Raw genomic sequence first — 57,671 nt, 5'->3', positions numbered from 1 at the left:
TGGTTATGGTACAAATCTAGCTAAGTTTTTATTGATATAGATTTTTGTAAATTTATAATGAACCAATTAAATTAATCCACTGGTTGAAATTATGGCAATCGATAAAAATATAAACATTCTTGTAGTAGATGACTTCGCTACCATGATTAGAATAGTAACCAACCTTTTAAAAGAATTGGGTTTTACTAATATTGATGATGCAAATGATGGCTCTAAAGCATGGCCTATGATTCAGTCTGGAAAATATGACTTTATTGTTAGTGATTGGAACATGCCTGAAATGACAGGAATAGATTTACTTAAAAAAGTTCGTGCTGATGAAAACTTAAAAGATATGCCTTTTATGTTAATTACTGCCGAACAGAAACGTAGCCAAATATTAGAAGCTGCTCAAGCTGGTGTAGATGGGTATATAGTTAAACCTTTTACTGCCGCTATTCTTAAAGAAAAAATTGATAAAATTGATGAACGTAAAAGCTTAGAAAAACGTGGTGCTAAAATCGCACCTCCTTCTCAAGCAAGTCAAAATTTTGCGGCAGAACAAAAGGCGAAATTACAAAAAATGTTGGCCGCTATGCCTCCTGAAAAGCGAAAAGCTTATTTAGCTAAGCTAAAACGTGATCAGCATTCTTAAATAATAGATTCCTTTGCAAAAGTTTGGATTTAATTAATTAAGTAAATAAAAAAGCAGTTAAGAGTTACCTCTTAACTGCTTTTTACATTTTTAAATAGAGTAAATTTAATTTTTAAAATAGCTGACTATTAATCATCATATGTACCCAAATACTAGCGATATAACCTAAAGCAATCGCAGGTGTCCATTTAAGGTGACTAAAGAAAGTGTATTGGCCTTTTGATTGTCCCATTAAGGCGACCCCAGCAGCCGAACCAACTGAAAGTAATGAACCCCCTACCCCAGCTGTTAATGTCACTAACAACCATTGTCCATCACTCATATCTGGATTCATCGTTAATACCGCAAACATCACCGGTATATTATCAACAATTGAAGAAAATACCCCTACAGCAATGTTGGCATTAGTTGCGCCCCATTGGGTATACATGACTTCAGAAGCTAATGATAAATATCCTAAGGTTCCCAAACCACCAACTGCCAAAATAACCCCAAAGAAGAACAGTAAGGTATCCCACTCTGAACGGGCAATTTTGTTAAATATATCGAATGTAACCGGTTGAAGTTTACCGTGAGTTTCCCCTTCACCCATACTGCTATATTCGTAAGAGACTTCACCGGTTTTCTTTAAGAAATAAGCAAAGAATTGTAAATAAGCCAGCCCCATCATCATGCCCAATACCGGTGGCATATGTAAGAAGTTGTGCATAGAAACCGCAGTCGTAATCGTAATAAAGAATAAGAAAACAATACGTTTAGCCCCACGTCGCATTGCAATGGTTTCATTTAATGCTTTTGGCGCCCCTTTTGGTAAGAAAAAGGTCATTAAAATAGCGGGTACAGCAAAGTTGACTAAAGCTGGTATAAACAGGTTAAAAAACTCATTGAAATGCAGCAATCCTTTTTGCCAAACCATTAGCGTTGTAATGTCACCAAATGGACTAAAGGCACCCCCCGCATTAGCGGCAACCACCACGTTTATAAACCCTAGGGTTACAAATTTAGGTGAATTTGCGCCAACCGCTAAAATGACGGCTCCCATTAGAAGCGCAGTGGTTAAGTTATCTGCAACAGGTGAAATAAAGAAAGCTAATAAACCAGTAATCCAAAAGAGTTGTTTATAAGTAAAACCTTTAGAAACTAGCCAACCACGCAAAGCACCAAATACTCGACGCTCTTCCATCGCATTGATGTAAGTCATTGCGGCTAATAAGAATAAAAAGAGCTCTGCAAACTCTAAAATATTATGGCGAACCGCTTCTTCCGCAACATTCGGCATATCATTTTGAATCATCACATAAGCAATTAGTGACCAAATTAAGCCCGCCGCTAAAATAACCGGTTTAGATTTTCTTAAATGCGTAAATTCTTCGGTCATGACTAATAGATAAGCCGCCACAAAAATACCAATGCTTAAATAGCCTGCCCAATGACCCGTTAAGTCCATTAAGTTTTCTGTTTCACTGGCGTACCCCAGGCTTGGTAATAACAAGCCCAGACTTAAGCCTAAAAACAATAAAACGTTTTTCATTTTTAACCCTTTCTATTGAAAATATTCCCTGTATTATAATGGTTTGAGACTATTGAAATAAAAAGAATTAATAACATGAAACCATTACCAAAATATAAAATTCTCGCTCCCTGGGAACGTATGTTTAATAAGGTCGCGACGCCTTTTGAACATTTCTTACATCAACAAACCACAACAGGTTTAGTGTTAATGCTAATGACCGTGGTTGCGCTTATTTTAGCCAACTCGCCTTTAGCTGAAACCTATGCTCATATTTTCCATACTCATTTAACCGTGAGTGTGGGAAGTTTTAGTATTGATCACTCTCTTCACCATTGGATAAATGATGGCTTGATGGCTTTATTCTTTTTTGTGATTGGTTTAGAGATTAAGCGTGAAGTATTAAGTGGTGAATTATCTGAACCTAAAAATGCAATGTTACCGATTTTTGCGGCAATTGGCGGTGTGGCCGTGCCCGCTCTTATTTATTACTACATCAACTTTGGATTACCAAGTGAAAATGGTTGGGGAATCCCTATGGCAACCGATATTGCTTTTGCCATTAGTGCGTTGGTTTTATTAGGACGACGCGTTCCGGTTGCTTTAGTGACTTTTTTAGTGGCATTGGCAATTGTCGATGATTTAATGGCCGTGACGGTGATTGCCTTATTCTATACCGACCAAATTCATATGTTCTCGTTACTCATGGCCTTTGCTTTTTTTGGTATTTTAATTGCCTTTAATCGTTTTGGTATTCATCAGCCATTGCCCTATTTTATTATCGGCGGGATTATGTGGATATTTATGTTGGAATCGGGTGTTCACGCAACCATTGCCGGTATCTTAACGGCGCTGGCTATTCCTCATAAACCTAAATTTGATCCACAATTTTTTGACCAACATATGGGTAAGCTCACGGATAAATTTAAACAATATCCCGTGGGGGAAAATCATGAATTACATGATCAACAAAAAGCCGTACTTCATCACATGGAAGATACCGTTCACGCTGTACAGGCCCCACTTAATCGTTTAGAACATGATTTTCATTTACCGGTGAGTTTAATCGTTATTCCCCTATTTGCCTTAGCTAATGCAGGTATCGCCCTTCACTTTAATGGTATGCAAGCTATGTTATTTGAACCGGTTACTATGGGGGTTATGGCAGGCCTGGTCATTGGTAAAGTGGTTGGCATTAGCGGTTTTGCCTTAATCGCGATTAAACTTGGATTAGCACGTATGCCTAAAAATACCACCATGAGTCAAATCTTTGGGGTCTCATTTTTAGGGGGCATTGGTTTTACTATGTCTATCTTTATCGCTGAACTGGCTTGGTATGGTTCTGAAGGTGGATTAGAGATGCTTTTACAAGCTAAAACAGGGATTTTATTTGCGTCTCTATTTGCAGGTTTAATTGGATTTATTTGGTTACGTTTTATAGCCAAACCCATCCATTCTATTGATTAAATAAACTGAGACCTTAGCAATATAAAATACTTAAAAACCCGCATTTGCGGGTTTTTTATTGTTTTAAATTAACCAAAACTACCAGGCCTGGTAGTTATTGATTTAATCGTTAATCACTTTATCTAAGGTTTGATAGAGTAGTTTGATATTAACAGGCTTTGGTAAATATTCATTGAAACCTTCAGCTAAAAAACGGGCTTTATCGTCCTTTAAAGCATTGGCAGTGACCGCAATAATAGGGATAGGTTGACGGTTATTTAACAACTCTATTTTACGAATTTCATGAGTCGCTTCTATACCTGACATATTAGGCATATTTTCATCCATTAAAATCACTGAAAACTCGCTATTTTTAAAAGCTTGAACCGCTTCAAGACCATCTTTAGCAATCTCATAAGTGAGACCAAATTTATTCAAATACGCAATCATTAATTTTTGATTTAACAGTACATCTTCAACCAACAAAATATGGCCATTTATAGGTTTAAATTCTGTTATATTTTTTTGAGCCAACTCAGGCTTAATATTAGTCGTTTGATCAACCGGTGCTGGTATGGTAAAAAAGAATTTACTGCCTTTATTTTCAACCGATTCAACTTCAAGTTTTCCACCCATTTTTTTTACTAACATTGATGAAATAGATAACCCTAAACCTATACCACCAAATTTACGAGTTGTTGACGAGTCGACTTGGTAAAAAGACTCAAATATTTCTTGTTGTTTTTCTTTAGAAATTCCAATCCCTTCATCATAAACAGCAACCGATAATTTACCGGTTTTTTGGTTGTAGCTGGCTTGCAGGATCACATTGACATTTTCTAATGAAAATTTAATGGCATTGGAGACTAAATTACTAATAATTTGAGTCAGTCTAAATTCATCACCTATAATTTTGTTAGGAAGACTTTCCTTACAACTAAATTCTAATTGAATATTTTTTTGATTCGCTTCATCTTCAAAAATTTGTAGGGTGTTTTTAAATAAAGGTGTTGGATTAAAAGAATTTTTTACTATTTTTAATTGATTACATTCAATTTTACTGAAATCTAAAATATTGTTAATAATATGTAATAAATTTTCACTTGAATAAATAACAGAATCAAAATAACTGATTCTTTTAGAGTCTACTTCATTCTCTTTTAAAAGATGAATAAAACCTAAAATAGCGTTCATTGGCGTACGAATTTCATGTGACATATTCGCTAAAAATTGACTTTTTAACTCACTTGTTTGTAAAGCATGATTTTTTTCTATTTCAAGGTTTTTAATTAATACTTTATTTTCATGAATTAATTTTACATTCTCAGCAATATTAGAACTAAACACATTCCCATTTTTAAACATAAACAAAATAAAAAATAAGATCATCATTGAAAAATAGAGATTTTCTATTCCACCGACAAATAAAAATATCAAAAACGTTGGAAATAAAGAGGTAATTAAAAAGCTAAAAAATAGTTTTTTAATAGAGATGAGTGATGCTGTACTTCCTGCTACTATTCCAGCTATAGCAATTGCTAAATAAGAATTTGTTTGAATATTTTGTTCATTAATAAATAAAACAGCAGCGCTACCCCAACCTATTCCTGTTAAAACAACAATAATATAAATTGCCATTTCATATTCTGATTTATAAATACCTTGTTTTATCTTTTTATAAAGATACTTCCCAACAAAAAATCGTATTGTAGAAATAACGGTCATAAAGAAAAACCATCCATAGACCAGCGCACTGTCCATAAAATGGTTAAAAATTAAGGTTATTAAAAGCGCAACACCAAAATTACCCAAACTACTACTCAGGGTATTTTCTAAAACTAACAATAACTGTTGTTTTTGAAGGGTTTCTTGAAACGAATTATTTTTAGTCTCTAAAGTATTCATTTATTCAAAATCAAAATCATCTAAGTTGTTTTGAGGGGGATTACCATCATAAATAAGATTAGTGCGATACTGTAAGTAGCTCTCTCGACTAAAGACATAAGGGTCAGGTTGATTTTTCATATCTTCTAGTAATTTCACAACTTTGGTGTAACTAATAAATTTATCTCCCATATATATCAACACTCTACCAGAAGAATCTGTATCTTCTAAAACGGTTCTATAAATAGGATCTGCAGCACTATCACCTAAACCACCGACTAATTCTCGTGTGGTATAAGAGCCTACAATTGGTAAAACTAAATAGTTACTTTCATTCCAAACACCCCATTGATATAAAGTTTGTCCAAAATCTTCTTGTTTAGCTTCTAAGCCAGCAGGTTCGGCAATATCAAGTAATCCAAATAACCCAAAAGTACTGTTAATTGTAAATCGCATAATTTCAGAAAGACCCTCTTCTGGTTTGCCTTGCAAAAAACAGTTAAGTGCTGATAGCGGTGTTTTTAAATTACCAAAAACATTACTAATTCCTGTTCTAGCAGGTTGGGGCAATATCCCGTTATATACATCTGCAATAGGTCTACCTAGGGTATCGTTAAACCCCATATTAAAATCAAACATCACTCGGTTAAATGATTCATAGGGATCTTCTGAATTCATTACTTCCGGTGCTTTTTTGGGAACCTCTGCTTGGGTATTACTCCAAGCATTTAAACTGAAAAGGCTGATTAATAATAGAGTTTTTATTTGTAGGTTATATTTCATTTTATTTTTTACTTGAGATTATTTAGTTTTTAAAAGTTTAATCTATTTAAGAAAAAGTACTAAGAAAAAGTACAAGGAATTTTAATTTCTTCAATTGCCTGTTTAAATAATTCTAAAGCCTGCATTCTTGAAAACGTCTTACGCCATGCAAGAGCAACCGTTCTTTTTGGTACAGGGGATTTTATTGGCTTTATTGTAAAAAGCTCCTCATCGCGTTCTGAGAGCGATGTGCATGGAAATATAGATATACCTGCACCCGAAGAAACCATATAACGAATAGTTTCTAATGAACTGCCTTCAAATGTTTTTTGTAAATGGCTATTTTGATTATTAATATTAATTAAATTAGGAAAAGCCTCTACCACTTGATCTCTAAAACAATGGCCTGAACCTAATAATAAAACGGTTTCATCTTTTAAATTCTCTAAATCAACGGCTTTATTACTTTTAGCTAAAGAACTGTTATTAGGGACAACGGCACTAAAAGTTTCTTCATAGAGAGGGTAAGTTTCAATATTAGGTTCGTTAAAAGGCAAAGAGAGAATCACAATATCTAATTCACCCGATTTTAATTGATTCGCTAAAACATGCGTATAGTTTTCATCAATAACCAAAGGAATATTGGGTGCTATTTTATGAAAACTAGGTATTAATTTAGGAAGTAAATAGGGCGCAATAGTATAAATGGCTCCAATTTTTAATTCTGTTGTTAAATCACCTTGGGCTTCTTTAGCAATTTGTTTAATGTCATTACTGCGTTCTAAAATCTCTTCAGCAATGCTAATAATTTTTTTTCCTATTGGGGTAATTAATACATCTTGTTTACGTCTTTCAAATAGGGTGATGCCTAATTCATCTTCTAACTTTTTAATTGCCACACTTAAAGTTGGTTGACTCACAAAACAGAGTTCAGAAGCTTTTCTAAAATGTTTTTCTTTGGCGACTGCAACAATATATTTAAGTTCATTTAATGTCATAGAAAGATCTTTTATAAAGTCATTTTTTTTGAATATAGTGGATAATTGGCTATGAAGTCGTTATCTAAGTAAAGTATATATTTTTTATATATATAACTTCTTTTTATTCTTATTAGAGCAGAGATTTATGTAGATAAGTTGAATTTTAATGATTTTATCAATTAGTTAGTTTGTGATTAAGTTGTGGGTATAGTTTCTGATAAAGTATGTGTGTAAGTGTGCGTGAATTGTGGATAAAATTTAACATTGTCTATTTATTGATAGTTATCCACAAATATAAATAAGTTATCCATAAGGCTTATCTTAAATTTACAACCTCATTGAAACGCAAAGCAAAGGTCTCTATTAATGCAATCCACACCAATTAATACTCATTCTTTATTAAAATTAATTAAAGAAAGAAGAACATGTTACCAATTTTTAGACTCAAAAATTCATCCAATTGACTCTATTGAATTGCAGAATTGTTTGCAAGCCGCTATTTGGGCACCTAATCATAAATTAACTCAGCCTTGGCGTTTTTATATAGCAGGCGAAAATCTTAAAAATCAATTAGCTGAAGTTTACGCGGATAATCGAGCAAAGAAAAAAACGCAAAGTGATCCAAGTTGTTACCAATCTTTTTATGAAAAAGCTCTTCAAAAATTTAGAGCAATCCCTCAAGTGATTTTAGTTGGCCAGGTAATTGTAGAAGACCCTATTGTGCGTCAAGAAGATTACGCTGCTTGTGCTTGTGCTATTCAAAACTTTCATTTAATGGCTTGGCAACAAAATATGGGTATGCAATGGAGTACAGGACCGATTATTAACGATTCTAGAACTTATAAATTGTTAAATATAGAACCAGAAAATATTCAATTAATTGGTGCACTGTATTTAGGAAAAATTGAAGAAAATTGTCAGCCTAAAATCCCCCCTAAACGTAAACCTATAGAAGAAGTGACAATCTATTTTGAGTAATTTTTTTATGATTCTACCAGGCCTGGTAAACTCTATTCATTGCTTGATTAAAGTCGTTAAATACTCTATTTTAACGGCACTTTTACAACGCTAATTAAATAATCCCCCGAGAATAAATGAAAACTGCATTAGATGTTTTACAAACCGTTTATGGTTACGACTCTTTTAGAAGCCAGCAACAAGAGATTATTGAAGATTTAATCTCTGGCCAAGACTGTTTTGTTTTAATGCCTACAGGAGGCGGTAAATCACTTTGTTATCAAATTCCGGCTTTATTAAGAGCAGGCACAGCCATTGTGGTTTCCCCGTTAATTGCTTTAATGCAAGATCAAGTTTCAGCCCTACAAGCTAACGGTGTGGCGGCTGCTTATTACAACTCTAGTTTAGATGCTCAATCGGCAGAAGCGGTTTTATCTCAACTGCATTCTGGTGAATTAGATTTGTTATATGTTTCTCCTGAACGTTTGCTTAATCAAAGTTTTATTCAACGTTTACAAAGTATGCCTATTGCGTTGTTTGCGATTGATGAAGCTCATTGTATTTCGCAGTGGGGCCATGATTTTAGACCTGAATATCGTCAAATGGGTGCTTTAAGAGAGAAGTTTAAACAAGTGCCTTTTATTGCACTTACTGCTACTGCAGATAGAGCTACTCGCCAAGATATTATTGATAAGCTTCAGTTTCATCAACCTAAGGTACATGTTAGTAGTTTTGATCGTCCTAATATTCGTTATAGAGTATTAGAAAAAAACAATCCAATGAAACAATTATTGGGGTTTTTAGAGACTCAACCGAATGTCAGCGGAATTATCTATGCGTTAAGTCGTAAACGGGTTGAAGAAGTTGCAGAAAAACTGAAAGATGAAGGTTATAACGCTAAAGCATATCACGCTGGCTTACCTACAGAAATTAGAAAAACTGTGCATCAACAATTTATTCGAGATGAAGTGGATATTGTTGTTGCCACGGTTGCTTTTGGAATGGGGATAGATAAACCCAATGTTCGTTTTGTGGTGCATTATGATTTACCCAAAAATATAGAAGGTTATTACCAAGAAACAGGCCGAGCAGGGCGTGATGGTTTGCCTTCAGAAGCGTTACTGTTATTTGGAATGCAAGATGTGGCTACCGCTAAACATTTTGTTGAAAATGTCACGGATGAAGAACAACGTCGTTTAGAGAATTTTAAACTCTCTAGTATGGTTGATTTTGCGGAAGCGCAAACTTGCCGACGAAATGTATTACTTAATTATTTTTCAGAACCGAGTCATAAGGCTTGCGGAAATTGTGATATTTGTTTAGATCCTCCCACCTTATTTGATGGCAAAGAAGCCGCCCAAAAAGCGTTATCTTGTATTTACCGATTACAGCAAGGGTTTGGTGCTAAACACCTCATTGATGTGTTACGTGGAATGGATAATGAACGTATCCGTAATTTGAATCATCATCAATTAAGTACTTATGGTGTGGGTAAAGAGTATTCAGCGCAAGAATGGTCAAGTATTTTGCGTCAATTAATTCATTTAGGGTATATCTATCAAGATATTCAAAATTATTCGGTATTAAAGCTTACAGAGCTCTCTGGTGATGTTTTAAAAGGTAAAACTGAGATTCAGTTAGCGTTTCCTAAAAAGTCGCTGAGTAAAGTTACCAGGCCTGGTAAGCGTAGTTCTTCAAAAGAGACTTTATTAGATAAAGACAGAGATTGTTTTGAAGAGTTGAGAATTTTACGCAAAGAGATTGCTGAAAGTGAAGATAAACCCGCTTATCAAATTTTTGGTGATGCTACTTTAGTTGAAATGGCTCAAAAAAGACCGCAAACAGATGCAGATTTATTAGCCATTAATGGGGTTGGTGAAAAGAAATTAGAAAATTATGGCTTTGAATTTTTAGCTGCTTTAAGGGTAATGTAAATAAAAAAAGAGTAAAAACTCAAATTAAATCAGACAGTACAGTGATTGAGAAGCCTTTTAAATATTAAGCCTTTGCCTTAAATTTTGTCACTCAGGCTTCCCGTTACTTTTTGCAATTTGGCAAAAAGTAACCAAAAAACAAACCCCGCTCCATAAATGGGCAAGTTCTAAGCTTGTGAACTGAAAACGCTGAACTCGCTTCGCTCAAACAGCAGCGTTTTTTTACCGTTCACTTCACTAAGAACCTTGCACCATTTATTACAAGGGGAGTTAAGGCGTTTGTCCAAGCTTCAATCTTCAACATCACAAAAGTGGTAAATAACTCAAATCTGATAATCAATTTATTACAAATAAAGTGCTTAAAAATTAATTAACTCTTCGTCTTCAATAATTGAAGTGTTGTTAGAGATGTTACGAATACTTTTCTTAAAAAGAATTTTATTTTGAACCGGATCGGGTAAATCTGTAAATAACATAAGATTCTTATCAATTAAAATATCAATTAAATCTTCAATGACTCGAACCATATCTAAATCGAGTTGATTTAGCACTTTTTGAATGATTTCATCACCGTTGGGTTGTTGCTCAATATATTGTTTTAATTTGGGATCATGTAAACTAATTTCTTCTAAATTGGTTCCTGGTGAAAATTGAATATTTTGAATATCACCCTGGTTATCACGTTCTATATAAATCATAGAAATTCCTTTAGATTATTAGATTAGACTCGATTAGTTTAAAATTGCAAAATTATAATGATACAAACAAAAAATACTCTAACTTACCAGGCCTGGTAACTTGGTAAGGTAGAGTATTTTAAATTACATGATTGTTTTAATCTATTTGTAGTTATTTAAAAGCTTTGTTTAAGTTTATAACTTAAATGAGCGAACAACACTATCTAATTCTTGAGAAGCTTCAACCATTAAATTCATTTGATGAACAGTATTGTTAATCATTTGAGTATTCTGTTTACTGATATTTTCAGCTTCAGAAACCGCTTGGGTGATATTTTGCGCACTGTGGCTTTGATCAATACTTGCTTCATTAATTGATTTTACAGCAGATTGTAAATCTTCTACTTTGTGTTTGATATTATCCAATGATTGGTTCACATTATTAACTAAATTTACCCCAGTTTGAACCTTTTTATTAGAGTCTTCAATTAAGCTAGAAATGTCTTTAGCCGCATCAGCTGACTTACCAGCTAAGTTACGAACCTCTCCGGCAACAACAGCAAAGCCTCGACCTTGTTCACCTGCACGAGCTGCTTCAACGGCCGCATTAAGTGCGAGTAAGTTTGTTTGAAACGCAATACTATCAATAAGGTTAATAATATCTACAATACTTTCTGAAGAGTGTTTAATGTCATCCATTGCACTCACCATATCGGTCATTACCGACATACCTTCATTTAATACTACAACTTGTTCACTCGTAATTTGTTCAGCATGTTGAGTATTTTGAGTATTTGATTTAATTTTGTCAGAGGTATCATCAACCGCTTGCATTGTTAAAATCAGTGTTTCTGATTGACGATTTGTGCTTTGAGCAACATTATCTGAATCTGAACGTACTTCTGTAATTTTTTGCTGAATTCCAGAAGATACCGAAGAGACTTGAGAAATAAGTTTAGCTAGGTTTTCAATAGAACCATTAATGGCATTTTTAACTAAGCCTAATTCACCACTATATTGACCATTAATTTTACGACTTAAATCTCCATTAGATAATTTATCAGAAACCTCACCAATTTCTTTCATACTAGCTTGCAGTGTATCTAAAGCACTATGAACACTATTACGGAGGTTAGCTAAATCACCTTGAAATAAAGTTTCTTCTAGACGTTCAGCAAAATGACCTTGTGCGACTTTTTCCATTAATTGATTAATTTGTTCAATGGCTGCAACCAGTTTGGTGTTATTTTCTTCTGATTCTTTTTGGTGAGCCGCAACTTTAATTTGCGCCTCTTTAACTTCTTCAACTTGTTTATCAGCTAACCGCTTTTGTTGATCGAGTTCAGAAAGTTTTATTTCTAAATCAGCACTTGCTTCAGCTGCTGCTTTATTACTACGTTGAACATTAATAACAAGTACACCAACTATCACTAAAAGCGCTACAACAAGACCAATTAATACATTAGTTAGCATTAACGTTAAGGCATTGGTTTTTTGATAGGCTTCTGAATAAGTTTTACTAGCCGTTTCAATTGAATTTTCTACTTTAGATTCACTAATTTCTTTAAGAATTTTAGTTACTAAATTATGGTATTCCAAAATAATAGAAATATGAGTTTTTAAATTAATTAGGTTAGGCTTACTAATTGCGGTTGTATATTTAGCAACAGTTTTAAAGGTTTGTAATATTTGTTGTTCTGAAACGTTACTGCTACCTGATTGATAAAGCATAATCTGTTTTTCTAAAAAAGACAGTAATTGCTTCATATGCATGGTAGTTTCTTTAACTCTGTACTCATTAATCAAAATAGGTAAATACATTTTAGAGTTATTTAGTAATGAATTTACTCGCATAAACTCAATGGCCAAGCCATCTAGTTCTTCAATATTATTAATAATAGCGTCAACTTCAGGTTTAAGTTTTGATATAGCGTCGCTATCTAAATATTCAGGATAAAATTGCATTGCATTAGCTGTACGCTTTAACACAACTAAGTTAGATTGCATAAAATCGTAATGCGCTACCGTTCCTTGAGCAGCTTTAAAAGCATTTTCACTCATTCGTAAATAGTGGTTTTCTAGCTTAGAAAACGCTTCTTGATATTTTTCATGATGAGTTGTGTTAATAGAAGGTTTAATTAAAATAACCGTTCCTACAGCAAACATAATGACTGCAATAAGGAGCATGATAATTTTTTGTGATAACTGTTGCATATTTTCTCTCCCGCTTATTCGCCGTCTTTAGGTGCTGGTAATGGTTTAACATCTAAAGTACCGGTTAAGGCGGTAAGGAAACTAGCTATCTTGGTACGGTCTTCATCAGGAATTTGACGGCCTAACTGATTTAATCCCATTACATTAATTGCTTCATCCAATGTTTTGGCTCCAGCATTGTGAAAATAGGGTGCGGTTAGCTCAATGTTTCTTAAAGTAGGTACTTTAAAAACATTTTTATGCGCTGCTTTTTTGGTAATGTTATAGAGACCTTTATCAACCGTTGTTTCATCTTTATCTGAAAAATAGGCTTTTAAGGCACCAAATTTTTGCATCATATTAGAACCAAAGTTAACCCCTTGATGACAGGCAACACAACCATAAGATTGAAACAGCTTGTAACCGGCTTTTTGGCTAGTCGTTAAAGCGTTATCGTCCCCATGCAAATATGCATCTATGGGTGCAGGAGTAATTAAGCTACGCTCAAATTCAGCAATAGCATCAGTGATAGTAAATTTGGTAATACCTTCTTGAGGATAAATTTCTTTAAACCATTGTTGGTATTTATTAACGGCTTGAATTCTTGGAACGACATTTTCCCATTTAGCACCCATTTCAATTGGGTTTGCTACAGGGCCTTCAGCTTGATTACGTAAGTTACGAGCTCGACCATCCCAAAATTGTTTAAAGTTAAAACCACTATTTAATACCGTCGGTGCATTAATAGGACCTTTTTGTCCATCAATACCTAGAGCAACCGGCATATTGTCATCGCCACCGATAGATAAGCCATGACAACTGGCGCACATTAATTTTCCGTTACCAGAAAGGCGAGTATCGTGATAGAGACGATTACCTAAGGTTACTTTTTTTGTATTTAGATGAAGATCTTCGAGTTTTGGAAGCGGCTGATTATATTTGGTTCGTGAATTTTCTACTGCATTACTTAAAATAGTAGGTTCATAAGCCGTTTTTTCGAAGTTAAGTTGACTCGTATCTTGTTGGTTACAACCCACTAAACTTAAAGTTATCAGGCCTGGTAGTAAATAATTAAATAGACGACGTTTCATAAAATTATCCTAAACGATTAAAAATCATTATTTATTAGAGACCTTTGCACGAGAGTATGTACGAGTAAAAATGGTTAAAATTCACCCGATTTTTGTTGTACCCCAAGGGCACTTCCGTTGGGCGACAACTTGCGAATAGCTAGCTATTCCCTGCGTTTTCCGCCGCAATCAGGCAAATTTTACCTCATTTTTCTTTCGCACCTATCTCGTGCAAAGGCCTCTATTAGAGACTTTTTCAAGGTCTCTATTCTCTATTTACTAATTAGGTAAAGCTCTTATTTATGCATTAATTTCCGACAATACATTACCAAGTAGTTCTGTTAAACGATCATTTTCAGAGTAATTAACAGGACAGTCAATAACCGTGACTGTTGGTGTTTTTAATGCTGTTTGTAATACCGGTAAAAGTTCAGCAGCTTTTTCAATTCTAACCCCTTTAGCCCCAAATGATTCTGCATAATCCACAAAGTTTGGATTTTTAAAATCAATATAGGCTGAGCGACCAAAACGGCGTTTTTGCTTCCATTCTATTAAACCATATTGGCTGTCATTCCAAATAAGAATAACAATAGGGGTGTTGGATCTTAATGCGGTCTCAATTTCTTGAGAATTCATCATGAATCCTGCATCACCTGTTACCGCAACCACGCCTTTTTCTGGATAAGCGAGTTTTGCCGCAATTGCACCTGGTACAGCAATACCCATACCAGCAAAGCCATTTGAGATAATACAGGTATTGGGTTCATCGCAACGAAACATACGTGCCATCCACATCTTGTGGGCACCTACATCACTTATCGCAATATCTTCTGATTGCATGGCAGTTCGTAAATCCCAAATTATTTTTTGCGGTAGCATTGGCCAAGCATCACTTTTACGGCAACGATTCATCTCTTTAATCATGGCATCGCGTAAATAAAAGTCTATTTGACTACTGTTTATAGGGTTAGAAAGGGTGTCACTTAAGGCATCCCCTAAAGCAGATAGGTTAGGGCCAATATTGCCGATGAGTTCTATTTCTGGAATATAGCGGTTATCTACTTCTGCTTTTTTGGTATCAATATGAATAATTGTGTGTTGTCCATTTGGGTTCCAAAGATGAGGGTGATATTCAACCATATCAAAACCAACACAGATAATTAAATCGGCTTTAGCAAAGCCAGCATTTTCATAGTCACCTTTTTGCAGTCCAGCGGTTCCCATTGCCATATCCGAGTAAAAAGGAATAATTCCTTTAGCCATAAAGGTATTCACTACTGGAATTTTATGGGTTTCAACAAAGTTTTCTATATGGCTTCCTGCCCGTGAACGTACCGCTCCATTACCAACTAATATAAGTGGATATTTAGCTTTTTTTACCAGTTCTGCAGCTTGTTTGATTAGGCTACGGTCAGCAAAAGTTAAACGATTGGTGCTGGTGGGTAGCGGGGCTTCATCCGTATGCATTTCAGTAATATTTTCGGGTAAATCAATAAAAGTTGCACCGGGTTTTTCAGCTTGGGCTAATTTAAAGGCTTTACGCACTACTTCAGGAATGGTTTCAGGTTCTAAAACTTGAGTGGAGTATTTGGTAATAGGTTTAAACATACTCACTAAATCCACTACCTGATGAGATTCTTTGTGAAGACGAGTAGTTGCAGCCTGACCGGCAATGGCGACTAAAGGAGCATTATCCATATTGGCATCAGCAACACCGGTAACTAAATTTGTGGCGCCTGGCCCTAAGGTAGAAAGACAAACGCCAGGTTTTCCAGTTAAACGCCCATAAACGTCGGCCATATAAGCCGCGCCTTGTTCATGGCGAGTGGTAATAAAATCTATTTCGGAATCAAGCAGGGCATCCATAATATCTAGGTTTTCTTCACCGGGAATACCAAAAATGTATTCAACGTTTTCATTTTCAAGGCATTTAACAAATAGATTAGCCGCTTTCATTGCTTGCTCGCTTTTTTAAGGTAGATTGCCCATCATTTTAGTAAAAACTAAATAAGAGGGTCTGTTTTTAATATTGAGACCTTTGCACGAGAATATGCACGAGTAAAAATGGGTAAAATTTCCCCAATTTTTGTTGAAAAACTTGCGAATAGCTAGCTATTCCCTTCGTTTTCCGCCGCAATCAGGTAAATTTTTCCTCATTTTTCTTTCGCACCTATCTCGTGCAAAGGTCTCATTGAGTTTATTATGAAGACTAAAAAATCAAATAACCAGGCCTGGTGGCTTTAAATTAAGCATCTTGGCTGATTTATTTAATGATTATTGATTAAGGATTATTGTTTAAGAATTTTTAGATAGGTAGGTTGCGAGGAAAGGTTCCCCCGCAAGAAAAAAATTATTTATTAGCTAAATTGTTAACTGCATTCCACATATTATCGCGACTGCCATTCATACCAACATCGGTAATATATTTACCATTAACGATAATTGCAGGCACACCTTCAACGCCATAAGCGCGTGTTAATTTAGCGGCTTTACGAACTAATTGATCCACCTTAAAACTTTTAAAGTTATTGATGAAATCAGATTCTTTAACACCAAATTGGGTAAAAAATTTAGCAATAGCTTCAACCGTAAACAACTCTTTTTTATCTCTATGTAAGGCGTCAAAAAAGGGTTTGTGAGATTGTTCAATAACGCCTAATTCTTGAGCGGTAAAAAACACACGAGCCATAAATATCCAATTAGGGTTATTAAATACTACCGGCATACGTTCAAAATGGATGTCTTTTGGTTTGTTTTTTAACCACTCATTTAAGCTTGGTTCTAAGTGATAGCAATGCGGGCAAGAGTAGCCAAAAACTTCGACTACTTTTTTTGGGTAAGGCATAGTTGGTTGAGGTTGTGGAACTAATTTGTATTCCACACCTTCTACTAAGCCAAAACTACTAGCAGAAAAGGCGGGTAGACTGTTAGCGGCTAACAGGCCTGTACAGCCTGCTAGAAATGCTCTACGTTGCATACTTATATCCTTTTATTATAGTTCGCCGTAAGAGTGTAAACCTGACAAGAACATGTTTACCCCTAAGAAGGCGAAAGTTGTCACTAATAAACCTATTAAAGCCCACCAAGCCATTGGTGCACCACGGAAGCCCTTAGACATACGAATATGTAACCAAGCCGCATAGTTAAGCCAAACAATTAATGCCCAAGTCTCTTTTGGATCCCATGACCAATATCCACCCCAGGCTTCTGCCGCCCACATTGCTCCTAATACCGTAGCAATCGTAAAGAAGGCAAAGCCTAAAGAGATGACTTTGTACATTAAGTCATCCATCATATCTAGAGATGGCATTGTTTTAGCAAAACCGCTATCTGGATTTTTCTCAAGCGCTTTGTTTGTTATTAGATAAGCTAAACCAATCATGGCAGCAATAGAGAATGCACCGTAACCAATAAAGTTAGCTGGAACGTGTATTTTCATCCAGTAGCTTTTTAAAGCAGGAACTAGTGGTTGAATCACGTTTGCTTGTTTATCAAAGGTATACCATAGCAAGAATGCTACGGCCGCACTGATAACCAGCATAACAAAACCGCCTAATGCACGAGTTTTGTAGCGTTGTTCATAAAACAGGTATAAAAGACCGGTAATCACAGTAAATAGTATGAATACTTCATATAAACTACTGACGGGAATATGGCCGTAATCAAAATTGATAATATAGGATTCACGCCAGCGAACCATCATTCCGACTAAGCCAAAAGTAACCGCACTCCAAGCAAATACAGAGGCACTTTTACCGGCAAATTCTGATTTAGTAAAGAGAGCAAAAAAGTAGGTGATGCCAGCAAGCACAAATAAAGCGCTCATCCACATAGTCGCGGATTGACTGGATACTAAGAACTTGAGGAAGAAAGCTTGCTCATTTGCCGTAATCACGTTGCCGTGAATCTGATAACTCCACAATGCTAAGAATGTTAAACCTGTTACCCAAAGGGTAAGCTGTTGAATACTTCGCCACAGTTTACCGAGAACAATTAAACCAACCGTAACACCAGATAGGATTCCTACTTCAAATTGATCCATTAAGCTGCCGTATTGGTTCCATGCATATAATGCCCCTAAAATAACAAATATTGCCCAGGCAATATCTCTTATTGATAGGGATGTTTTTTTTGAATCTTTAAATTCATCCATATAGTTTGCAGTTTGCATAATCGTAGCCTTATTGCGTTTGTGAATTAAGATCGAGAGCTGACATAATACTTATGCAACTTATTTAAAGCTCTCGGGTTAATTTTTAAGTTTGTGACTTATTATTATAATCTTGAATCTTAGTCACAATAGATTCAAATTCTGTAGTGGTTTCCGGTAAATTTCTATTATCTTTGGCGGCAACAGTGATTTCTGTTCCATCATTATCACCATTTTCATCGGTTTTTTGCTCAACATGAATCCAAGCACGACGTTGTCTTAGGTAGAATAAGAAAAACACCCCAATAATTAACATTGCACTACCAAAGTAAACGACATCTTTACCTGGTGATTTAGTAATTTGTAACCCTGTTGCTTGAACCTCTGTAAAACTATCAATTTCAAAATACATGGGTGGACCATAGGCTGATAAGCTAGTAATGGTATTTAATGCATCTTCAAACCAGGTTTTATCAAATTCAGAAATATCATCATCTTGAGTTTTAGCGACACCTTCTTGAATCAATATATCCATATATAGGGTTTGTAAAGCAAGGCTGGTTTGGGCAAAGTAGTAATCAGAGACTTTTTTACGATCAGCTTCTGGAACATTTTTTTCAACAAACCCAGTAATACCCTTAAAGCCTTTGTTACGGAATAACATGATGAGTTGTTGTAGTAATTTAATTTGAATGTCGTAAGTTTTTTGCGATATATTGGCTTCTTTAGGATATAACTTTGTAAATAGTGATTTAATTTTTAAAGGATTATTTAAGCTAATTAAGAACTTAAAGAAGCGTTCTTTTTTACGTTGTGCATCGGCAGGAATAAATAGATATCTAAATGGTTCAGCATTGCTTGTGCGCACACCTGTCATAAAGAACCAACGATTTTCTTGTTTAGATGGCAGCATATAATTTTCATATTCCCATGCTTTACCTTGTTCGTTACGAACTTTAAAGATAATGGTTGGGCCATTGTTATGCATTTTGTGTCCGGTAAGTTTTCTCTCTTCCTCTGTCGCCGGGACAATATTGTGCATTTTAAAGTCATTAAATTCTGCTTTAAAAGTACCTACAGGAGTTTTTAAAGGTTCAATGCCGTTAACTTGGGTATTAAGCTTAATAGAGTTTTCAATGGGTGATAATAATGGGTGAATTTTAAGCTTTAACTTAGTTCCACCGTCGCCAAAAGAAGATTGGTAAATCGCGTAGTTTTTGTAATATAAAGGGTGGTTAACCTTAATGGTTTTTCTGATAGGTTTATCTAAATCAGGTGCGGTTAAAATCAAGTCACTTTCAAATGATTTTGGCATACCTGTATCGTAATATTTAATACGGAAATCTTCATTAACCACTGTAAAGGGCAATTTTTGGACTAGATAGCCATCTTCATAAGGTAAAAATAGAACATCAGTTTTTTCACCTTCAGGGACATTAACTGATCCACGGAATGATAGATTTTCTGGCCCTAACCAAGATTGCTGGGGAATTTTATCTAAACTTACAGTTCGGGTTTCAGCTTTTAAATCCCCGCTTAATTCACGGAACTTAAGCAGTAAATTACTATCTAGAAGAGCGCCTACACAAATAACAATAATTGCGATATGAGTAAAGAAATAACCTAAACGGTTCCAGCGACCTTTTAAACCCGCTACGGTAACGCTACCATCATTACGTTGGTGCACTTTAGTCTTATAACCCTTGTTTTCAAGGAGTGCTTTAGCATAACCCTGTTGCTCTTCTATCGCTAAATGGCTTTCAACTATGGCACTGTTAGGTTGGTGTTTAATGGCATTTTTAGAAAGCTTCTCGCTGAACTGTTTAAAGTCTTTTAAGAAACCAGGAGTGTTTCTGGTCACACAAACACTGGTTGAAAAGAGTAAGAAAACTAAAACTAAAACAAACCAAGCTGCACCATAAACATGAAACAAACCTAAATCATTAAATACCTGTGACCAAAAAGGACCAAATTTAATGATGTAGTCTTGCATGGTTTGGTTTTGTTTTAAAACCGTACCAATTACTGAAGCGATAGAGAGCATAATCAATAAAGTTACGGCTAGGTTCATTGAGGCAATAAAGTTCAAAAAAACACTGGGTTTTTTTGGACGATTACCTTGTGATTGTCCTTTTTCAGGCTCTAAAGGTGTTTGGCTTGGTGCTGTTTCTGCTTGATTCAGTTCAGTCATAAAATATCAATTTAGTTGTTATTCTCTAGTATCTCAAAAACACGCAAAATGCTAGTTACCTGTTTTATATAGAAAAATTCATTATTATTAGATTAAAACCTTGTTTTTAAAAGGGGTTTAACCTTATGAAAATTTCACTTTACTAGATTAGAATTCGTTAAAAAATAGGATAGAGTATATACTTATGTAAATCATTGATAAAGTATTAAAATACGATTTTAGAGACCTTTCGTTTATAACAACCTTCAACATTAACGGACTTAAATTTAACACTATGCAACATCCTTTATACCAAAAAGCGAATTATCTTAAAAGTGTGCCTACACTTAATTTATGTCCAGAAGAGTTGACTCATGAAATCGCTTTTGCCGGTCGTTCTAATGCAGGTAAATCTAGTGCATTAAACGTGATTACCTCTCAAAGAACCTTAGCTAGAACCAGTAAAACTCCAGGTAGAACTCAGTTAATTAACTTTTTTCCAGTAGATGAAACCCGTGCCTTGGTTGATTTACCTGGTTATGGCTTTGCTAAGGTGAATGTGAAGGTTAAACGTGCATGGGAAGCTGGCCTAACCACATATATTGAAAAAAGAGAGGCTCTAAAAGGGCTTATTTTATTAATGGATTCACGCATACCGCCAACTGAAATAGATTTGGTTATGTTGGACTGGACTCAGCAGATTGGTTTGCCTGTGCATGTGTTATTAACTAAATCAGATAAACTCAAAAAAGGCCCAGCTAAGGCTGAGTTGCTTAAATTACAGCAATTACTTAAAGAAGAGTATCCACATGCAACTGCTCAATTATTCTCATCGTTAAAACGAGAAGGACTCAATGAGGTATGGAATAAATTAGATGAGTGGATGGAATATGAACGCCCGCCAAAAGAGAAAAAAGAACCTGTAAATCAAAAGAAAATACGTCCTGGTAGCAAAAAACCCAAAACCAAAGGCAATATTCGTCGTTTTAACTAAGTTAGCCGTTAGTTTAGCGACTAACTTTTAAGACTTTCGAAACAACCAGGCCTGGTTGTTTTATTTACTTTGATTTATCTTTAATTACTCTTAATTGTAAAAGCTTAGATTAAATCAGACAGTACAGCGATTGAGAAGCCTATTTTAAATAGAATACTTTGCCTTAAATTTTGTCACACAGGCTTCTCGTTACTTTTTGCAGTTTGGCAAAAAAGTAACCAAAAAACAAACCCCACTCCATAAATGGGCAAGTTCTAAGCTTGTGAACTGAAAACGCTGAACTCGCTAAGCTCAAACAGCAGCGTTTTTTTACCGTTCACTACGCTAAGAACCTTGCACCATTTATTACAAGGGGAGTTAAGGCGTTTGCCCAAGCTTCAATATTAAACATCACAAAAGTGGAAAATAACTCAAATCTGATAATGAATTTTTTTCAAGTTAGATTAGTAATTAACTGCTGTCTTGCCAGATTAAATTTAATTTTTTACATCTTAATTAATTTTATTAAGTTCAAAACGTTGTTTTAGTTTATTAATTGCAGACTGATACTTTAATAAGTCATATTGGGTAATTTCGCCTTTTTCAATTTTCGCTTTTAACAGATACTTTTGATTAGATTCTGACTTTTTACGGGTTTCAATAATCGCAATAGGTAGGCCTTTAAACGAGTTGTTTAAGGCTGATAATTGCGGTTTTGTGATTTCAATTAATAGTTGATGAACCTGATCAGAAAAGGAAACATCTGGCGCTAATTGATAAATATGTAACGCTTTAGGATTATGACTGATTCTGTTGGCTAACCAGTGATTGTTATTATCAGGGTAGCCATTGATAGCCACAAAATTTCCCACCTTAAGCTTAATACCTTTACTAATTTGGGTTTGAGAATTTAGGTAAATGAGTTTGCCATCAACTGTAATTTGATTAGCAGAAACCGTTTCAATTTGCCCGGCAATAGGATAAAAAATGTAAATATTTTCAGTCCATGGACGAACTTTAGCAATATCAGTTTCAACAATGACCTGTTGACCAATTTGTAACGTTTCATGCGCGGAAACATTAGAACTTACTTTGACATCATTGTTGTATTCAACCTCAATGCCATTAACCCAAATACTCCCAAATTTGGTAATAGTGCCAATAATACCTGTGCCGCCAAAACCTGAATTGGAGGCGGTTTTACCCGTGCCACCAAACCCAGAGTTAGCGGCTATTTTTGTGTTTTCAGTGCCGGTTTTTCCGGTACCACCAAACCCTGATTTATGGGCTATTATTGTTTGGTTAGTATTTTTAGAAGAGGTGGGTTCGGTTGGCCATATTTGGCAGGCGGAAACCGCTATACTCAAACCTAAAACAGTCAGTAGGTTTTTGATGTGTTTGGTTATAGCCCCATTTGGTTTCAATACGTTTAGCATTTGGCTTAACCTTAATCTTTAGAATGTGTTGGTTGTTTGGTTAAGCTTTGGCAAAAATATGCGCCAACATGCATTTCACGATTAGCTTTTTTAGCGTGTTCGCTATTTTTATCCTGCTCTTGTAGCTGACTTGCTAGTTGGTTAAGTTCGGTGAGTGCGGCTAACATCTTCTCATTAGAACTGGCTTCTAGTTTTTGAATGGAGGCTTCTGTTAAGCCTGAATAATAAACCGCTCTATCAAACATAGCCGGTACTTGGTTTTCTAGGTTATGGGCAACGGTTGTTAAGTGACTACCAATATTTTTGCCCGCAAAAAATAATTTTTCTTCAAAATCTTCTGCGGGAACGTAACTAGCTTGGCTTAGTTGTACTTTTTCTATCTTATTTTTAGTCACTAATTCCACTAGATTTTGGCTTAACCATTCATCCAGAATAGAGCGCGGGTGTTTGTCTTTGGAAACTGAAAAAACCAGCTCTTCAAAAGAGGGGCTGCCATCTTGTTGATAGCGAAAAAGAGCTAAAGGCTCGCCATTCTTATTAATATAACCTTGATGTCCCATCCAGATAGAGATGAGTTGAGAGCTTAAACTCGCTTTTAACTCTTTTTCGGTAGGTTGATTAAGGTTTTCTGTACGAATACGTTTAACATCTCCTCGATGAATTCCCGTTAATAAGCTGATTCGACTGTCTGTCAGTTTTTTATTTTCAATAGTAAATGACTCTTCTGCCACCTCAACGTAGGTACGTTTAAGTAAGTTTAATAATCCAATATAGGTAATATCTTGATGAATTAATAAACGAACTAAAGGTCTTAGCATGTTACTTAATGCTTTAGCTAAGGCTTTTTCTTTTAAGGGTGTTGTGGTTTCTTGAGTCATATATAAACTTTAAAATTGAGTTGTTAAACTGACACCAATACTTTTGGTTTTGGTGAGATCATAACCGGCAAAGCCAGTTAAACTGTAGTTTGAATTTAAAGGTTTGCTAACAAATGCGGCAACCCCTAATTGATTCTCTAGGTTTTTAAAAATACTTTCTTTGTAATCTAAGCTCACCCCAATGCGGGTTTTATTGCTAAAAATATGTCCTGTACCGACGGATGCGTAAAGGCTGTCTTGCATGTTTAATTCTTCGACTTTACCCACTTTTTTATAGCCTAAAGTCGTAAATAACGATACTTTATTATTTAAACTAGTAAAGTAATCTAACTGTACAGAAACATCATCTTTACCTGTACTTAAGCCTTTATTAGCATCTCCGGTTGCTATCTTTTGTTTTAACTTGACCGAAAATTGATGAGTTAAGTCATAGCCAAGACTAATAATAGTATCACCTAATCCACTCTCTTTGAATGTTCCGCTTTTTACGGATAAATAGGCCATTGAAACCCCAAACGACAATTTTTCATTTTTTATGGATAGCTCTAAGGGAACAGAGGTTGATAAGACATTGTCCTTGTTAATCGTGTCACTTTGGCCATCAACATAAAACAAACCAGTAGTGAGTTTAGTGTTTTCATGAGCGGATGCAACCGTATTTAAGGCAATAATTCCCAACACAAGAATGATAACGGATAGCAGAATATTTTTAAAAATTATATGAGTCATTTTAAATCTCATTAAAGTCTTGTGCCTTATGGGGCACAAAAGGAAAAGGTTTCATGTGGTAAAAATTAATTTAGCGCAGTGGTTTGAGTCTCTTCAGAACCCTTTTCATTTTTATCGGTTTCCGTCGACTATTGTTGATTTAAAAGTAAATTTTCATGTACTTGAGCGTGAAGTTCTTTAACGGTTTTGATTATGGCCTGATTGTTTTGCATTGCTTGTGTCATGGCTTCTATCTTGCCTTGGATTTGCATAATTTCTTCTTGTTCGGCTTGTGCGCTGTTTTTGTCAATTGCTATGCTAGACATTGATACAAAGGTAGCTGCAATTAATGAGGTGATAATAGCGGTTTTTATGATAGTTTTTGCAAAGAGTATTTTCATGGCAAGGCCTCTTAATTCATTATATTAACGGTTAAATTTTAAAAATGTTAAACATTTACATTTGAAATAGTAGAATTTTTAATACCGGTTGTCAATATAAATGTAAATTTATTACATTAATAATTAGAGAGGGTTTTATATTGTCGTTTAGAGAACTTTATACGATTGGGATGAGAGTTAGGTTTTGTTTTAAAATGAGGTTAATTGTTTAGAAATGATGTCATTGTGGAGAGAATGAAACAATAAGAGAGCTTTGCATTAAACATTGAAGCTCTGTTTGTAAAAACTCTCCTTGAAGAAGAAAGGAGAGTTTTTGGGTTAGAAATTAATGGGCTTCATCCCAGTTATTGCCTTCACCAATTTCTACAATTAACGGCACTTTAAGTGTTAATGCCGATTCCATTAAAGTTTTAATTTCTGCTTTAACCGCTTCTAATTGGTCTTCAGCCACTTCAAAAACCAATTCATCGTGTACTTGCATAATCATTTGAATATCAAAAGTACAACTCTGCAACCAACCTTCAATTTGAATCATGGCGGTTTTAATAATGTCTGCCGCGGTTCCTTGCATGGGTGCATTTATTGCAGTACGTTCAGCGTACTGTCTTAGTTGACCATTACGAGCATTGATATCTGGCAAGTACAATCTGCGTCCTAAGAGAGTTTCTACATAACCGGTCTCTTTTGCTTGCTCTTTAGTCTCTTGCATATAATGCAAAACGCCAGGGTAGCGTGAGAAGTAAAGGTCTATATATTCTTGTGCAAGGTGTCGCCCTACATTTAACTGTTTAGCTAACCCAAAGGCAGACATTCCGTAAATTAAACCAAAGTTAACGGCTTTGGCACTGCGACGTTGTTCTGTAGTGACTTCTTCTAAAGTTACGCCAAAAATTTCTGCTGCAGTGGCTTGGTGAATATCTTTACCTTCCGCAAAGGCTTTTAATAACCCCGCATCTCCTGAAAGGTGGGCCATAATTCTAAGCTCAATTTGTGAGTAATCCGCAGCAACCATTTTATAACCAGGCCTGGTTATAAAAGCCTGGCGAATACGACGACCTTCTGCAGAACGAATAGGAATGTTTTGAAGGTTCGGTTCGGTAGAAGATAAACGTCCCGTAGAGGCGACAGCTTGCATATAAGAGGTATGAACTCGACCGGTATTTGGATCAACTTGTTTAGGTAAAGAATCTGTATAGGTTGATTTTAATTTAGCTAAGCTACGATACTCTAAAATAAGAATTGGCATTTCATGGCCTTGTTCCGCTAGCTCAGCTAATACCGGTTCTGCAGTTGAGGGTGCACCTTTAGGGGTTTTTTTAATAATAGGAAGTTCTAAGTTTTCAAATAGAATAACCTGTAATTGCTTCGAAGAGTTAAGGTTAAAGACCTCTCCGGCGATTAAATGTGCCTTTTGTTCGAGTTCTGTTAACTTCTTGCTAATTTCTTCACTTTGCACAGCGAGCATATCAGTATCAAGTAAGACACCATTACGTTCCATGTGTGCTAAAACAGGCATTAAAGGCATTTCTATGTCGGTAAATACCTTTTTAATAGTCGGTTCTGCTTCTAATTGCTGCCAAAGTGTTTGATGTAGTTGCAAAGTAATGTCTGCATCTTCTGCGGCATAATGCGCCGCTGTTTCAATTTCAATTTGATTAAAGGTAAGTTGCTTTTTACCTTTACCGGCAATCTCTTCAAAATGCGTGGTGCGATGATTTAGGTATTTTAATGCTAAATCATCCATATTATGGCGAGTAGCAACACTGTTTAAACTGTAGGATTCCAGCATGGTGTCAAACTGCATCCCTTTAAGTGAAATGCCATGATTTTGCAACACATGCCAATCATATTTAAGATTTTGACCGCATTTAGCTACATTTGGGTTTTCTAAGATGGGTTTTAATCGGTTTAGCACCCTGTCAATATCAAGTTGTTCAGGGGCTCCTTCATAATCGTGAGTAAGCGGAATATAGCAGGCCTGGTTACCCGGGTTTTCAGGGTCTTTTACCGCTAAGCAAACCCCGACTATTTTCGCTTGAAGTGTATTTAAAGAGGTGGTTTCAGTATCTATGGCAAATAGTTCAGCATTTTCAATCCGTTCTATCCAAGTTTCAAAGTCTTCTGCTGTTAATATGGTTTCATAGTTTGATTCAACGGCACTCGCTGTAATGGCTTCTGTTTGAGTGTTAGCTTCAACATTTGAATCATCCTTAGTTCCATTAGACTGCTTTTGTACGGTTTGACTGTGTGCTTTAGCACCAGTAGTTTTTGAAAAAGGCACTTGACCATTCATGACTTGGTTTAGCCAGTTACGTAAATCGTATTCGGTAAACAGTTCTTGTAAACGAGCCATATCGGGCTGAGTACGTTGAATATCATCCAAACTAACGGGCAAGTCACAATCTAATTTAATGGTAGTAAGTTCTCTAGAAAGAGCGAGTTGGTCTAGGTTGTTGCGCAGGTTTTCACCAATTTTGCCACCAATCATTGGGGCGTTCGCTATCAAATTATCAATATTGCCAAATGAGGTCAGCCATTTAACCGCTGTTTTAGGGCCACATTTTGGAATCCCTGGAATATTATCGGCGCTATCACCAACTAGAGCTAGGTAATCAATGATTTGGTCAGGACGTACACCAAACTTTTCAACCACGCTCTCTGGTGTAGAAAGCGTGTCATTCATGGTGTTAATTAAAGTAACGTGTTCATTCACTAATTGCGCTAAATCTTTATCACCGGTTGATATTAAGGTGTCATGTTTGGCTTCTGTTGCTTGTTGCGCAAAGGTTCCCATTACATCGTCAGCCTCAACGCCATCAATGACCAAAAGTGGTAAGCCTAAAGCTTTTACAATTTCATGAATAGGTTCAATTTGAGATCTTAGCTCATCCGGCATTGGTGGGCGGTGGGCTTTATACTCATCGTACATCTCATGTCTAAAGGTTTTTCCCTTAGCATCAAAAATCACAGCCATCTTTTTGGGTTGATACTGTTCAATGAGCTTACCGAGCATATTAATCACACCAAATATGGCTCCCGTTGCTTGTCCCTTGCCATTGGTGAGTGGTGGCATGGCATGAAAAGCCCTAAATAAATAAGAAGAACCGTCCACTAAAATAAAAGGGCTGTCGGCGTTAAAAGAAATTTGCGCATTGGAATCGGTCATTTAAGGTGCTCATGTGATAAAATTTGAGCATTCATTTTACCCAATTACGAGACTTTACTCTATGTCTGTCTATACAGTCGTTGAAGAAAACCAATTAATCGCCTTTTTAGAAGATTTTGATGTTGGCACTTTAGATTCCTTTGTAGGGATTAGTGCGGGGATTGAAAACACCAATTATTTTGTAAATACCATTAAGCATGGTCAATTAGAACAATTTGTTTTAACGATTTTTGAACACCATACCTTTGATGAGTTACCTTACTTTTTAAATATTATGGCGTTTATGGCTGAACACAATATCCCAACAGCACATCCAATTCCAACGCATTCAAATGGCTATTTAAAAGAACTTTGTGGTAAACCGGCAGCATTAGTTGAGCGTTTAACAGGGAGCACGGTGGAGGATCCTTCAATTACTCAATGCGGTGTGATGGGTGGGCAGTTAGCACGTTTTCATATGGCAGGAAGCCATTATGAAGGCCATAGAGAAAATGATAGAGGATTGGATTGGATGCAAAATACATTTGCCGAAATTCAATCTTATTTAGAACAAGATGAGTGCGAACTGATTGAAGATGAGATAGCTTTTCAATCTAAAACTAATTGGTCTGAATTACCTCAAAGTGTGATTCATGCAGATTTGTTCTGTGATAATGCAATGTTTAATGGTGATGCATTAACGGGCATTATTGATTTGTATTATGCGTGTAATGCTCCAATGTTATACGATTTGGCGGTTATGGTTAACGATTGGTGCCGAATTCATGCGGATAACCCAGCCAATATTGAGTTTGATCAGAAACGACTTGATGAAATGCTTTCTGCCTACCAAACTCAGCGTTCTTTAACAGAAGAAGAACAAGCTGCATGGCCAGCAGCATTGCGTCTAGCGGCACTTCGCTTTTTTATATCTCGCCTTAAAGATAAGCATATTCCAAGAGAGGGTGAAATCACTCAAATTAAAGACCCTGATGTCTTTAAACAAGTGTTAAATATCCATCGTACACTGTAGTTGTAAATTGTTTTTTAGACTTACCAGGCCTGGTAAGTTGGTAAATTAAGTTGGTTATTTGCGGCATTTTTCGCCTAAAACAGAAAATTGTTACTACATTTTTTCTTTTGTCCTCAACATTTGCAAATCTCTCAATTTACGGTTTAAAGGTTATCTACTGTTAATGAAACATATACCAAACCAAGTCTCTGAAGCGATTGAGGTTCTTAAACGCGGTCAAGTGATTGCTTATCCAACAGAAGCCGTCTATGGTTTGGGTTGTGATCCATTTAATAAAAATGCGGTAGAAAAATTGTTTCACGTGAAGCAGCGACCGATGGAAAAAGGGGTGATTTTAGTGGCTGCAAATATTGAACAAATTCATGATTGGGTTGAGTTGAAAGGAATGGACTGGGAGCAAAGCGTATTAAAAACTTGGCCTGGCCCGGTAACTTGGGTTTTACCGTTAAAACAAAATAATCAAAAACCAATGCCAGACTGGATAACAGGCGGAAGAGAGACGGTGGCTATTCGAGTTTCAGACCATCCAATTGTGAAACAATTATGCTTGGCTTTTGAAGGGCCAATTGTTTCAACTAGTGCCAATAAATCTAATCATTTACCAGCGATGTCGTGCCAAGAAGTTTATTCGGAGTTTTCTGATAAGGTTTTTTGCCTCAACGGCCGTTTAGGTAACCTAAAAGAACCTACCCAAATTAGAGAAGCAGTAACAAATAAAGTTTTACGTTAGAACTTACCTTTATAACTCTTTGTGAGACCTTTGCAAAAGTCCCTTAGTTATTTTTTACCAATGGCTTTGTAAAAAAGCGGTTCTACTTTTTTAGCATATTTTGTTAAGTCTTTAATACGGTTTGCGTGTGACGGGTGAGTACTTAGGATTTCTGGTGGTTGTCCGCCTTTAGATTGTTTTTCCATTTTTTTCCAAACATTGACCGCAGCATAAGGGTTATAGCCTGCTCGTGCAGCAAGTTCTACTCCCATACGGTCTGCTTCTACTTCATGAGTTCGGCTATTGGGTAGTGTTAAAGTGACTTGAAGTGCCATTGCTGCGGCATCAAGCGTTGGGCCACGGACTCCAGTAAAAATGCTTAATGCATTGAGGCCTACTTGGGTTAGTGCTTGTTCTGAGGCTCTTTCTCTTCCATGCTCGCGTAAAGCATGTGATATTTCGTGACCCATAATGGCGGCTATTTCGGCATCGGTAAGCTTAAGCTTTTTGATGATTCCGGTATAAAAAGCAATTTTTCCACCAGGCATACACCAGGCATTTAATTGGTCAGATTCTAATACATTGACTTCCCAATCCCACTTAGGGGCATCACTACGAAATACCGCTGTTTGCGGGATAATTCTATTGGCAATTCGGCGAACCCTTTTTACCATGGCACTATTGGTATTGAGTTTTTTAGCTGTTCTAGCCTCTTTTAACACCGAGTTATAAGCGATTTGAGCACCATGAGTCATTTGGGCAGGGGAAACAAGTAATAGCTGTTCACGCTTAATACCCACGGTACCTTGTTTAGTGCTGCTTGAGGTACAAGCCACTAAACCCAATAAGATAGAGGTAAGAATAAAGTGTTTTAAAAAGGATAAGACGTTCATAAGTATTCCGTTCAGCATTCTGTTTTTCTAAAGCCTGAGACCTTTGCATGAGATAGGTGCGAAAGAAAAATAGGCGTAAGTACCCCCTTGAGGGTAAAAAATTTGCCTGATTCTCGACTTACCCCTTCGGGCGTCGAGTTCTTCGTTTGCGGCGGAAAACGCAGGGAATAGCTAGCTATTCGCAAGTTTTTCAACAAAAATCAGGTGAATTTTAACCATTTTTACTTGTGCATACTCTCGTGCAAAGGTCTCAGCCGGTAAAAATTAAGACTATTTTCCAAAGACTTTTTTAAGTAATTCGGTAGATTGCTTAATGGGATCTTTGCGAATAGCGGTCTCTTCTTGAGCAATATAATAAAACATGCCGTTCATTCCTTCATCAACCACATGGTTTAGTAAATCGGCTTTAACATCAGGCACAAAAGGCATTTTTTTGTATTTACTAATCGCTTTATCGTAAGCCGTTATTGCCCCCACTTCATTGAGTGATTTTTCTACGATGGGTTCCATTTTGGTTTTTAGACTAGCAGACGTTTTGGATTTTAAGTACTGAGTTGCTGAATCTTTAGGGCCTTCGTAAATCTTTTTAACGTCATCAAAAGACATCTCTTTTATAGCATTCAAAAATAGTGCTTTGGCTTCAGGTGTAGCTGCTTCTGCAGCGCGATTTAATTTAGTTTCGACATCATCCATGTATTGACTCATACCGAACTGGCTGAGTGTAGATTGAACTGTTTTTAGAGAACTCGGTAGAGGAATATGGATTTTAGGGTCGGCATTAAAGCCATCCTTAACACTTAGTTTACTGACGACGGTTTCAGAACCTTTAGTTAATGCTTCTTTAAAGGCTTTTTGAATCTCTTCGCTTGAAAGATCTTTTGGCAGGCCTGGTACGCTGGTTGATTTACTTTCGGGTTTAGATTGACTTGCTTGGTAGCTTTTTAATAAATCGGCACCTTGATCTAGCCAACTTGCATGACTACTACAACTAAAAGCAAGCAGCGTAAAACTTAACGGTGCTGCTAATAAGGTAGTGGTAAAAGTGTGTTTTAAACTATGCATAATTAAACCCTTTATAATAAAACTTCTTGCTAATAAAACTTATTGAGACATTTGCACGAGATAGGTGCGAAAGAAAAATGAGGGAAAATTTGCCTGATTGCGGCGGAAAACGTAGGGAATAGCTAGCTATTCGCAAGTTTTTCAACAAAAATCGGGTGAATTTTAACCATTTTTACTCGTACATACTCTCGTGCAAAGGTCTCTTATTAACGAACTATAAAAATATAGAGAGCGTTGCACGAGCCCTATTTGTGCAAAGGTCTTTATATATAGTAAACCCGTAAACGGGAGAGTGTCTGAATCTAGTCTTTAGATTGTCTTAAGGTATCTTCTATAATTTACGGTAAATACTGTGCTCACCTTGCACGCGAAATTCATAATCTAATAAGCAGGCTTTATTGCCATTTATTTCGATATCTTTGGCATAAAGAACAATCCCTGTTTTATCTTTATAACGTTTGTAATCATAGTCTGGTAGGTTAAATTGAACTTTCCAGATATTTTTATCAACAGCTTTATCGCAGTTTTCAAAGGCAGTAATTTGTCCCTGTTTATGTAAAAAACATTTTTTTAGCGTTTGTATAAAAGTGTAATCAGTTTTAAAGCTTTGTCCTCGACTTCCAGAAATCTGGGTTAAAGCTACCTCGGTACTTGGCCCATCAATTCCCCCTGGATGTTTGTTTATAAAGTATTTCCAACTACCTGGGGTGGCGGTATTCTTTTGGATAAATTCATCACAATGAGTAATACCGAACTTATGAAAATCTTTTAGCATGGTTTGGGTGGACTTCCCAGCAAAAGCCTGTTGATTTAAAAGTAGTAAAACAATTAGAGGAAATAATCTGATAAAAGACTTCATTTTCTTAACACCTTATTAATAAGACTTTTGCTAGATTCGATGAATGATTAAAAAGGTTAATACTCCCTATGTTCATCGACTCTAACAAATGTCTTTGATATTTTTTTCCGTGAAATTAAACGTTAATTTGAGACCTTTGCACGAGATAGGTGCGAAAGAAAAATGAGGGAAAATTTGCCTGATTGCGGCGGAAAACGCAGGGAATAGCTAGCTATTCACAAGGTTTTCAACAAAAATCAGGTGAATTTTTACCCTCAAGGGGCACCTAGAACCATTTTTACTCGCGCATAGTCTCGTGCAAAGGTCTCAATTTACATTTTATTAATTCTACCAGGCCTGGTAAGTTTTTAGGTGTGTTTTGAATATTTTACTTAGTCAGCCACTTAAGTTATTAGATGCATGACATTAAGGACTTTGTGGCATGGTTTTCCAACTTAATTCAGACTAGAATAGGGTGACTTATTTTTAAAGGATCTACTATGTCATCGACTGTTGTTAATACCGAAGCCGTAAAAAACTACTTACTTAAATTACAAGATAATATCTGTTCTCAGCTTGCCGCAGAAGAAGGTTCTATGGACTTTATTATTGATGAGTGGGAGCGTGAGGGTGAAGAAGGCATAATGGGATTGACAGGCGGTGGCCGTACTCGAGTTATGGAAGATGGTACCGTGATTGAGAAAGGAGGGGTAAACTTTTCTCATGTTAAAGGTAAAAAATTACCCCCTTCTGCAACTGCTCATCGTCCAGAATTGGCAGGGCGTTCTTTTCAGGCTTTAGGTGTCTCTTTGGTGATTCATCCGCGCAACCCTTATGTACCTACTTCACATGCAAATATTCGCTTATTTGTAGCAGAAAAAGCCGGCGAAGAACCCGTTTGGTGGTTTGGCGGTGGTTTTGATTTAACACCTTATTACCCTTTTGATGAAGATGTGGTGCATTGGCATTTACAATCAAAAGCTGCGTGCGATCCATTTGGAGAAGAGATTTATCCAAAATATAAAACTTGGTGTGATGAGTATTTCTATTTAAAACATCGTGATGAAACTCGCGGGGTAGGTGGTTTGTTTTATGATGACTTAAACACAGAAACCTTTGGTTGGGATTTTGATAAGTGTTTTGAGTTTATGCAATCGGTTGGTAATCACTTTATTGAAGCCTATCGTCCAATTGTCGCACGTCGCAAAGACATGCAATACGGTGAACGTCAAAAGGATTTTCAGCTTTATCGCAGAGGCCGCTATGCCGAGTTTAATTTAGCTTTTGACCGAGGCACTATTTTTGGTTTACAAACAGGGGGGCGTACCGAATCAATTTTGATGTCTATGCCACCCGTCGTGACTTGGAAATATGACTATCAACCAGAAGCGGGTAGTGAAGAGTCAAATATTTATAACTACTTAACCCCCAAAGATTGGTTAGCTGAGTTAGCTTAAGTATATGGATAAGTTACGAGTAGATAAATGGCTTTGGGCTGCCCGCTTCTTTAAAACTCGAGGCGTGGCTTTAGAAGCCATTAAAGGCGGAAAGGTTGAGCTAAATGGTATTAAACCCAAACCAAGCAAAACCTTATCGGTTGGCGATAAACTAAAAATTACCCAAGTTCATCGTCAAGTTGAGGTTACCGTGCTTATTGTGAGTGATAAACGAGGTAATGCTGAACAAGCGATAACACTATATCAATTAGACAGTGAAGTCTTAAACCAAAGAAAACCAACTGCTGATATGGCATTGGTGGGGTACCGAGAAAAAGGTGCTGGCAGACCTACCAAACGTGATAGACGTAAAATTGATAATTTTTACGGTTAGTTTCTGCGGTTAATTTCTACGGTTAATTTCTACCTTGGTTTTAAGTGTTAATAATTTAATTTTGGAGGCTTTGTGGCTAACTACATAGTTTTGTATGACTCAAATTTAAGTGATGTTTTTGCAAAAGATGTTCAGCCACTTTTAGAAGCGCTTGATTGTGAGTATTTGGCTTTTAACCCGTCTTCCGAACCACAAATTTTAGAACAAAGAAAAGTCATTGTATGGTTGCCAGATGTTGATTTATATTCATTGTTACCACAAGCGGTAAACCAACAATGGCAAGTAGGCTTTTTGCCTCATCCAGAGATGACTCGGGCTTATCAATCTTTTAACATTCTTGCAGAGATAGAAGAGGCCATTGAAGACATTTCTTTAGCCGATGAAGCGAGTTTGGCAGACCTTTTATACTGTAATTCACAGTTAGTTTTAGGTTCTGTTACGGTGGGTAACCCGATTACCATGAAGCCAACCGCCAACTTAAATGAACCCTTTTGGTCTAAGTGGAGTCATTTTTTTTCATTAGCCTTTAATTTTAGCCAAATGCGTCTACAAGCATACACAATAGAAACCGCTAAACAGAGCTTAATACAAACCGCTTTATTAGGCATGACTATTGTTTATAAGCCTAATGCCAGTGATTTTACTCAACAAATTATAGAAAAGAGTTCTGTTCAAGAACCTAATCTCAATGCCGTGTTATTAGCGCCGAGAAGCATTACCGAGGTTTTACGTTTTCTCGTCACACAAATTCTGACTAAGCATAAACCAAGTAAAAGCCTACCAGATTATATTGGACACATTAAAACCGAAAAATTAACCGTTTCCAGTGAGTCAGAAATTGAATATCGTGTTGATGAATCAGAGTGTTCAGCAAAAAGCTTAGAGATAAACTTACAAAGAGATGCTTTACAAGTCTTAAGTCATTCAGCTGAAGACAAAGCTAACCCGAGTGAGCAAAAAGAATCTATCAGATTATCACGCATTCCAAAAGGCGAATCATCCGCTAAAGAATTATCTAACCGATCTTTACCTTGGATTCATCATGAAGATCCAGAAGAGCTTAAAGAAACCTTTATCACTCTAAAAGAAAACGCTCAACTGTCAGAGTCTTATTTAGTTTTAATGGTGCTCTCAACCTTATTAGCCACTGTGGGACTGTTTGCCAATTCTGCTCCAGTGATTATTGGAGCAATGATTTTAGCCCCGTTAATGGCACCTATTATTTCATTTTCAATGGGAATGTTAAGGCAGAATATTGAACTGCTCATTTTGAGTAGTAAAACGCTTTTAATCGGTATTTTCTTAGCGTTAACATTTGGTACCTTATTAAGTTTATTTACGCCTTTAAATGCCATCAATAGTGAAATAGGAGCACGCTTAAGTCCTACCTTATTAGATTTAGGCGTCGCGATTATTTCAGGTATTGCTGCGGCTTATGCTAATGCACGTTCTGAGGTAGCTAAAAGTTTAGCGGGTGTCGCGATTGCTGTCGCTTTAGTTCCCCCTTTAGCGGTTTCGGGGATTGGAATTGGCTGGTTAGATTGGCATGTCTTTTGGGGGGCATTTTTGCTGTTTATGACTAACCTATTTGGCATAGTATTAGCCGCCTCAGCCACTTTTTTAGTCATGGGCTTTAGCCCATTTAGGGTAGCCAAAAAAGGGATGTTAATTGCCCTAATTTTTGCGATTACTGTCAGTATTCCTTTAACGTTATCATTCAATAAAATGGTGATGAAACAAGACATCATTTCAACGATTAAAACCTGGAATGTTGTAGGTATGGAATTAAGAGATATTAAAATACGTGATGGTAAAACGATGGTGATATCGTTAGAAATTTTATCTAAAAACCGGGTTGAGAACCAACAGATAGATGAGTTGCAAAAACGCTTAGAAAACAGCTTAAATCAGCCTGTGCGTTTAGAAGCGAGAACCGCTATTTTGCGTGAGTAAGCATCATAAATAAAAAAACCTGCTTAAGAGCAGGGTTAGATTAGAGGTTGTAGATTATTTGTTTTAATACTACTATTTTCTTACGTTTCTAAACTCTTTTGGTGTATATCCTTTATCATTCATAAACACTCCTTTCGCTGACCCTTGAATGCCATTAAAGTTTCCAGAGACCTCAGCTTGCCCGATTAACTTACCAGCTTTAGGACCTGAAAATTGACCATTCACAGTTCCTGAAAGGTTTGTGATATTGTTTCTACCTATTCTTGCAGAGGTTACGGTTCCAGTGATGTTGTTGCCTGATATAGCACCATTTGCTGAAGCTTTTATATTGTATCCAGTACCTTTCCAAGTAGCTTGCTATGCACTTTCTTTGCTAGGTAAGAGATCTTACCAACCGTTACGCTCCTAGAAAATCGCTTAGTTAGATGGTTGAAGCGAGTGCATTCTTTACTGGTTCACCAAAAATAGATATTGATAGTAGTTTTAGCGGTACCTGTATAGGTGTTGCTGATGCATTAAAAGATGAAGAAACCAAATTAAAAGATGATGTTGCTGATTATGATTTCCTACCAAAGCTGCAAGCAGGGGTGATTTATCGTTTTTGATTATTGATGTTTGCATAAATAAAAACACCTCTAAATAGAGGTGTTTTTATATCGGACTACACTAAAGATTAGATTAATCGTAATAGTTTGTGTAGTCACCTGTTCGAGTTCCACTGAAAACAGTTTTGATGTTTTCTACGCTATTACCTTCAATACTTTGCAGGTTCAGATTACCTTGTCCTACAAGGTTTTGGGCTTCGCTACCAGTGAATTGTCCATTGATATAAGAACCGCTGACAACTTCTTTGCCGTTTGATAGACTACTAATTTGATTGGCACTGAACTTATTGCCATCGATTTTGCCGCTGGCAGAAACTGCATTGGCAATCTGTTCAGTACTCCAAGTTCCAGATGTAAAATTAACACCCATTTTACCCTCGAACCAGTTATTCGAAGGATACATAGAGTTAGTATATTGTCCATCGATATTATAGGTTAGTGTGCCTTGAAGGTTGCGCATGGCATCAATAGGGGTAGGTGCCCCGATTGGGCCATTCATATATTCAGTCGGCATCCGGTAATTATAGTTTTCTTGATCTTCATACATATGGATGTAAACAGAGCCGAAAGAGACCTCATCTTCTAAATGATATGTGCTGGTTGAGTCGTTACCACCAGTACCGTTCGGTTCAGATTCATACGAGTAACCACTAACATTAGTTAAATTGGCTGAACCTTGGTAATCATAAGAGTCCCCCCCTTCTTTTTCACGGCCTTTATACCCAGAAATATATTGAATAGTGTCACTACCTTCGGTTACACGCTCATAGTTGTAAGTTCCATTATTATAAGTATGACTGCTTGAATAAGTTGGGTCATATTCATTTTTATTAACTTCGTTCAATGCTACAGTGATGATTCTTCCATCTTCCAAAACAGCCTTTAGCTGCATTGATTCATTGACTTCATCATTGTCAAGATAAATTCTTGCAAGCATTTTTGACGTTTCTTCACTTTGTGCAGAAATCGTAGTTGTTTTTTGATTAAGGTTATCGCTATAATTTCTAAATGTCATTAATCCATAACCCATGAATTCAGCTTCCGGCATTTGAGATTCCGTTTGTGTGATGACATTAGCACCAAACTTACTGCTGTCAAACTGAGGGCTAAGGAGTGGTGAATTACCAGCGAATCCTGGTCCACCTGCAGCAGAAGGTTCTTGCTGTCCAAGAAAAGACCCAACATCACACCAGTTACCAAAACCTTTTACGGTATTTGAACTATCACAATCCACATTATTGATAGCATAAGCTGATTGACTAAATGCGGCAAAAAGTAAAACGGCCAGTGTTTTTTGCTTAAAATTTTGTAACATCATTTTGTATTCTCCAATTTAGTTTCAATCACAATTTTTTTGAAACTTAGTGATAACTTCCTCTTTCATCTATCAATATAACGCTATTAAAATAAATTAGTATTGTACTTAGGTACAGTATTTAGTCTTTTTATTTCATATAGTTAGTAAAAATTTTCTCAGTAGTAGCCTATTTACGATTGAAGGTACTCAATTTAGAACTACATAGAAATAACAAAAAGTTGCTGATATTAAGGTATTGTTTGGCAATGGCGAGTTTCAATTCTCGGTTGTATTTGGATATGAAAAACCCCCAGAGTTGGCATCCAACTTTTGGGGGCTATTTAAATCTGCAGTTTTTGTTATCTAGGTGTTTATTTTAAAACACAGATTATTAAATCGCTGATTTAAGTTAATAAAATATGTTAAAAATTTTCGTAATTAGGACCTGGAGTAGGTTTTAGGACTTTTTGAGCATTCTTTCCTCCTACAAAAGTTGCCTTGATGTTGACAGAAGGTATCATTGTTGGTGTTTCAGATACCGTAGGTGTTTGTAAAGAATTTGTTGTGATATCGGCTTCACCAGTTAACCCTTTAGCCTCAGGGCCAAGGAATTTACCATCAATGTATGAGCCAGCTTTAATATAGTTTTCGTTACCCATTAATGAAATTGATTCTGAGGTGAAAGTATTACCTGATATTGAGCCGTTAGCTGAAATAGGCGCATATTGATAACCAGATTCTAAACCATAAAAATCTACATTTGTCATATCCCATGTCCCATGGTTAAAGTCAACGTGTACGTCAGTCATAAAGCCACCAACAGCATTAATATCACCTGAAACACTTGCTACTCCAATCAGATTATAAGCGGCATAAGCCTTGATAGATTTTAAATTTGCCATATCAACAATTGGTGTTGGGCTACCTGCGACACCGACTCCAATTGATGAAATACGCTCTAATAATTGATTGTATGGACTTTGACGGCTTAAACCTTGGTATTCATCAGGTTGTAAATCGGCAATTCCAACTAAACCGATATAATCACCATCTTCATTATAAGTATATCGGCCTAAAGAAAGCCTGTCTGTAACTCCGGCAAATACATAGCGACTTTGATTTTCTTGGTTTATGTTACTGGTAGCCTTTACTGGAATTCCACGATAAGAGAAGGATTGTTTATAAAAATCTTGAGTTGAAACGGTAATGACTTCACCATTTTTCAAGGTTGCTTTTACACCTAGAACATCACTATTAGCTTCATCTACATTCATTTCTAGTTTAGCTAATACGCCTGCTCTTTGTTCTAAATCATAAAACAGGGCATAACCAGACCAGTTGTAATTATCTGTGTCTCCTGTTTGAGGTTGTCCGCCAAATTTATCTGAATCGAAGCTTGGCGATAAAATACCATCTCTTGATCCAAAAAGTGGTCCTCCAGCAGCAGTTGGTTCTTGTTGAGAAAGAAAGGATTCAATCCCACACCAAGCACCAAAACCTTTTAAGGTATCGGTACTATCACATATTGCATTATCTGCGGCATAAGCTGATTGACTAAATGCGGCAAAAAGTAAAACGGCCAATGTTTTTTGCTTAAAATTTTGTAAAATCATTTTAGTATTCTCCAATTTAGTTTTAGTAACTGTAATTTTGATACTATGAAATCCATTAAATGTTTAATTTATAGACATAAAATGATTAACTACATGATTAAAAACGTTTTGTCATTTCTAAGTTAGCATCAGTTCTTTCGTAATCATAAATATCTTGGTCTGAGTCATTATTGTATCGAGTAATTTTTCCGTTAAGAGTCCAGTCTTGTAAGATTCCATCGGTAAAATTGTGGGTTGCTCCAAGTGATCCCGTCGTTTGTCTATCATTTCTATCGGTACCCGAGACAGGTTCTACACCGTTGTAGTCTGTTACGGTTAAACCTAGTTCTCCGTAAACAAGTGTTGCTGGTGATACTGAGTAATAAAGGCCTGTATTTATGGCTTTACTAACATATTGTTTGTTGTCATCTCTAGCATCACTGCTTGCAATATTCACACCTACGCTACCCAGTAATTCGGGTTTAAATTGATGCTTCATTTCAGCTCCCACACCAATTCGAGTTCCTTCACGACTTTCGTTAGCACTGGTTAGGTAGTCTTGATCCGTAATTTCTGCGGTGAGAGTGTACTCAGAAGCACCGTCTATCATGGTGTAGTTACCGTTAATACCTTTAAATAAAGCTAAATCAGAGCTTCCCAGCATAACTTTATCTACTCGCAAGTTGATTCCTGCTCTCCAGTTAGTTTGTGAAATAAGACCAAGACCCGTTTGTAAAGTCAGCACATCCAAGTTGTAATCTCCAAGATCTTGGTAGGCCTTGCGTGAAATATCTGCAGTGGTATTCCAGTTCATTTGTACTGGACGAGACCCAATGCCAACCGTTCCGGGTATACGATAAGAGTGGGTAACTTGGGCGTGAATCGTTCCGTAATTGTCTTCTTGCGCAACCGAATTGGAATTTAATGTAAACTGAATTCCGTTAATAGTAACGAGGTTATCAGCTGGGCTGGCGTTTACGTTAGTGTCTTTACCAATACCAATACCTATTGACCCTTCGAATGTACTTCGGTTTTCATCTGTTGCTGCTTCTGTATCTTCAACCTGCGATAAGAAAATTTGAATCGTTTCTTTTACCGAGTCTGGTGTCTTTGGGTCATCTAATACAGCTTTTGCATTGGCTTTTGCATCACTAAATAAAGACGCACGAAAATAGGCTACAGCGAGTTCTAGCTGTGGACGTTTGTATTGTGGCTGTGTAGCAATTAATTTTTCGAGCATTTCAATAGAGGCAAACACGTCACCACTATCGCGTATTTTTACAGCTTCTAAGAACTCTTTATTGAACAAATCATAGTCTGTTTGTTCTACCGCAAACGATGAGTTTGCAATGACAAGTGCAATTGAGCCTGCAATAAGAGATTTTGAAAGTTTCATTATAACTTTTACCTTTTATGAGCTTGTTTTTATTACATTGGTTTTATCAAGGACTTACTTTTAATTTAATATTACCACTTTACTACTATGGTATTAATTAAAAATACTTATAGTATATATTTATTTAATCTATAAAGTCTTGTTATAAATAAGTTTTTTTATTAGGTATTTGTGTATTCTATTTTCACTAGGCATAAAAAAACCCCGCATAATACAAGATTAATGCGGGGTTTTTGGTAAAGCGGGTTAAGGACTATTTAAGGTTTAGTCTAGCCATAGCTTCACGTTTTTTAGCAATTAGGTTTTGAATGATTGGAGTCATCATTAAATCCATTGCTTGAACCATGTGAGAACCGTTACAAACTAATGTTTCGGCATTCTGTAGGAATGCTCCATCAATTTGATTTTTAATGGCTTCTAGGTCAACGTCTTGGTGGCGAACGTGACAGATGATTAAAGAATCTTCTGGTGCAGGCCCCATTGGAGCATCTTCTGACATGGTTGAGAATGGATCAGACGTATCAATTAACGGTACACGGTGAAAGTTAATGTGTGTACGGTGGAACTGAGGAACGATTGTCTCGATGTAGTCAGGCATACGTTCAAGAATGGTATCACGCACTTGATCAACAGAATATGGACGCTCAGAAGTATCACGGAAAATTTTCTGCATCCACTCGATGTTGATAGATGGTGCTACACCAATACCTAAATCAACATACTGTGCTACGTTGTGCATGCCTTCTTCTGGACCGTGATCCATACGCTTAACCATTCCGTGAAGACCTTCATAGAAAAGTACATCCGTACCTTCAGGGATTGGCTCCCAAGGTGTAAACTCACCAGATTGGTAGTTTGTTCCACCTAAACGTGCATTATGCTCAGTAGCTTCGTCATCGCTGTGAATGTAGTAACGACGTTTACCCGTAGCAGTTTCTTTATATTCTTTGAATAATGCTTCTAATTCAGAAAACTCGTTTGCCGCTTCTGCAAAGTGAGTAAGTGTTGGACCACCGTTGGCTTTTGATTCAGCTACTTTTTCTTTCATTTCAGCACGGCTGAATTTGTGGTAGCTATCACCTTCAACGATGGCTACGTTTAGGTTTTCACGATCAAAGATTTTTTCTACAGCGCGTTTAACAAATGAAGTACCTGCACCAGATGAACCAGTAACAGTAACGATAGGGTGTTGAACTGACATAAACTGTCTCCTAAATTAATATAGTTACCAGGCCTGGTAACTGTGTGTTTTCTTTATAAATTTTTTATAGCTTTAGACTTGTGAGGCATATTAGAAACTAAATGCCCACATTTTTCAAAATTAAATGCGTTTTAAAAGCGCTTTGAGACCTTTGCACGAGATAGGTGCGAAAGAAAAATGAGGAAAAATTTACCTTATTGCGGCGGAAAATGCAGGGAATAGCTAGCTATTCGCAAGTTTTTCAACAAAAATGAGGTGAATTTTAACCATTTTTACTCGTACATACTCTCGTGCAAAGGTCTCACTTTATACGTCTAAGTTTTCTACTTGTAATGCGTTTGATTCGATAAAATCGCGACGTGGCTCTACTTCGTCACCCATTAGAGTAGTAAAGACTTGGTCTGCTAGCATCGCATCACGAACCGTGACTTGAAGTAAACGACGCGCTTCAGCATTCATGGTTGTTTCCCAAAGTTGTTCTGGATTCATTTCACCCAAACCTTTGTATCGTTGAATGTTTTGTCCACGTTTTGCTTCATTAAACAACCAGTCGATTGCTTCATTAAAAGTGGTAACTGACTGTTTCTTTTCACCACGTTTAATATAAGCACTACTAGAGAGAAGGCCTTGTAGTGATTTACCAAGATCTACGATTTGTGCGTAATCTTTAGAGGCAAAGAAATCAGCATCAAATACTTGCATACTTAATGTTCCATGCTCACGTTGTTGTAAACGCAATTGGAACTTGCCTTTACTGTCTAATTCCGTGGCTGGCTCTGCAGTTAGATTGTAATCTACTTTATTGATTTCACCATTGGCTTTAAGTGCCGGCAGTATTCCAGTAATCCAGTTTTCTAGTGCATTTAAATCATTTAATGTATCTAGATTAATTTCTGGACTATCTATCAGCATATTTAACAAAACGGAGTTGTAACGACGGCCTAAACGATCAATCGTGTGCTTAGTTTTAAAGTAGTTTTTAGAAAGAGCTTCTAAAGCTACACCAGAAATGCTTGGTGCACCTTCTTCAGTTACTAATTCAGCACTATCAATTGCATTTTGTAGTAGATAACTCTCTAGTTCGCCATCGTCTTTTAAGTAAGTTTCTTGCTTGCCTTTTTTAACTTTATAAAGCGGTGGTTGAGCAATATAAATATAGCCTTTTTCCACTAATTCTGGGTATTGACGATAGAAGAAAGTGAGCAATAAAGTACGGATGTGTGAACCATCCACGTCGGCATCCGTCATGATAATGATGCGGTGATAACGTAGTTTTTCAATATTGTACTCATCGTGCCCAATACCACAGCCTAATGCGGTAATTAAGGTGCCTACTTCGGCAGAAGAGAGCATTTTGTCAAAACGAGCTTTTTCGACGTTTAGAATTTTACCTTTTAGCGGTAAAATGGCTTGGGTACGGCGGTCACGTCCTTGTTTGGCTGAACCTCCAGCGGAGTCACCCTCCACCAAGTAAAGTTCTGATAAAGCAGGGTCTTTTTCTTGGCAATCTGCTAATTTACCTGGTAAACCAGCAATATCTAAAGCCCCTTTACGACGAGTCATTTCACGTGCTTTTCGAGCCGCTTCACGAGCGCGTGCCGCATCTACAATTTTGGCAAATACAGACTGAGAATCTTTAGGGTTTTCTAATAAAAATTCGGCTAGTTTTTCGTTCATTGCGGTTTCAACAGCAGATTTTACTTCTGATGAAACTAGCTTATCTTTTGTTTGAGATGAGAATTTAGGGTCAGGCACTTTTACTGAAATAACGGCCGCTAAACCTTCACGTGCATCATCACCAGAAATATTCATTTTGTATTTCTTATTTAAACCTTCTGATTCCGCATAACTATTTAAAGTACGGGTTAATGAGGCTCTAAAACCAGATAAGTGAGTACCCCCATCACGCTGAGGAATATTGTTGGTAAAACAGAAAATTGACTCTTGGTAAGCCTCAGACCACTGCATGGCCACTTCAACGGTAATATCGTCTTTAACGGTGCTAAAGTAGAAGGCATTTTCGTGAATAACCGGTTTATTGGTATTGATATAGTCAACAAAGGCTTTAATACCGCCCTCAAATTGAAACACCTCGTGACGGTCATCACGTTTATCTACTAACTCAATGTGTACACCAGAGTTTAAGAAAGAGAGCTCTCTTAAACGCTTTAATAAGTAATCAAAATTAAAATCAGTGACATTGGTAAATGTCTCTGTGCTGGGTAAAAAACGAATTTCAGTTCCGGTTTCTGTCGTTTCTCCAACAGAAGCCATTGGTGCATCTGGTACACCGTGAGTATAAGATTGTTTCCAAATATGACCTTCACGCTTGATGATTAAATCAAGTTTAGAAGATAGGGCATTTACAACTGAAACACCTACCCCGTGAAGACCACCAGAGACTTTATAGGAGTTATCATCAAACTTACCACCCGCGTGGAGTACGGTCATAATAACTTCAGCTGCTGACACCCCCTCTTCTTCATGTATACCAACAGGAATACCACGACCATTATCGGTAACAGAGACAGAACCGTCTGTATGGATAGTGACAACGACCTTGTCACAATGGCCAGCTAAGGCTTCATCGATACCGTTATCGACAACTTCAAATACCATGTGGTGGAGTCCAGTACCATCATCGGTATCACCAATGTACATTCCAGGACGTTTGCGGACTGCATCAAGGCCTTTTAATACCTTGATGGAGGAGGAATCGTATTGTGTTTCTTCAGACATAAAACTCGATTTCTTTTATGGAGGTTTTGGGTCTATTTCAACTCAAAATCTCGGGTTGTTTTAATCACTAAAATAGTTGCAAAATTATACCATAAAACAGGACGAATTAAATGGCCTTAATTAGTGGTATATTTATCTTTAAAATCAATAGGTTATCTGATTAAATTTGGCATAAGTTTTTTTTGGGATATGTGGTAAGAATTTTAGACGGGTGCAATCGCTGAACAATTACTTTAAAACGATGAATTTTTAGGTAAAAAGATTTGGCTGTAAATGAGATTTTATTTATTTAGAGACCTTTGCACGAGATAGGTGCGTAAGAAAAATGAGGGAAAATTTGCCTGATTGCGGCGGAAAACGCAGGGAATAGCTAGCTATTCGCAAGTTTTTCAACAAAAATCAGGTGAATTTTAACCATTTTTATTCGTGCATACTCTCGTGCAACGGTCTCATTTAAAGTGAGAAATAGAGGCGACATTTTTAGCCTCTATTTTATGTAAAACTGAATGGTAGTTTTATAAATTGACTAACCAAACATCCAGCTAGTTGGATCAGGCATTGGCTCTTGTTTACCAAGGTATTTAAAGCCTTTAACACAACGAACAATAATCCAAATAGCGTAGAACAGAAGAATTAACCATCCAATAAAAACAGCCGTTAATAGAACACCTACGACGGCATACAATAGCCCAATCCAAAATGTACGAATTTGGAACTGGTAATGAGATTCTAAGAAATTACCCTCACCTTTATTAACATAAGCCATGATGACTCCAATAAGGCCTGTAAAAGGCAAAATAAAGTTTGCTAGATAAAGCACATAAATAATGGTGGGAATGGTTGTACTTATTTCGGCTTTATTTTCTTGAATGGGTTCAATTTGGTCTGACATATTTATCCTTGTTTGTATTCTCTTATAAATTGTAGCAGGCTTAGTTTAGCAAGAATAATAAATATACCTTATAGAAAATAAGTGAATATAAACAAGTAAAATTTATTACCAGGCCTGGTCGTAGTTACTTTGATACGATATTGCCAGAATTAATTGACCAGGCCTGGTAAGTTTCAGGATTAAGCACAGGAATTAACTCTTCAGCAGTAGTGGTAATAATATGTTGAATATTGAGTATTTGTAATAGCTCTAATAGTTTAGTGCGGTGGGTTTCATCAAGTTCAGCAGGCAAGTCATCAATTAACATAATTACCGGTTCATTGACGACTTTTTCATGAAGGCTGGCTTGCGCTAGTAGCAATGCACAGACAAACAGTTTTTGTTGTCCTCGCGATAGTATATTCATCGCTTCTTGGTTATTAAATTTAAACCGAATATCAGCGCGATGCGCACCATATTGAGTGTGGCCAAGCTGTTGCTCTTTGGCAAAGCTTTGTTGATAAAGTTCAAGTAGGCTTTCAGCGGTTTTAGGCCAACCGGCACGGTATTGGCAAACGACATCGGTTTCTATTTCTGGCATTAAGGCTTGGCAAAATGTGACTAGGTAAGGAGTTAGCTCATCTAAATAGTTTTGGCGTATTTCATCTATTTGTAGCGCATTTTCAACTAGAGTTTGATCCCAAAGCTGAACTTGTTCTTTTGGTAGGCGCTTTTTTAGTGAATAGTTACGTTGTTTTAAAGCGCGCTGATAATTTCGCCATAACGGCATAAATTCTGCCGTTTGATGAAAACAGCCCCAATCCATAAACTGACGACGAGCTTTAGGACCCTCTTCTAAAAGCTTGTGGCTTTCTGGAGTAAGCAGCTGTATGGGTAAAAGTTTGGCAATGGGCCCTTGTGATTTAAGGGTTTCGCCATCAAGTCTTAGTAGGGTATTGTCTAAGGTCTTTTGTACTCCAATTTTATGACTATCTTTGTCATTATGATTGGATATCGTTTCACAAAAAAGGGTTGCTGACGGAGTGTTATGCTGAATTAAGTGATGTGATTTTTGAGAGCGAAATGAACGCCCAGTCGCCAGCAACCAAATGGCCTCAATAATCGCCGTTTTACCGGCCGCATTATTACCAATAATTAAATTCAATCCAGCACTCAACTCAAGCTGTGCGCAAGAACAGTTACGAAAGTTTTGAATACTTAACGTCGTTAATTGCGTCACGCTACTCTTTACCCCAGCTATGGTGTGAAGGGTCATATTTTAAACTAGCGGGTTCTTGGTGAATCATGACATCTAAATCAGTAAAACGTTGCTTAAGTTTTTGGGTAACATTTTCGGTGATGTTATGGCTTTCAAGCAGGCTTTGATTATCATCTAGCTCTAAATCAAATTGTACAAATCTATTTGGGCCAGATTGGTAACTGCGCAGGTCGTTCATACCCAAAACGCCTTCAGTAGATAAAGTAATCTGTTGAATTTCCTCACGCATCTCTTGAGGTAGTTCATGAGCAAGTATTTGATTGCCAGCCTCGATTGCTATACGAACGGCGGAGTAAAAAATCCATGCGGCGATGGCAAAACCCAGTATGGGGTCAAGCCATTGAATGGCACTAAACCATAGCGTGATGATGACTAGAATATTGGCTAAAACATCAGATAGATAATGTAATGAATCGGCTTTGATTGCAGAGGATTGGGTTTTAAGGATGACATAACGCTGAAAACTGATTAACCCTAAGGTAACCATTAACGAGATAATCATAACGTTAAAGCCTAAATCAGCAGATTGGATTGCCTGAGGGTGCATATATCTTTCAATTGAAAAAACAATGAGATAAATTGCCGAACCAGAAATAAACACGCTTTGAGCTAAAGCGGCCAAAGGTTCTGCATTGCCATGCCCAAAACGGTGTTCTTTATCTGCTGGGGTTTGGGCAATTTGTACGGCAATCACAATCATAATGGAAGCAGCAATATCAATCGCAGAATCAAGCAGTGTAGCTAAAATACTCACTGAACCGGTAAACCACCAAGCATAAAGTTTGAGCAATAATAATGAAGTGGCAATTAAAACAGAAGCATAAGTGGCAATTCTAACAAGGCGAGCTTTATTCATAAAATATCTGCATGAGTGTAAAGAAAACTAAACTTTAAGGCTGTTTGTATTCAAAAGGTAAAAAAGAGAAGTTTATTAAGGTGAGACCTTTGCACGAGTCGATGAATGTTTAAAAAAGGCCATAATCCTCTATCTTTAACCTAAAAAATCCGCCCAATAGCTCGCTATTATGCGTATTTTTTAGGCTAAATCTAAAGAATTCTTTCACTTTTTTCTTACATCCCCGACTCGTGCAAAGGTCTCAAGGTAAGTGGTTAGTGCGTAATAAAAAATATTGAATTGAATTCTGACACTTTTTATTAGATTGGATTTAATTCGTCCAGAAAGTGAGTCTATTCAAGGCAGAAAAAAGCGAGTGTACAAATTGTACATGATCGTTTTCTAACGCAGAAGAGGCTTACTTTCTGGACGAATTAACCCAATACTAAAGGCGCATTGGCATAATGACATGCTGACAATGACAGGTGTCAGTCGTGGTTTCAATCAAACAACTACTATTGGCATCTTTCATTAACATGGTGACGCAATCTTCATGCATTGAGTTGAGTACATCTAATATGTAGTTAACGTTAAAGCCGACTTCCATCTCTGTGCCTTGATAGTCAATTGCCATATCTTCATGTGACTCATCCTGTTCACTATTAGAGGCATTAACTGCAAGTAAGTTGTTGCTTAATACTAAGCGAATGCCCTTAAATTTATCATTAGACAGGATAGACGCTCGTTGTAATAAGCTTCTAAGCAGTTCACGGTCTGTTTGTACTAACTGATCATTGTGTTGAGGAATAACACGGCGATAATCAGGGAAACGTCCATCTACTAATTTACAGGTAAAAACGGTTTCTTCAAATTGTACAGTTAAGTAGTTTTTAGCAAGAGAGAATTCAATTAAGGTATCGTCATCGCCAATGAGTTTAGAGAGTTCTAAAACCCCTTTTCTTGGCAAAATGGCTTGAGTTGGCGTTAGGCCTTCAATGGCCAGTTCCGTTGAACAGGTCGATAAACGGTGACCATCTGTAGCAACCACACGTAAAGATTGGTTATTAATGTCAAACAGCATACCGTTTAGGTAAAAACGCACATCTTGGCTTGCCATGGCAAAACTTGAATGATGAATTAATTGTTTTAATTGGTGTTGTGACATCGCAAAAGACATATCAGATTGTGAAAGGTCAATAGTTGGGAAATCTTCAGCAGGCAGGGTAGAGAGTTTAAAACGAGAACGACCCGCTGAAAGTGTACAGCGTGATTCGTCAAAATCTAGCACAATGGTTAAACCATCTGGTAACGAACGCACAATATTGATTAGCTTCATGGCTGGTAATGTAATGGCAAATTGATTGACTTCACAAGATTCCAACTCGGTTTGTGCGCGAGTTTCAATTTCTAAGTCAGAGGCAGTTACCGTTAAGGTGTTCTCTGAAACTTGAAATAAAATATTGCCCAAAATAGGCATGGTCTGACGTTTTTCAACCACGCCACCTACAGTTTGCAAAACTTTTAAAAGATTTTCACGAGTTAAAGTGATTTTCATGCCAAGTGCCCTTAATTGCTAGTTGGTAATGATACGAATTAAACTATTAAAATCTTCATCAATATGATGATCTGTCTCACGCAACTCTTTAACTTTACGAACTGCGTGTAATACGGTTGTATGGTCTCTGCCACCAAAAGCATCGCCAATCTCGGGTAAGCTGTGATTGGTTAGCTCTTTTGCAATCCCCATAGCAATTTGTCTTGGGCGTGCCACATTACGCGAGCGACGCTTTGATAATATATCTGCCACTCGGATTTTATAATAATCAGCTACCGTTTTCTGAATGTTTTCTAACGTAACCATTTTTTGTTGTAAAGCCAACAAATCTTTAAGGGCTTCTTTAACGACTTCTACGGTTAACGCTTGTTGTGTAAATTGAGCATAAGCACCGACACGTTTTAATGCACCTTCTAAATCACGTACATTTCCACGTAGACGTTTAGCAATAAAGAAAGCCACATCGTCGGGTAATACAATGCCAAATTCAGAGGCTTTTTTCAGCAAAATCGCAACACGCATTTCAAATTCTGGTGGTTCAACCGCAATGGTTAACCCCCAACCAAAACGTGATTTTAAACGATCTTCAAGGCCATCAACTTCTTTAGGGAAGCGGTCACTGGTTAAGATAACCTGTTTATTGCCCTCTAATAAAGTATTAAAAGTATGAAAGAATTCTTCTTGAGATTGATCTTTATTGGCAAAAAATTGAATGTCATCAATTAATAAAGCATCTAAAGATCGATAGAAACGTTTGAATTCGTCAATTTTATTATGACGCAGTGCGTTAACCATATCAGCAACAAAACGCTCAGAGTGAAGATAAACCACTCGTGCATTAGGTTTGTCTTTCATTAGCTGATTACCAATGGCGTGCATTAGGTGAGTTTTACCTAATCCTACACCGCCATAAATAAAGAAAGGGTTGTAACTGCCACCCGGGTTTTCTGCCACCTGACGTGCAGCTGCAGCCGCAAGTTGGTTGGCTTTACCCTCAACAAAAGTTTCAAAGGTAAAACTGGTATTTAAATTATGTTTAATTCCAGATTTATTGGTAGAGGCGCTATCTCTTTTAGCTTCTGGTTTGGAGGTTTCTTTAGATTTGGTTTGTAAAGGTTGTGGAACAGTAGGTTCTGGCTCTTCTATAGCTTCTAAAGCATAGTCTCCAATTTCTAGCTGTACATCGGGTGTATTGGTAGGTGCAGCAATGGCAACGGCTTGTCGAATGTTGTCCATTAGCTTTTTATTGACCCAATCCAAAATAAAAGTGGAAGGGGCTAATAAACGAATAACCGATTCTTCTTCAATCGCTTGCAGTGGACGAATCCAAGTGTGAAATTGCTGGTCGTTTAGGTCGTTTTCTAAGTGTTTAAGACTTTGGGTCCAAAGTGATGACAAAGTTGTATCCTCAAAAGAATCTAGTGAAAACCATTAAGGCCAAGTTTGCACTTTTGGCTGATTTTCAAACACCGACTTTTACCCATAACGACTCTGCTACTGATAGAAAAATGCGGCTTCTTATATTATTAATTATTATTTTTTAATGTATTTTGAAGTGCTGTGTAGGCTGTTTTGAATGGTTATGAACAGCAGTTTTTATTGTATTTTTAAGCACTGCAAATAGTATACCTGTGAATAACTTTAAAACAAGGTTTTTTTCTGTGGATAACTCTGGGTATAAAGCATGTGGATAACTCACTTTATACACCGGTTAACTTATTGATAATATTAGTTATTCTACGGTTATTAAGAGTTAGCTAAAAAATAACATTTTTATAGCTAAAATAATCAAGAAAATGCCAAAACCACGTTTTAGGGTTTTAACAGGCAGTTGGTGAGCCCATTTTGCGCCAATGGGGGCGGTAAAGTAGCTGGCAATCACAATACCTAAAAAGGCAGGCCAGTAAATATAACCTGTTGCCATGGCAGGTAAGTGAGTTGCATCTAATCCTGCAATTAAATATCCAATGGTACCGGCGATAGCAACGGGAATACTTACCGCGGTAGAGGTAGCAATAGCTTGGTGCATAGTAAGGTTATTCCAAACTAAGTAAGGTGTGGTTAAGGTGCCGCCACCAATTCCTACTAAAGAAGATAAGCTTCCAATAATGGTACCAGCGCTGGTATTACCTACCAGGCCTGGTAGTTGTCTATGAGGGCTAGGCTTTAAATCTAACAACATGTTTAGAGCAATAAGCAGTTCTAATATGCCAAAGATTTGTCCCAGTCGGTTTGAGGAAATAAATTGTGAACTCCAGCCACCAATAAACGCCCCTAATAATACGCCAGCGGCGAGTAGCTTGAACGCATCCCAGCGAACAGCACCATGTGAGTGGTGAGCTCTTGCCGAAGCAAAAGAGGTCACAACAATGGTTGCTAAAGAGGTACCAATTGCTAAATGCACGACATCGGGGATATCAATAAAATACAAAAATACCGTGCTTAAAACCGGAACAAGTAATAACCCTCCACCAATTCCAAGTAGGCCAGCGGCTACGCCAACAATGGCTCCGGTAATCACATAGATAAGGATTTCTAGTAAAAAGGTAGTTTCAAGCATGAGTAATTTCAATTTATTTTGTGAAAATAGAACTTAAGTATAAATTAAGTCATACTCAAAATAATGAAATACTTTATTGAGATAGTCTTTAATTGCGATTATTGCCTGCGTAAAGCTAGTAGTCAATTTTAATTACCAGTATATCTTTGTAGCGATAAGCTAAAATATAATGACCAGGCCTGGCACTAGTGTCCGGAATAAATATTAAAAGCCTTGACAAAAAAGCCGTAACTCCTAGGATAGAAGTATTTCCACCACGAAATAGACTTCAAAAACAATGAGATTACGGCTATGTTTAACTCTACCCGATTTGCCCAATTTTTAAAACCCATTCGTACCACTTTTCAATCACTTGTTCATCAATATCAAACCGATAAACACGCCAAAGGGTTTAGTAGCTGGAATCAATTAGTCGCGATGATGTACGCACAACTTAGTGGCACTAAATCATTACGCCAGTTGGTTGAAGGGTTTAACGCCCAATCCTCTCACCACTACCACTTAGGCGTAAAAGAGCTGAAACGCAGCACATTATCTGAAGCAAACCGTAAACGCTCTGCTGATGTCTACCAAGCACTTTGCCAACAACTCATGGCTGGTGTGAATCGACAATTACGAAAAGAACTCCACGCTTTTACCTATCTAATAGACTCTTCTCCAATTCAACTGCTCGGTAAAGGTTTTGACTGGGCAGTACAAGGTTCTCGAGTCACAGGCTTTAAGCTGCATATGCAACTAGAACTATCCAACCAAGTCCCTGTTTGTTTTGAAATCACACAGGCCAATATTCCTGATATTACTCAAGCACGAGAGTGGAATTTAGAACCAGGTTCAACCTATGTGATGGATAAAGGGTACTTAGACTACCTCTGGTGGAAAAAGCTCAATGACCAAAAAATCAAGCTGGTCTGTCGTTTGAAAAAAAGAGCGGCAATTACCGTCATACAATCCTACGAACTCGATGAAAAAGCCCCTCATATTCTTGAAGACCAATGCATTGAGTTTAGTGGTTCAAGCCAGAAAAAACGTCTTGGTCAATTCCAGATGCGCCGTGTTGTTGTCAAACGTGACGATAATAAAGGTGAATTGGTATTGATTACCAATGACTTCGAGCGTTCAGCTCAAGAGATTGCCCATCTATACAAGCAACGCTGGCAAATTGAATTATTTTTTAAATGGATTAAACAACACCTCAAAATCAAAAGCTTCATTGGCCAAAACAGTAATGCTGTTCGTATCCAAGTGCTATCAGCCCTTATTGTGTATCTATTGATTAAGCTTGAACAGATGAAAAATAAGTCAGCAGAACCGTTGAGAGTAACGTTTTGGCGGCTTGCTCATGGGTTGTTTGAAAGACCTATTCAGCAGAGTGAATACTTTAGGCGAAAACAACAACGGGAAGAGTTTAAGAAATACCAACTTCCGCTATGGGAGGCTGGTATATGAATTGTGGTACTGAAATATTATTCCGGACACTAGTGCCAGGCCTGGTAGTATTGTTTTTTAAAGAAAAATAGAACAACTTAGTTCTATACACAATTTGTAGTACTCGTTAAATTTTATACCACTAGGTATACACTTTTTAGAATTGAATTTAAAATAAGTCTAATATTTATTGGCAGAATTGTTGTTTTCTTGTTGATAACTCTATATAATTCCCGTTTTTCCGAGTTCGGAATAGAAATTTTAAGGACAGTGACATGAAACGTACATTTCAACCAAGCGTAATCAAGCGTGCACGTACTCACGGTTTCCGTGCTCGTATGGCGACTAAAAACGGGCGTAAAATTATCGCTGCCCGTCGTGCTAAAGGACGTAATCGTTTAACACCATAGTATTGTGTTTAAACGCGTTGTGTTTGTTCTTCAAATACAACAACTCTTCTGGGGGAGTTAATGAATTCTAAACAAGAGTTATCAACTCCCACAGAAACCCCTTCTTCTATACAAACGAAAAAAGATTTTCCTAAATCTAATCGATTGTTATCTCCAAAATCTTACTCTCACGTATTTGCTAAAGCCGAACGATTCGGTAATCGTAATTGGACATTGATTGTTCGCCCAAATCACGAAGAAACCACTCGACTTGGATTAGCCATTGCTAAAAAGCAATTACAACGTGCTGTTTGGCGTAATAGAGTAAAAAGAATAGCAAGAGAAGCATTTCGTTCACATAAGACAGAATTAAGTGGGTATGATATTGTCGTTTTAGGTAAAAAAGGCATGCAAGAGATTGATAACAAGACATTGCATGAGAGCTTTTTACACCTAATTCGCAAAATTCACAAAAGTAAATTAAAAAACCGTTCATCAAAATAAGATTTACAAAGAGTATCACACATGAATATGAGATCAATTTGGTGGTTAGCGTTAGCTTTTACGTTAACTTGGATATGGCTAGAATGGACCCAGTTTACTGCTCATAAAACGCAGCAAACCTTGGAAACCAGCACGGCACAAGAAGTGCCTGTAGCAAGTCAAAATGCAGTGGTTTCTGCGGCTAAACCTGGCGTTGCTAATGATGTTCCTGCAACTCATTCTGGAGCGGTTCAAAATAATGCGGTACCAAACTTGCAAAGTGCGGTGACTCAAGGTCAGCGTATTCATGTCACTACCGACACATTAGATCTTATTATAGATACAAATGGTGGTGATATCCGTGATGCAAAACTGTTGCAATACGGCGCATCAGATGATCACTCTCAGCCATTCCATTTAATGTCTGATACCGGGCCATTGGTTTATATGGCTCAAAATGGTTTAGCAACTCAAAAAGAGGCTAAATTACCTGCACCAACGCATAAAAGTGTTTATCAAACGGCAAAAACCAATTATGAAATGACCGGTGATAAACTCGTAGTGCCTTTAACTTGGACCCAAGATGGGGTCAAGGTTACAAAATCTTATACCTTTACTAAAGGTAAATACTTGGTAGATGTTGCTTATCAGGTTGAAAACGCCACTCAAGAAACTTGGTCTGGTAGCCTATACTCTCAGTTAGTACGCAATCGTTTTAATCCTGATCACCAGTTCATGATGTACACCTATACTGGGCCAGTTCTTTATGATCACAACGCTGAAGATAAGTACGTTAAACACTCATTTGATGATTTAAATACCCAAGCGATTAGTGGACGTAATGTCACCGGTGGTTGGGCAGCAATGATTCAGCAGTACTTCTTAACGGCACTAATTCCTAATCAAAGTCAGCAACATAGTTATTTTGCTAAACCTTTAGGTGATGACCGCTATGCCGTTGGTTTGGTTCAGCCTTTAGTTCAAGTGGCTCCAGGACAAAGCTCGGTATTAACTTCTTCGATTTATATTGGGCCTGAGTCTCAAGATAAATTAGCAGAAATTGCTCCAGGTTTAGAGCGCACAATTGACTATGGTATTTTGACCGTTCTTGCCGAACCTATTTTTTGGTTATTAGAAAAAATTCATAATGTGGTTGGTAACTGGGGTGTGGCAATTATCTTGTTAACGCTGTTAATTAAGTTAGTGTTCTACAAGTTATCAGAAACCAGCTACCGTTCTATGGCAAGAATGAAAAAATTCCAGCCTAAGTTAGCACAGCTTAAAGAAAATTACGGTGATGATAAAGCGGTCTTCCAGCAGAAGATGATGAAGCTTTATAAAGAAGAGAAAATTAACCCACTGGGTGGTTGTTTACCAATCTTTATTCAGATGCCGGTCTTTATTGCACTTTACTGGGTACTTTTATATTCGGTAGAAATGCGTCAAGCACCGTTTATGTTATGGATTCAAGATTTATCGGCACAAGATCCATATTACATACTTCCTGTGATTATGGGTATTACCATGTTTGTTCAGCAGAAATTAAACCCTTCTGCCATGATGGATGAGATGCAGCAAAAAGTCATGAAGTTATTGCCATTTATCTTCACTATTTTCTTCATGTTCTTCCCTGCAGGTTTAGTTCTTTACTGGGTAGTGAACAACATTCTATCGGTATCGCAACAGTGGTATATCACACGTAAAATTGAAGCTGGCGAAGAGAAATAAAGGAATAAAACATGCATTTAACCTATCAAAAACTGGGTACAGATCACCCAATGTATGGAAAAGTAGAATCTTTAGTTGCAGATGGAACTAAACCTATTTGTTATAAAACTAAAGAGGGTTATATGCCTTTAGAAGAAGGAGCGGCTCCTGCAGTGACTTCTTCTGAAGCTGCTGAAGTAAATACTAAACCTTTATATGTTTTATCATTTAAAGTGAATGATGAAGCTGAAGAGATGACGTTTACCTCTAAGAAAAAATTGGATAAAACCATCGCGCTTTATTCAGAAAAAGAATTTATTAGTGATTTAAAAACAACTACGTACAATATTATGGCGTAGTATTGTTGGGTCTTTAAGGGTTTAACCAACAAAAGATAAGTTTTAAGAAAAGTTTCAAACGCCCTTTTTAGGGCGTTTTTGTTTTACCAGGCCTGCTAATTTGATTGAGACCTTCGCACCTATCTCGTGCAAAGGTCTCGTTTTGGAATGTTTATGGAATTTGACAATATAGATACTATTGCAGCAGTTGCGACCGCACCAGGAAGAGGTGGGGTCGGCATTGTACGTGTGTCTGGTAAAAAATCTGCTGAAATTGCCAAAGCAGTTTTAGGTAAATTACCTAAACCTCGCTATGCTCACTACGGAGCTTTTTATGCAGAAGATGGTTCGGTTTTAGACCAAGGTATTGCTTTGTATTTCCCTAATCCTCATTCCTTTACAGGTGAAGATGTATTAGAACTCCAAGGCCATGGTGGGCCAGTGGTTTTGCAATGGCTTTTGGCGCGAGTGGTTGAGTTAGGTGCAAGGTTAGCTGAGCCAGGCGAGTTTTCAAAACAAGCGTTTATGAACGATAAACTCGACTTAGCTCAAGCCGAAGCCATTGCCGATTTAATTGACGCTTCATCTAACCAAGCCGCAAAATCGGCTTTACGCTCTATGCAAGGGGATTTCTCTAGAGAAGTAAATACCTTGGTTGAAGAGCTAACCCAATTACGCATTTTTGTTGAAGCTGCGATTGATTTTCCAGAAGAAGAAATCGACTTTTTATCAGATGGTAAAGTGGCAGGCCAGTTACAACATATTTTAGAACGTTTACATGTCGTTTTTGCCTCAGCCAAACAAGGTGCATTATTGCGTGAAGGTATGTCGGTCGTTATTTTAGGACGCCCCAATGCAGGTAAATCAAGTTTATTAAATGCGTTGTCGGGCAAAGAAAGTGCAATTGTTACGGATATTGCTGGCACCACACGAGACATCGTCAAAGAAGAAATTAATATTGATGGCATGCCGTTGCACATTCTAGATACTGCTGGGGTGCGTGTGGCAACCGATCAAGTAGAAAAAATTGGAATTGAACGAGCCTGGCAGGCATTAGACAGTGCAGATCGAGTTTTGGTCATGTTACAAGCAGGCGAGGCGATTCATGCAGAAGACCAAATCATTTTAGATAAACTCCCCGAACATATTCCCGTAACCTTAGTTAGGAATAAA

The 57,671-nt window shown here is 37.0% G+C and carries 47 protein-coding genes and 1 pseudogene (1 of these 48 running past the window's edge); 17 read left to right on the top strand and 31 right to left on the bottom strand.

Annotated elements, in window-relative coordinates; translation table 11 throughout:
- Positions 1 to 97 precede the first annotated feature (97 nt).
- Positions 98 to 472 (top strand): annotated as a pseudogene (locus BS34_RS0111665) (response regulator); the annotation flags it as partial.
- A 274-nt stretch (positions 473 to 746) separates the two neighbouring features.
- Here the strand turns inward: BS34_RS0111665 and nhaD are convergent.
- Positions 747 to 2,165 carry a sodium:proton antiporter NhaD gene (gene nhaD, locus BS34_RS0111660; protein WP_029408681.1) on the bottom strand — a complete coding sequence of 473 codons (1,419 nt, stop codon included), beginning with the start codon at positions 2,163 to 2,165 and terminating at the stop codon, positions 747 to 749.
- A gap of 75 nt (positions 2,166 to 2,240) precedes the next feature.
- On the opposite strand from nhaD, the gene nhaA reads away from it, so the two are divergent.
- A complete protein-coding gene (nhaA, locus tag BS34_RS0111655) occupies positions 2,241 to 3,611 on the top strand; it encodes a Na+/H+ antiporter NhaA (protein ID WP_029408680.1) in 1,371 nt (456 codons plus the stop codon).
- A gap of 102 nt (positions 3,612 to 3,713) precedes the next feature.
- Here nhaA and BS34_RS12765 read toward each other — a convergent pair whose 3' ends face one another.
- Genes BS34_RS12765 through BS34_RS0111640 form a run of 3 tightly spaced genes read right to left on the bottom strand, consistent with a single transcriptional unit; the run spans position 3,714 to position 7,234 of the window.
- Positions 3,714 to 5,495, bottom strand: a complete 1,782-nt coding sequence (locus BS34_RS12765) for an ATP-binding protein (RefSeq protein WP_051640880.1) — start codon at positions 5,493 to 5,495, stop codon at positions 3,714 to 3,716.
- Positions 5,496 to 6,257 (bottom strand): MlaA family lipoprotein, encoded by a 762-nt coding sequence (locus BS34_RS0111645; protein ID WP_029408678.1) that lies wholly within the window; start codon positions 6,255 to 6,257, stop codon positions 5,496 to 5,498.
- Between the two features lie 59 nt (positions 6,258 to 6,316).
- Complete coding sequence (locus tag BS34_RS0111640; RefSeq protein WP_029408677.1) at positions 6,317 to 7,234, bottom strand: hydrogen peroxide-inducible genes activator; 918 nt, start codon at positions 7,232 to 7,234, stop codon at positions 6,317 to 6,319.
- A gap of 348 nt (positions 7,235 to 7,582) precedes the next feature.
- Between BS34_RS0111640 and BS34_RS0111635 the strand changes: the two genes are divergently transcribed.
- Together BS34_RS0111635 and recQ are read left to right on the top strand one after the other, a co-directional pair.
- Entirely contained in the window at positions 7,583 to 8,194 is a 612-nt protein-coding gene (locus BS34_RS0111635; RefSeq protein ID WP_029408676.1) for a nitroreductase family protein, read from the top strand.
- Between the two features lie 116 nt (positions 8,195 to 8,310).
- Positions 8,311 to 10,107 (top strand): DNA helicase RecQ, encoded by a 1,797-nt coding sequence (recQ, locus tag BS34_RS0111630; RefSeq protein ID WP_029408675.1) that lies wholly within the window; start codon positions 8,311 to 8,313, stop codon positions 10,105 to 10,107.
- 359 nt (positions 10,108 to 10,466) lie between these two features.
- Here recQ and BS34_RS0111625 read toward each other — a convergent pair whose 3' ends face one another.
- The 7 genes from BS34_RS0111625 to BS34_RS0111595 all read right to left on the bottom strand — a co-directional run bounded on the left by BS34_RS0111625 (position 10,467) and on the right by BS34_RS0111595 (position 20,388).
- Positions 10,467 to 10,805 carry a hypothetical protein gene (locus BS34_RS0111625; protein WP_029408674.1) on the bottom strand — a complete coding sequence of 113 codons (339 nt, stop codon included), beginning with the start codon at positions 10,803 to 10,805 and terminating at the stop codon, positions 10,467 to 10,469.
- A 174-nt stretch (positions 10,806 to 10,979) separates the two neighbouring features.
- Positions 10,980 to 12,998 carry a methyl-accepting chemotaxis protein gene (locus tag BS34_RS0111620; protein WP_029408673.1) on the bottom strand — a complete coding sequence of 673 codons (2,019 nt, stop codon included), beginning with the start codon at positions 12,996 to 12,998 and terminating at the stop codon, positions 10,980 to 10,982.
- 14 nt (positions 12,999 to 13,012) lie between these two features.
- Positions 13,013 to 14,068 carry a cytochrome-c peroxidase gene (locus BS34_RS0111615; protein WP_029408672.1) on the bottom strand — a complete coding sequence of 352 codons (1,056 nt, stop codon included), beginning with the start codon at positions 14,066 to 14,068 and terminating at the stop codon, positions 13,013 to 13,015.
- A 279-nt stretch (positions 14,069 to 14,347) separates the two neighbouring features.
- Positions 14,348 to 16,003 carry an acetolactate synthase large subunit gene (locus BS34_RS0111610; protein WP_029408671.1) on the bottom strand — a complete coding sequence of 552 codons (1,656 nt, stop codon included), beginning with the start codon at positions 16,001 to 16,003 and terminating at the stop codon, positions 14,348 to 14,350.
- Positions 16,004 to 16,397: 394 nt separating this feature from the next.
- The gene (locus BS34_RS0111605; RefSeq protein ID WP_029408670.1) at positions 16,398 to 17,024 is read right to left on the bottom strand and encodes a thiol:disulfide interchange protein DsbA/DsbL; all 627 of its coding nucleotides are present in this window, start codon (positions 17,022 to 17,024) and stop codon (positions 16,398 to 16,400) included.
- 15 nt (positions 17,025 to 17,039) lie between these two features.
- Complete coding sequence (gene ccsB / locus BS34_RS0111600) at positions 17,040 to 18,218, bottom strand: c-type cytochrome biogenesis protein CcsB (protein WP_029408669.1); 1,179 nt, start codon at positions 18,216 to 18,218, stop codon at positions 17,040 to 17,042.
- 85 nt (positions 18,219 to 18,303) lie between these two features.
- Positions 18,304 to 20,388, bottom strand: coding sequence for a cytochrome c biogenesis protein ResB (locus BS34_RS0111595; RefSeq protein WP_029408668.1), 2,085 nt, complete (start codon positions 20,386 to 20,388; stop codon positions 18,304 to 18,306).
- Between the two features lie 274 nt (positions 20,389 to 20,662).
- On the opposite strand from BS34_RS0111595, the gene yihA reads away from it, so the two are divergent.
- Positions 20,663 to 21,361, top strand: a complete 699-nt coding sequence (gene yihA, locus BS34_RS0111590; protein WP_029408667.1) for a ribosome biogenesis GTP-binding protein YihA/YsxC — start codon at positions 20,663 to 20,665, stop codon at positions 21,359 to 21,361.
- Positions 21,362 to 21,852: 491 nt separating this feature from the next.
- Here yihA and BS34_RS0111585 read toward each other — a convergent pair whose 3' ends face one another.
- The 5 genes from BS34_RS0111585 to polA form a co-directional block, all read right to left on the bottom strand.
- Positions 21,853 to 22,776 carry a DUF5666 domain-containing protein gene (locus tag BS34_RS0111585; RefSeq protein WP_029408666.1) on the bottom strand — a complete coding sequence of 308 codons (924 nt, stop codon included), beginning with the start codon at positions 22,774 to 22,776 and terminating at the stop codon, positions 21,853 to 21,855.
- An 11-nt stretch (positions 22,777 to 22,787) separates the two neighbouring features.
- On the bottom strand, positions 22,788 to 23,654 hold the full coding sequence (locus tag BS34_RS0111580) for a DUF6502 family protein (RefSeq protein WP_051640879.1): 867 nt from the start codon (positions 23,652 to 23,654) through the stop codon (positions 22,788 to 22,790).
- Positions 23,655 to 23,663: 9 nt separating this feature from the next.
- Positions 23,664 to 24,383: a hypothetical protein gene (locus tag BS34_RS0111575; RefSeq protein ID WP_029408664.1), complete on the bottom strand. Its 720-nt coding sequence runs from the start codon at positions 24,381 to 24,383 to the stop codon at positions 23,664 to 23,666.
- A 128-nt stretch (positions 24,384 to 24,511) separates the two neighbouring features.
- Positions 24,512 to 24,763 carry a hypothetical protein gene (locus tag BS34_RS0111570; RefSeq protein WP_029408663.1) on the bottom strand — a complete coding sequence of 84 codons (252 nt, stop codon included), beginning with the start codon at positions 24,761 to 24,763 and terminating at the stop codon, positions 24,512 to 24,514.
- A gap of 325 nt (positions 24,764 to 25,088) precedes the next feature.
- A complete protein-coding gene (gene polA / locus BS34_RS0111565) occupies positions 25,089 to 27,929 on the bottom strand; it encodes a DNA polymerase I (RefSeq protein ID WP_051640878.1) in 2,841 nt (946 codons plus the stop codon).
- A gap of 61 nt (positions 27,930 to 27,990) precedes the next feature.
- Between polA and BS34_RS0111560 the strand changes: the two genes are divergently transcribed.
- On the top strand, positions 27,991 to 28,941 hold the full coding sequence (locus BS34_RS0111560) for a homoserine kinase (RefSeq protein WP_029408661.1): 951 nt from the start codon (positions 27,991 to 27,993) through the stop codon (positions 28,939 to 28,941).
- Between the two features lie 163 nt (positions 28,942 to 29,104).
- Positions 29,105 to 29,671 (top strand): L-threonylcarbamoyladenylate synthase type 1 TsaC, encoded by a 567-nt coding sequence (locus BS34_RS0111555; protein WP_029408660.1) that lies wholly within the window; start codon positions 29,105 to 29,107, stop codon positions 29,669 to 29,671.
- A gap of 47 nt (positions 29,672 to 29,718) precedes the next feature.
- Here the strand turns inward: BS34_RS0111555 and BS34_RS0111550 are convergent, their stop codons facing one another.
- From BS34_RS0111550 to BS34_RS0111540, 3 genes are all read right to left on the bottom strand, one after another.
- Positions 29,719 to 30,543: a M48 family metallopeptidase gene (locus BS34_RS0111550; RefSeq protein WP_199774101.1), complete on the bottom strand. Its 825-nt coding sequence runs from the start codon at positions 30,541 to 30,543 to the stop codon at positions 29,719 to 29,721.
- Positions 30,544 to 30,813: 270 nt separating this feature from the next.
- On the bottom strand, positions 30,814 to 31,605 hold the full coding sequence (locus BS34_RS0111545; protein ID WP_029408658.1) for a DUF4197 domain-containing protein: 792 nt from the start codon (positions 31,603 to 31,605) through the stop codon (positions 30,814 to 30,816).
- 331 nt (positions 31,606 to 31,936) lie between these two features.
- Positions 31,937 to 32,464, bottom strand: coding sequence for a hypothetical protein (locus BS34_RS0111540; protein WP_029408657.1), 528 nt, complete (start codon positions 32,462 to 32,464; stop codon positions 31,937 to 31,939).
- A 479-nt stretch (positions 32,465 to 32,943) separates the two neighbouring features.
- Between BS34_RS0111540 and hemF the strand changes: the two genes are divergently transcribed.
- From hemF to BS34_RS0111525, 3 genes are all read left to right on the top strand, one after another.
- Complete coding sequence (gene hemF / locus BS34_RS0111535; RefSeq protein WP_029408656.1) at positions 32,944 to 33,900, top strand: oxygen-dependent coproporphyrinogen oxidase; 957 nt, start codon at positions 32,944 to 32,946, stop codon at positions 33,898 to 33,900.
- A 4-nt stretch (positions 33,901 to 33,904) separates the two neighbouring features.
- Positions 33,905 to 34,273: an RNA-binding S4 domain-containing protein gene (locus BS34_RS0111530; RefSeq protein WP_029408655.1), complete on the top strand. Its 369-nt coding sequence runs from the start codon at positions 33,905 to 33,907 to the stop codon at positions 34,271 to 34,273.
- Between the two features lie 72 nt (positions 34,274 to 34,345).
- Entirely contained in the window at positions 34,346 to 36,226 is a 1,881-nt protein-coding gene (locus tag BS34_RS0111525) for a TIGR00341 family protein (RefSeq protein ID WP_029408654.1), read from the top strand.
- Positions 36,227 to 36,298: 72 nt separating this feature from the next.
- On the opposite strand, the gene BS34_RS13020 is transcribed toward BS34_RS0111525, so the two are convergent.
- Positions 36,299 to 36,451 (bottom strand): hypothetical protein, encoded by a 153-nt coding sequence (locus tag BS34_RS13020; RefSeq protein WP_158661017.1) that lies wholly within the window; start codon positions 36,449 to 36,451, stop codon positions 36,299 to 36,301.
- Between the two features lie 200 nt (positions 36,452 to 36,651).
- Here BS34_RS13020 and BS34_RS0111515 point away from each other — a divergent pair, with 200 nt between their 5' ends.
- Positions 36,652 to 36,831, top strand: coding sequence for a hypothetical protein (locus BS34_RS0111515; RefSeq protein WP_029408653.1), 180 nt, complete (start codon positions 36,652 to 36,654; stop codon positions 36,829 to 36,831).
- A 73-nt stretch (positions 36,832 to 36,904) separates the two neighbouring features.
- On the opposite strand, the gene BS34_RS0111510 is transcribed toward BS34_RS0111515, so the two are convergent.
- The 11 genes from BS34_RS0111510 to BS34_RS0111450 form a co-directional block, all read right to left on the bottom strand.
- On the bottom strand, positions 36,905 to 38,149 hold the full coding sequence (locus BS34_RS0111510) for a hypothetical protein (RefSeq protein WP_029408652.1): 1,245 nt from the start codon (positions 38,147 to 38,149) through the stop codon (positions 36,905 to 36,907).
- A 401-nt stretch (positions 38,150 to 38,550) separates the two neighbouring features.
- A complete protein-coding gene (locus BS34_RS0111505) occupies positions 38,551 to 39,741 on the bottom strand; it encodes a hypothetical protein (RefSeq protein WP_029408651.1) in 1,191 nt (396 codons plus the stop codon).
- Positions 39,742 to 39,838: 97 nt separating this feature from the next.
- Positions 39,839 to 41,116 carry a surface lipoprotein assembly modifier gene (locus tag BS34_RS0111500; protein ID WP_029408650.1) on the bottom strand — a complete coding sequence of 426 codons (1,278 nt, stop codon included), beginning with the start codon at positions 41,114 to 41,116 and terminating at the stop codon, positions 39,839 to 39,841.
- Between the two features lie 253 nt (positions 41,117 to 41,369).
- Positions 41,370 to 42,317: a phosphoribulokinase gene (locus tag BS34_RS0111495; protein ID WP_029408649.1), complete on the bottom strand. Its 948-nt coding sequence runs from the start codon at positions 42,315 to 42,317 to the stop codon at positions 41,370 to 41,372.
- 306 nt (positions 42,318 to 42,623) lie between these two features.
- Positions 42,624 to 45,056, bottom strand: coding sequence for a DNA topoisomerase (ATP-hydrolyzing) subunit B (gene gyrB / locus BS34_RS0111490; RefSeq protein ID WP_029408648.1), 2,433 nt, complete (start codon positions 45,054 to 45,056; stop codon positions 42,624 to 42,626).
- 526 nt (positions 45,057 to 45,582) lie between these two features.
- Complete coding sequence (locus tag BS34_RS0111480) at positions 45,583 to 45,948, bottom strand: DUF4870 family protein (RefSeq protein WP_029408647.1); 366 nt, start codon at positions 45,946 to 45,948, stop codon at positions 45,583 to 45,585.
- Positions 45,949 to 46,072: 124 nt separating this feature from the next.
- Positions 46,073 to 47,167, bottom strand: coding sequence for a DNA replication/repair protein RecF (gene recF / locus BS34_RS0111475; protein ID WP_029408646.1), 1,095 nt, complete (start codon positions 47,165 to 47,167; stop codon positions 46,073 to 46,075).
- A 1-nt stretch (position 47,168) separates the two neighbouring features.
- Positions 47,169 to 48,062: a cation diffusion facilitator family transporter gene (locus BS34_RS0111470; protein WP_029408645.1), complete on the bottom strand. Its 894-nt coding sequence runs from the start codon at positions 48,060 to 48,062 to the stop codon at positions 47,169 to 47,171.
- A gap of 424 nt (positions 48,063 to 48,486) precedes the next feature.
- Positions 48,487 to 49,596, bottom strand: coding sequence for a DNA polymerase III subunit beta (gene dnaN, locus BS34_RS0111465; protein ID WP_029408644.1), 1,110 nt, complete (start codon positions 49,594 to 49,596; stop codon positions 48,487 to 48,489).
- Positions 49,597 to 49,614: 18 nt separating this feature from the next.
- The gene (gene dnaA / locus BS34_RS0111460) at positions 49,615 to 50,994 is read right to left on the bottom strand and encodes a chromosomal replication initiator protein DnaA (RefSeq protein ID WP_029408643.1); all 1,380 of its coding nucleotides are present in this window, start codon (positions 50,992 to 50,994) and stop codon (positions 49,615 to 49,617) included.
- A 355-nt stretch (positions 50,995 to 51,349) separates the two neighbouring features.
- A complete protein-coding gene (locus tag BS34_RS0111450; RefSeq protein WP_029408642.1) occupies positions 51,350 to 52,156 on the bottom strand; it encodes a sulfite exporter TauE/SafE family protein in 807 nt (268 codons plus the stop codon).
- A 291-nt stretch (positions 52,157 to 52,447) separates the two neighbouring features.
- On the opposite strand from BS34_RS0111450, the gene BS34_RS0111445 reads away from it, so the two are divergent.
- From BS34_RS0111445 to mnmE, 6 genes are all read left to right on the top strand, one after another.
- Entirely contained in the window at positions 52,448 to 53,602 is a 1,155-nt protein-coding gene (locus BS34_RS0111445) for an IS4 family transposase (RefSeq protein WP_051640592.1), read from the top strand.
- Positions 53,603 to 53,856: 254 nt separating this feature from the next.
- A complete protein-coding gene (rpmH, locus tag BS34_RS0111440; protein ID WP_029408641.1) occupies positions 53,857 to 53,991 on the top strand; it encodes a 50S ribosomal protein L34 in 135 nt (44 codons plus the stop codon).
- Positions 53,992 to 54,051: 60 nt separating this feature from the next.
- Complete coding sequence (rnpA, locus tag BS34_RS0111435; protein WP_051640877.1) at positions 54,052 to 54,474, top strand: ribonuclease P protein component; 423 nt, start codon at positions 54,052 to 54,054, stop codon at positions 54,472 to 54,474.
- 21 nt (positions 54,475 to 54,495) lie between these two features.
- The gene (gene yidC, locus BS34_RS0111430) at positions 54,496 to 56,181 is read left to right on the top strand and encodes a membrane protein insertase YidC (protein WP_029408639.1); all 1,686 of its coding nucleotides are present in this window, start codon (positions 54,496 to 54,498) and stop codon (positions 56,179 to 56,181) included.
- An 11-nt stretch (positions 56,182 to 56,192) separates the two neighbouring features.
- Entirely contained in the window at positions 56,193 to 56,519 is a 327-nt protein-coding gene (locus BS34_RS0111425) for a hypothetical protein (RefSeq protein WP_029408638.1), read from the top strand.
- 153 nt (positions 56,520 to 56,672) lie between these two features.
- Positions 56,673 to 57,671: the 5' portion of a tRNA uridine-5-carboxymethylaminomethyl(34) synthesis GTPase MnmE gene (gene mnmE, locus BS34_RS0111420; protein ID WP_029408637.1), read on the top strand. 363 nt of this gene lie beyond the right edge of the window; 999 of the gene's 1,362 nt are visible here — the first part of the coding sequence; its start codon is at positions 56,673 to 56,675; its stop codon lies beyond the right edge, outside the window.

The organism is Thiomicrorhabdus sp. Milos-T2, assembly GCF_000702325.1.
GTDB lineage: Bacteria > Pseudomonadota > Gammaproteobacteria > Thiomicrospirales > Thiomicrospiraceae > Thiomicrorhabdus.
Note: the sequence above shows the minus strand (reverse complement) of the source record. Positions and strands in the feature narration are given on the sequence as shown.

Coding starts and splice junctions, on each gene's coding strand:
- nhaD (WP_029408681.1), bottom strand. CDS start 2,165: ATGAAAAACGTTTTATTGTTTTTAGGCTTAAGTCTGGGCTTGTTATTA.
- nhaA (WP_029408680.1), top strand. CDS start 2,241: ATGAAACCATTACCAAAATATAAAATTCTCGCTCCCTGGGAACGTATG.
- BS34_RS12765 (WP_051640880.1), bottom strand. CDS start 5,495: ATGAATACTTTAGAGACTAAAAATAATTCGTTTCAAGAAACCCTTCAA.
- BS34_RS0111645 (WP_029408678.1), bottom strand. CDS start 6,257: ATGAAATATAACCTACAAATAAAAACTCTATTATTAATCAGCCTTTTC.
- BS34_RS0111640 (WP_029408677.1), bottom strand. CDS start 7,234: ATGACATTAAATGAACTTAAATATATTGTTGCAGTCGCCAAAGAAAAA.
- BS34_RS0111635 (WP_029408676.1), top strand. CDS start 7,583: ATGCAATCCACACCAATTAATACTCATTCTTTATTAAAATTAATTAAA.
- recQ (WP_029408675.1), top strand. CDS start 8,311: ATGAAAACTGCATTAGATGTTTTACAAACCGTTTATGGTTACGACTCT.
- BS34_RS0111625 (WP_029408674.1), bottom strand. CDS start 10,805: ATGATTTATATAGAACGTGATAACCAGGGTGATATTCAAAATATTCAA.
- BS34_RS0111620 (WP_029408673.1), bottom strand. CDS start 12,998: ATGCAACAGTTATCACAAAAAATTATCATGCTCCTTATTGCAGTCATT.
- BS34_RS0111615 (WP_029408672.1), bottom strand. CDS start 14,068: ATGAAACGTCGTCTATTTAATTATTTACTACCAGGCCTGATAACTTTA.
- BS34_RS0111610 (WP_029408671.1), bottom strand. CDS start 16,003: ATGAAAGCGGCTAATCTATTTGTTAAATGCCTTGAAAATGAAAACGTT.
- BS34_RS0111605 (WP_029408670.1), bottom strand. CDS start 17,024: ATGCAACGTAGAGCATTTCTAGCAGGCTGTACAGGCCTGTTAGCCGCT.
- ccsB (WP_029408669.1), bottom strand. CDS start 18,218: ATGCAAACTGCAAACTATATGGATGAATTTAAAGATTCAAAAAAAACA.
- BS34_RS0111595 (WP_029408668.1), bottom strand. CDS start 20,388: ATGACTGAACTGAATCAAGCAGAAACAGCACCAAGCCAAACACCTTTA.
- yihA (WP_029408667.1), top strand. CDS start 20,663: ATGCAACATCCTTTATACCAAAAAGCGAATTATCTTAAAAGTGTGCCT.
- BS34_RS0111585 (WP_029408666.1), bottom strand. CDS start 22,776: ATGCTAAACGTATTGAAACCAAATGGGGCTATAACCAAACACATCAAA.
- BS34_RS0111580 (WP_051640879.1), bottom strand. CDS start 23,654: ATGACTCAAGAAACCACAACACCCTTAAAAGAAAAAGCCTTAGCTAAA.
- BS34_RS0111575 (WP_029408664.1), bottom strand. CDS start 24,383: ATGACTCATATAATTTTTAAAAATATTCTGCTATCCGTTATCATTCTT.
- BS34_RS0111570 (WP_029408663.1), bottom strand. CDS start 24,763: ATGAAAATACTCTTTGCAAAAACTATCATAAAAACCGCTATTATCACC.
- polA (WP_051640878.1), bottom strand. CDS start 27,929: ATGACCGATTCCAATGCGCAAATTTCTTTTAACGCCGACAGCCCTTTT.
- BS34_RS0111560 (WP_029408661.1), top strand. CDS start 27,991: ATGTCTGTCTATACAGTCGTTGAAGAAAACCAATTAATCGCCTTTTTA.
- BS34_RS0111555 (WP_029408660.1), top strand. CDS start 29,105: ATGAAACATATACCAAACCAAGTCTCTGAAGCGATTGAGGTTCTTAAA.
- BS34_RS0111550 (WP_199774101.1), bottom strand. CDS start 30,543: ATGAACGTCTTATCCTTTTTAAAACACTTTATTCTTACCTCTATCTTA.
- BS34_RS0111545 (WP_029408658.1), bottom strand. CDS start 31,605: ATGCATAGTTTAAAACACACTTTTACCACTACCTTATTAGCAGCACCG.
- BS34_RS0111540 (WP_029408657.1), bottom strand. CDS start 32,464: ATGAAGTCTTTTATCAGATTATTTCCTCTAATTGTTTTACTACTTTTA.
- hemF (WP_029408656.1), top strand. CDS start 32,944: ATGTCATCGACTGTTGTTAATACCGAAGCCGTAAAAAACTACTTACTT.
- BS34_RS0111530 (WP_029408655.1), top strand. CDS start 33,905: ATGGATAAGTTACGAGTAGATAAATGGCTTTGGGCTGCCCGCTTCTTT.
- BS34_RS0111515 (WP_029408653.1), top strand. CDS start 36,652: ATGGTTGAAGCGAGTGCATTCTTTACTGGTTCACCAAAAATAGATATT.
- BS34_RS0111510 (WP_029408652.1), bottom strand. CDS start 38,149: ATGATGTTACAAAATTTTAAGCAAAAAACACTGGCCGTTTTACTTTTT.
- BS34_RS0111505 (WP_029408651.1), bottom strand. CDS start 39,741: ATGATTTTACAAAATTTTAAGCAAAAAACATTGGCCGTTTTACTTTTT.
- BS34_RS0111500 (WP_029408650.1), bottom strand. CDS start 41,116: ATGAAACTTTCAAAATCTCTTATTGCAGGCTCAATTGCACTTGTCATT.
- BS34_RS0111495 (WP_029408649.1), bottom strand. CDS start 42,317: ATGTCAGTTCAACACCCTATCGTTACTGTTACTGGTTCATCTGGTGCA.
- gyrB (WP_029408648.1), bottom strand. CDS start 45,056: ATGTCTGAAGAAACACAATACGATTCCTCCTCCATCAAGGTATTAAAA.
- BS34_RS0111480 (WP_029408647.1), bottom strand. CDS start 45,948: ATGTCAGACCAAATTGAACCCATTCAAGAAAATAAAGCCGAAATAAGT.
- BS34_RS0111470 (WP_029408645.1), bottom strand. CDS start 48,062: ATGAATAAAGCTCGCCTTGTTAGAATTGCCACTTATGCTTCTGTTTTA.
- dnaN (WP_029408644.1), bottom strand. CDS start 49,596: ATGAAAATCACTTTAACTCGTGAAAATCTTTTAAAAGTTTTGCAAACT.
- BS34_RS0111450 (WP_029408642.1), bottom strand. CDS start 52,156: ATGCTTGAAACTACCTTTTTACTAGAAATCCTTATCTATGTGATTACC.
- BS34_RS0111445 (WP_051640592.1), top strand. CDS start 52,448: ATGTTTAACTCTACCCGATTTGCCCAATTTTTAAAACCCATTCGTACC.
- rpmH (WP_029408641.1), top strand. CDS start 53,857: ATGAAACGTACATTTCAACCAAGCGTAATCAAGCGTGCACGTACTCAC.
- rnpA (WP_051640877.1), top strand. CDS start 54,052: ATGAATTCTAAACAAGAGTTATCAACTCCCACAGAAACCCCTTCTTCT.
- yidC (WP_029408639.1), top strand. CDS start 54,496: ATGAATATGAGATCAATTTGGTGGTTAGCGTTAGCTTTTACGTTAACT.
- BS34_RS0111425 (WP_029408638.1), top strand. CDS start 56,193: ATGCATTTAACCTATCAAAAACTGGGTACAGATCACCCAATGTATGGA.